Source organism: Corynebacterium sp. 122RC1 (assembly GCF_024580955.1).
Taxonomy (GTDB): Bacteria; Actinomycetota; Actinomycetes; order Mycobacteriales; family Mycobacteriaceae; genus Corynebacterium; species Corynebacterium kozikiae.
In genome coordinates this window covers 1-45,804 of record NZ_JANIKD010000019.1, presented here as the reverse complement: position 1 = coordinate 45,804, position 45,804 = coordinate 1, and the positions used below count along the sequence as shown (strand labels likewise).

Annotated in this window: 35 protein-coding genes, 1 other RNA gene and 2 pseudogenes; 14 read left to right on the top strand and 24 right to left on the bottom strand. The window is 60.5% G+C overall.

The window, feature by feature from the left end; genetic code table 11:
* Nucleotides 1-117: 117 nt before the first annotated feature.
* Nucleotides 118-2,157: pseudogene (locus NQ050_RS09310) on the top strand (type ISP restriction/modification enzyme); the annotation flags it as partial.
* A gap of 171 nt (nt 2,158-2,328) precedes the next feature.
* Here the strand turns inward: NQ050_RS09310 and NQ050_RS09305 are convergent.
* Both NQ050_RS09305 and NQ050_RS09300 read right to left on the bottom strand, forming a co-directional pair.
* Nucleotides 2,329-2,754: a hypothetical protein gene (locus tag NQ050_RS09305; protein ID WP_257039028.1), complete on the bottom strand. Its 426-nt coding sequence runs from the start codon at nt 2,752-2,754 to the stop codon at nt 2,329-2,331.
* 321 nt (nt 2,755-3,075) lie between these two features.
* A complete protein-coding gene (locus tag NQ050_RS09300) occupies nt 3,076-3,471 on the bottom strand; it encodes a thiol-disulfide oxidoreductase DCC family protein (RefSeq protein ID WP_257039027.1) in 396 nt (131 codons plus the stop codon).
* A gap of 550 nt (nt 3,472-4,021) precedes the next feature.
* Between NQ050_RS09300 and NQ050_RS09295 the strand changes: the two genes are divergently transcribed.
* Together NQ050_RS09295 and NQ050_RS09290 are read left to right on the top strand one after the other, a co-directional pair.
* Nucleotides 4,022-6,484 carry a DUF262 domain-containing protein gene (locus NQ050_RS09295; protein WP_257039026.1) on the top strand — a complete coding sequence of 821 codons (2,463 nt, stop codon included), beginning with the start codon at nt 4,022-4,024 and terminating at the stop codon, nt 6,482-6,484.
* Between the two features lie 200 nt (nt 6,485-6,684).
* Nucleotides 6,685-7,746 carry a hypothetical protein gene (locus NQ050_RS09290; protein WP_257039024.1) on the top strand — a complete coding sequence of 354 codons (1,062 nt, stop codon included), beginning with the start codon at nt 6,685-6,687 and terminating at the stop codon, nt 7,744-7,746.
* Between the two features lie 860 nt (nt 7,747-8,606).
* Here the strand turns inward: NQ050_RS09290 and ssrA are convergent.
* The 6 genes from ssrA to ftsE form a co-directional block, all read right to left on the bottom strand.
* Nucleotides 8,607-8,997, bottom strand: a transfer-messenger RNA (tmRNA) gene (gene ssrA, locus NQ050_RS09285).
* Between the two features lie 102 nt (nt 8,998-9,099).
* A complete protein-coding gene (locus NQ050_RS09280) occupies nt 9,100-9,543 on the bottom strand; it encodes an ASCH domain-containing protein (RefSeq protein ID WP_257039023.1) in 444 nt (147 codons plus the stop codon).
* Complete coding sequence (locus tag NQ050_RS09275) at nt 9,540-10,136, bottom strand: hypothetical protein (protein WP_257039022.1); 597 nt, start codon at nt 10,134-10,136, stop codon at nt 9,540-9,542. The genes NQ050_RS09280 and NQ050_RS09275 overlap by 4 nt, the downstream gene beginning before the upstream one ends.
* A gap of 2 nt (nt 10,137-10,138) precedes the next feature.
* On the bottom strand, nt 10,139-10,633 hold the full coding sequence (gene smpB / locus NQ050_RS09270) for an SsrA-binding protein SmpB (protein WP_257039021.1): 495 nt from the start codon (nt 10,631-10,633) through the stop codon (nt 10,139-10,141).
* Between the two features lie 90 nt (nt 10,634-10,723).
* Nucleotides 10,724-11,626, bottom strand: a complete 903-nt coding sequence (ftsX, locus tag NQ050_RS09265) for a permease-like cell division protein FtsX (RefSeq protein ID WP_257039020.1) — start codon at nt 11,624-11,626, stop codon at nt 10,724-10,726.
* Between the two features lie 15 nt (nt 11,627-11,641).
* The gene (gene ftsE / locus NQ050_RS09260) at nt 11,642-12,331 is read right to left on the bottom strand and encodes a cell division ATP-binding protein FtsE (protein WP_257039019.1); all 690 of its coding nucleotides are present in this window, start codon (nt 12,329-12,331) and stop codon (nt 11,642-11,644) included.
* Between the two features lie 375 nt (nt 12,332-12,706).
* On the opposite strand from ftsE, the gene NQ050_RS09255 reads away from it, so the two are divergent.
* Nucleotides 12,707-14,254, top strand: a complete 1,548-nt coding sequence (locus NQ050_RS09255; RefSeq protein ID WP_257039029.1) for an AbgT family transporter — start codon at nt 12,707-12,709, stop codon at nt 14,252-14,254.
* Between the two features lie 231 nt (nt 14,255-14,485).
* Complete coding sequence (locus NQ050_RS09250) at nt 14,486-15,919, top strand: sodium:alanine symporter family protein (RefSeq protein ID WP_257039018.1); 1,434 nt, start codon at nt 14,486-14,488, stop codon at nt 15,917-15,919.
* A 102-nt stretch (nt 15,920-16,021) separates the two neighbouring features.
* On the opposite strand, the gene prfB is transcribed toward NQ050_RS09250, so the two are convergent.
* Together prfB and NQ050_RS09240 are read right to left on the bottom strand one after the other, a co-directional pair.
* Complete coding sequence (gene prfB / locus NQ050_RS09245) at nt 16,022-17,128, bottom strand: peptide chain release factor 2 (protein WP_257039017.1); 1,107 nt, start codon at nt 17,126-17,128, stop codon at nt 16,022-16,024.
* A gap of 20 nt (nt 17,129-17,148) precedes the next feature.
* Nucleotides 17,149-17,652, bottom strand: a complete 504-nt coding sequence (locus NQ050_RS09240; RefSeq protein ID WP_257039015.1) for a hypothetical protein — start codon at nt 17,650-17,652, stop codon at nt 17,149-17,151.
* Nucleotides 17,653-17,760: 108 nt separating this feature from the next.
* Between NQ050_RS09240 and NQ050_RS09235 the strand changes: the two genes are divergently transcribed.
* Nucleotides 17,761-18,627 carry an inositol monophosphatase family protein gene (locus NQ050_RS09235; protein ID WP_257039014.1) on the top strand — a complete coding sequence of 289 codons (867 nt, stop codon included), beginning with the start codon at nt 17,761-17,763 and terminating at the stop codon, nt 18,625-18,627.
* Between the two features lie 11 nt (nt 18,628-18,638).
* Entirely contained in the window at nt 18,639-19,424 is a 786-nt protein-coding gene (gene hisN, locus NQ050_RS09230; RefSeq protein ID WP_257039013.1) for a histidinol-phosphatase, read from the top strand.
* A 181-nt stretch (nt 19,425-19,605) separates the two neighbouring features.
* Here the strand turns inward: hisN and NQ050_RS09225 are convergent, their stop codons facing one another.
* The 3 genes from NQ050_RS09225 to NQ050_RS09215 form a co-directional block, all read right to left on the bottom strand.
* Nucleotides 19,606-20,706, bottom strand: coding sequence for a S1 family peptidase (locus NQ050_RS09225; RefSeq protein WP_257039012.1), 1,101 nt, complete (start codon nt 20,704-20,706; stop codon nt 19,606-19,608).
* Between the two features lie 148 nt (nt 20,707-20,854).
* Entirely contained in the window at nt 20,855-21,811 is a 957-nt protein-coding gene (locus tag NQ050_RS09220) for a MaoC/PaaZ C-terminal domain-containing protein (RefSeq protein ID WP_257039011.1), read from the bottom strand.
* A 2-nt stretch (nt 21,812-21,813) separates the two neighbouring features.
* Nucleotides 21,814-23,181, bottom strand: coding sequence for a 3-oxoacyl-ACP reductase (locus NQ050_RS09215; RefSeq protein WP_257039010.1), 1,368 nt, complete (start codon nt 23,179-23,181; stop codon nt 21,814-21,816).
* Nucleotides 23,182-23,340: 159 nt separating this feature from the next.
* On the opposite strand from NQ050_RS09215, the gene NQ050_RS09210 reads away from it, so the two are divergent.
* Both NQ050_RS09210 and NQ050_RS09205 read left to right on the top strand, forming a co-directional pair.
* Nucleotides 23,341-24,651, top strand: a complete 1,311-nt coding sequence (locus tag NQ050_RS09210) for an acetyl-CoA C-acetyltransferase (RefSeq protein ID WP_257039009.1) — start codon at nt 23,341-23,343, stop codon at nt 24,649-24,651.
* Between the two features lie 29 nt (nt 24,652-24,680).
* A complete protein-coding gene (locus NQ050_RS09205; protein ID WP_257039008.1) occupies nt 24,681-26,870 on the top strand; it encodes an acyl-CoA dehydrogenase family protein in 2,190 nt (729 codons plus the stop codon).
* A 102-nt stretch (nt 26,871-26,972) separates the two neighbouring features.
* Here NQ050_RS09205 and NQ050_RS09200 read toward each other — a convergent pair whose 3' ends face one another.
* From NQ050_RS09200 to NQ050_RS09185, 4 genes are read right to left on the bottom strand one after another with little or no spacing between them, the layout of a single operon-like run.
* Complete coding sequence (locus NQ050_RS09200; protein WP_257039007.1) at nt 26,973-27,335, bottom strand: biotin/lipoyl-containing protein; 363 nt, start codon at nt 27,333-27,335, stop codon at nt 26,973-26,975.
* Between the two features lie 17 nt (nt 27,336-27,352).
* A complete protein-coding gene (locus tag NQ050_RS09195; protein ID WP_257039006.1) occupies nt 27,353-27,616 on the bottom strand; it encodes a hypothetical protein in 264 nt (87 codons plus the stop codon).
* 12 nt (nt 27,617-27,628) lie between these two features.
* Entirely contained in the window at nt 27,629-29,185 is a 1,557-nt protein-coding gene (locus tag NQ050_RS09190) for an acyl-CoA carboxylase subunit beta (RefSeq protein WP_257039005.1), read from the bottom strand.
* A gap of 56 nt (nt 29,186-29,241) precedes the next feature.
* Nucleotides 29,242-30,747, bottom strand: coding sequence for a methylmalonyl-CoA carboxytransferase subunit 5S (locus NQ050_RS09185; protein WP_257039004.1), 1,506 nt, complete (start codon nt 30,745-30,747; stop codon nt 29,242-29,244).
* A 318-nt stretch (nt 30,748-31,065) separates the two neighbouring features.
* On the opposite strand from NQ050_RS09185, the gene NQ050_RS09180 reads away from it, so the two are divergent.
* On the top strand, nt 31,066-31,725 hold the full coding sequence (locus tag NQ050_RS09180; RefSeq protein ID WP_257039003.1) for a GNAT family N-acetyltransferase: 660 nt from the start codon (nt 31,066-31,068) through the stop codon (nt 31,723-31,725).
* 16 nt (nt 31,726-31,741) lie between these two features.
* On the opposite strand, the gene NQ050_RS09175 is transcribed toward NQ050_RS09180, so the two are convergent.
* From NQ050_RS09175 to NQ050_RS09150, 6 genes are all read right to left on the bottom strand, one after another.
* Entirely contained in the window at nt 31,742-32,395 is a 654-nt protein-coding gene (locus NQ050_RS09175; protein WP_257039002.1) for a hypothetical protein, read from the bottom strand.
* A 74-nt stretch (nt 32,396-32,469) separates the two neighbouring features.
* Nucleotides 32,470-34,101 (bottom strand): ABC transporter ATP-binding protein, encoded by a 1,632-nt coding sequence (locus tag NQ050_RS09170; protein ID WP_257039001.1) that lies wholly within the window; start codon nt 34,099-34,101, stop codon nt 32,470-32,472.
* A complete protein-coding gene (locus tag NQ050_RS09165) occupies nt 34,098-35,855 on the bottom strand; it encodes an ATP-binding cassette domain-containing protein (protein ID WP_257039000.1) in 1,758 nt (585 codons plus the stop codon). The genes NQ050_RS09170 and NQ050_RS09165 overlap by 4 nt, the downstream gene beginning before the upstream one ends.
* 64 nt (nt 35,856-35,919) lie before the next feature.
* On the bottom strand, nt 35,920-36,894 hold the full coding sequence (locus NQ050_RS09160; RefSeq protein WP_257038999.1) for an ABC transporter substrate-binding protein: 975 nt from the start codon (nt 36,892-36,894) through the stop codon (nt 35,920-35,922).
* A 117-nt stretch (nt 36,895-37,011) separates the two neighbouring features.
* Nucleotides 37,012-37,782 (bottom strand): ABC transporter ATP-binding protein, encoded by a 771-nt coding sequence (locus NQ050_RS09155; RefSeq protein WP_257038998.1) that lies wholly within the window; start codon nt 37,780-37,782, stop codon nt 37,012-37,014.
* A complete protein-coding gene (locus tag NQ050_RS09150) occupies nt 37,779-38,894 on the bottom strand; it encodes an iron ABC transporter permease (protein WP_257038997.1) in 1,116 nt (371 codons plus the stop codon). The genes NQ050_RS09155 and NQ050_RS09150 overlap by 4 nt, the downstream gene beginning before the upstream one ends.
* Before the next feature lie 440 nt (nt 38,895-39,334).
* Between NQ050_RS09150 and NQ050_RS09145 the strand changes: the two are divergent.
* The 4 genes and pseudogenes from NQ050_RS09145 to NQ050_RS09130 all read left to right on the top strand — a co-directional run.
* A pseudogene (locus NQ050_RS09145) lies at nt 39,335-40,573 on the top strand (ammonium transporter); the annotation flags it as partial.
* Between the two features lie 340 nt (nt 40,574-40,913).
* Complete coding sequence (locus NQ050_RS09140) at nt 40,914-42,056, top strand: tyramine oxidase subunit B (protein ID WP_257038996.1); 1,143 nt, start codon at nt 40,914-40,916, stop codon at nt 42,054-42,056.
* Between the two features lie 136 nt (nt 42,057-42,192).
* Nucleotides 42,193-43,350: an N-methyl-L-tryptophan oxidase gene (gene solA / locus NQ050_RS09135; protein WP_257038995.1), complete on the top strand. Its 1,158-nt coding sequence runs from the start codon at nt 42,193-42,195 to the stop codon at nt 43,348-43,350.
* Between the two features lie 316 nt (nt 43,351-43,666).
* Nucleotides 43,667-44,269, top strand: coding sequence for a three-helix bundle dimerization domain-containing protein (locus NQ050_RS09130; protein ID WP_257038994.1), 603 nt, complete (start codon nt 43,667-43,669; stop codon nt 44,267-44,269).
* Nucleotides 44,270-44,402: 133 nt separating this feature from the next.
* Here NQ050_RS09130 and NQ050_RS09125 read toward each other — a convergent pair whose 3' ends face one another.
* Nucleotides 44,403-45,239 carry a MerR family transcriptional regulator gene (locus NQ050_RS09125; protein ID WP_257038993.1) on the bottom strand — a complete coding sequence of 279 codons (837 nt, stop codon included), beginning with the start codon at nt 45,237-45,239 and terminating at the stop codon, nt 44,403-44,405.
* Nucleotides 45,240-45,804: the final 565 nt, after the last annotated feature.

Genomic DNA, 45,804 nt, shown 5'->3' with positions numbered 1-45,804 from the left:
GATTGCGCAGGAAGCCCAATCGGCCCCTCAGCATGCCCGAAAACAACATCGCCGAAGTAAAACAGAAGCCCTTCACACCCCCAACAATCTCACCCACGGAGTTGACAACCTATATAGGAACACCCCCCGCAGTATTCTCCGTTCAACAACATCGCGCTTGCAGACACCTTCCAGATCCACGAGGAAGGCGACATCCCCGACCTTATGGTGTTCAAGGAAAACAACGCCACCATCCAACGCCAGATGGAAGCTCCAATCAACGTGGTGATTGGTAATCCGCCGTATTCGGCTGGCCAAACCAGCGCGAATGACCTCAACGCCAACCTCAAATACCCATCACTGGACGCGCGCATCGCCGAAACCTACGCAGCCAAATCAACCGCGACGAACAAAAACTCCCTCTACGACTCCTACCTGCGCGCCTTCCGCTGGGCAACCGACCGCATTGGGGACAAGGGCATAGTGGCCTTTGTGTCCAATAACGGCTGGATTGACGGAAATACCGGCGGTGGTATTCGTTTGTCGTTAGTTGAGGACTTCACAGATTTGTACGTGCTGAATCTAAGGGGCAACTCCCGCACTGCCGGCGATATTGCAAAGCGAGAAGGTGGCAACGTTTTTGATATCCGTGTCGGTGTAAGCATTTTGATCGGAGTCAAGGACCCGACTAAGGATAGGACCACGATCAATTACGTTGAAGCTGCTGACTACATGAACAAAGACGAAAAGATTGCTTTGGTAGCTCAATCAACAGTGGAAAATCTCTGCTGGCAGCAAATCACTCCTAACCAGTGGGGAGATTGGCTGAACCAGCGCACGGAGGATTTTGAGACCTGGCCTGTGATTGGGGAAAAGAAAGGGCAAACCGACAGGTTCTTTTCTACATTTTCAGCAGGGCTGAAGACTGGACGTGATGCATGGGCCTATGCGCAAACACCCGAGCAGCTAACCGAGCAATTACAACGGATGCTCGACACCTACAACGACGTAACCGAGAAACTCGCTCGCTGGGCTGAAAACGAGGGAATCACCCGGATCCGGGAAGCGGAGGTAACCAGGTTCCTTCAAGCGCAACCTGATCTAGCAGATTCGACAAAGATCTCATGGAACCGCACATTGAAAAACTACGCAGCCAAGGGAACGGATATACGGCTAAAAAAGCAACGGATTTACCGATCCTTGTACCGCCCCTTTACCGGCTATTGGGCGTATTTCGACGGGCCGTTGAATGACATGACGTACCAGCTCCCCTCGATTTTCCCAACACCAAGGCACAAGAACACCGGTTTTTACATTGTTAATCCGGGTAGCGCAAAGCCGTTTTCAGCGATCGCGACAGACCTAATTCCAGATCTCGCGATGTGGGGTTCTAATGCTGGGCAGTTCTTCCCCCGTTTCACCTGGCAGCCGGTTGACGCTGCGGATGGATCTTTGTTTGGGGCGGTGGACGTCGGGAAGCTTGGGGAACAAAGTGAATATGAGCAAGTAGGTGAAGTGGTCGATCGCTATGTGCGCGTGGACAACATCACTGATGAGATTAAGGAGTTGTACCGTTCTGCACTAGGAGCTGACATCACTGGCGATGACATCTTCCACTTTGTGTACGGCAAGCTGCACGATCCGAACTACCGCAGCACCTATGCGGCGGACTTGAAGAAGATGCTGCCGCATATTGAGACGCCGGCGTCGCGGGCAGAGTTTGATAAGTTCGCGGCGGCAGGTGCGGCGTTGATGAAGTTGCACGTTGGCTATGAGGACGTTGAGCCATGGCCGGTGACCGTGGAAGTCAAGGGCGACGAGGCGGACCGGGAGACGTGGCGAGTGCTCAAGATGAAGTGGGCCAAGCGCAAGGACCCGGAGACCGGCAAGTCGGTCAACGACGTGACCAAGCTGATCTACAACAAGTATGTGACCGTCAGTGACATCCCGGCGGAGGCCGAGGAGTACATGCTTGGATCACGCTCGGCGCTGGCGTGGATCATCGACCGCTACCAGGTGAAGAAGGACAAAGCCTCCGGCATTGTGAACGACCCCAACGACTGGGCCGATGAGGTAGGCAACCCGCGCTACATAGTGGACTTGATTGCCAAGGTGACCAGGGTTGCGGTGGAAACTGTGCGGATTGTGGATTCCCTGGGTGATGAGACTGAGGTGTAAATCCGGCGCGGTGGTTGGGCGGTAACTTGGCCATCCTGGGCGCAGTGAGCGCAGTGAAAAGCTCCCCACCCATGGAGATTCTGATTCGGTATTTCATGGTGTTGGGGAGCTGCGGGTTGTGAGGCGCACCGGGAGAAGGGGCGCTGTTACCTCTTTTGAGGAAGCGTTGCGTTAGCGGTTGCCAGCGGTGACGATGAGTTCGAAGGAGCTCGTCTCCCCCGCTGGGCTGGTGAGTTCCACGATGGTGGTGCCTTCAGCAATTGGGTGAATCCCAGCGTTGAAGGAAGCGGAACCATCGCTGCTAGCTGGTGTGAACTCCGCAATGGTTGGATCTTCTACGACGGCGGTCCACTCACCAGCAGCATCGTCCTGGGCCTTGAACACCAGCTCACGCTCAAGCGGAAGAGTGATGGTGGTTCCATTCACAGCCTCAGGATCCCTCGAGATCGGTGCCAATGCCTGTGCCGTCTGCGCGGAAGACTGAGCGGCGGTTGTGGAGGCGGAAGCGTCGGTCGAGGAGTCCGAGGTACAACCCGTGAGGCCAAGGGCAATAACAGCCGCCAGCGAGCAAATTGCGTTAAGAGATCGGTTATTCATGAGGAGCATTGTATTCGAAGCATTTTTTGAAAGAGAATTGAGAAGCGCCGAAAGCTCGGAAATCTGGCTTTTGTAGGCATTATCACTTTCTGTTTCAACGTTGGAATGAAGTTTCACTTTGGGGAATATTCATAATCTTGAAAAATATTCCGCTTTCATTGAAAACTACCTGCGGACATCTCAAGAATCTGCGGCAGCTTGCGCATACAATTTGTTTTTCTAATTCCAAGTTACGCGTTGGAACAATCCCATTCACGGCATTGCCTCTGCCTCGCCCCGGACCCCGGCGTTTGGCGCTTGGCGCTCGGAGCTCGGCGCCTCCTAACGGAGCCTGCACGCAGGCGTTCCCCCAGGCAAGAGATGGCGATATTTTGCCTCCAATGCGTACACCTTTTGCGCAATGAACTTCACCCCTGGAAGAAGCAGAAATGCCCCAAAGTGACGCAGCACCATTAATTGCGATTTCCCCAACAATCTGGCAAATGCAACCGCACCACCATATTTTTCATCATCCTCAATAAGCCACACTTGGGAATTCATTTCTGTTTCAGAAATGCCAAATTCTTGGCATTCAGAAAATTGAAATGGGACTGCCTCGAATTCAACCTTCCGCTTGAGCCATTCAACGCTTGCAGAACAAAAGCCGCAATCACCATCAAAAAGCAGCGTGGGTTTCTTACCCATCCCTTCACCTTCACAAGTTGGCTTCACCGTCATTGTTTCCCCACTCTACCCGCAACGTTCCCCGCTATCCCCTGCCGAGCTAAGTTCCCGGCGCGAGTTGAAACAAAACCAAGTTTTTCGTCTTTCCAATGAAATTGCGCGAGAGATTTAGATCCCTTCAAATTTGGGTTTCTTCAATACGCACATGCATCAAGAACAAAGCTCCACATTCCAAATCGAGTTTCATTTCGAGCGCTCCCGATGCTCAAAGACGCCCAAAAGCTGAGTAGTTGACCTCGGCAACAAGTTCACAACGGAGCCATCGCGATGTGCACAAATACTCCGTCGGATAGCTTGAGCTTAGCAACCCAGGCGTTCGCAACCCAATTGCTTCACGTCGCTGGTGGCGCAACCGGGACCAGCAAGGCAATCAGGCATTTGAAACATTTACAAATTTTCCTTGAAACAGGACCTAAAAGGAGAGTTCAGAGACATAATACGGCTGGTTCTCTGACAAATTTGTACGAACAGGGGTAAGGAACAGGGGTATGCATGTCCTGGGCTCTTGCAATACTGATTCATAGTTCATTCAGCAAAAGTTCGCGTGTACACGCAGGGAGGCAGGGAGGAAGCCTTGAGAGGCAACGTCTCTAATATCTACAAGGTGTTCGATGGGTCCGATCGCAAGCTGGTGATCCCTGTTTACCAGCGCAACTATGACTGGACCGAAAAGCAGTGCGCGAAGCTTTTTGACGACCTCACTGACATGATTCGCGCGGGGCGGCCGGCACACTTCTTCGGCGCGGTAGTGGTCAACCCTGAAGACTCCTTCACCTCGGTGGTCATTGATGGGCAGCAGCGCATGACCACAGTAAGCCTGTTAATGCTGGCGCTGGCCCATGCCCTAGAAGAACAAGAAATTGCTGAAGTTGATGAGGAAGAAGAAAAAGATGGGCTTGCACAGAAGCTCCTCAACAACTACCTACTGCTCCAGGATTCAGGGCAGCAGAAGTTCAAGCTAAAGCCTGTCAAAGATGACGCCAATGCGTATACGCGGCTGTTCGGGCCGGAAGAGTACTTCAATGAGAAGTCCAAAATCACAGTGAACTACCGCTACTTCCGGGAACGACTGCGGCGAACAGAGTTTTCGGCGCAGACCTTGTGGAAGAAGGGCATATGCCAGCTAGAGGTGATGCATCTGGATCTGGAAAGCCACGACGATCCGCAACGGATCTTTGAATCGCTTAATTCAACGGGTTTGGCGTTGAAGGAATCAGACAAGATTCGCAATCTCGTCCTCATGGGCCTTGACCACAATGAACAGCTTCGGGTCTACGAGCAATTTTGGAATCCACTCGAGATGGCTGTGAATTTCCAGACGGACCGATTTGTGCGATGGTACCTGGTAGCAAAAACCAGTAAGACGCCCCGTGAAGACGCAGTGTTCGAGGAGTTCAAACGGTTTGCGGAAAAGAGCTCGCTCCCCTACCCCGCAATCGTGGAGGAAATGCACCGCTTTGCTGTTTACGACAAGCAACTCTCCACGGCAAGTACCGGCTTCGCAGACGTCGACCGTATCCTACGCCGCGCAAACCAGGTGATTGGTGATGTGGTCAAGCCCCTGCTGTATTTGACCTTCCGCGATTTGAAGGAGGGTGTGATTAGCTCAGCAGACTTTGCATCAATCGTGGAGATTTTGGAGAGCTACATTTTCCGGCGCTTTGTGGTGAGCATTGCCACCAACTCACTCAACAAGATCTTTGCAAATGCCTACTCTGAGCTCCGCAAACTACGCAAAAACCAGGAGCCGTATTCCGACATCCTGGCCTATATGCTGACAACTAAGTCTAAAAGCGGGCGCTTCCCCGATGATGAAGAATTCGCAGCGGCGTTTGCTATGCACGACTTCTACAGCATCCGCCGCTACCGCCCATACCTCTTCAACTGCTTGGAAACAGCGGGCAGCAAAGACGTCAAAGACATCGCGGACTACATTGCCAATGAAGAGCTGACGATCGAGCACATCATGCCCCAGACGCTGAACAAGGCGTGGCGTGCAGAGCTAGGACCAGATGCGGAGAAAATTCATAGAAACTGGCTGCACAGGATTGGTAATCTCACCATCACTGGCTACAACTCCACCTATTCCAATGCGAGTTTTACCCAGAAGCTCACCATGGATGATGGCTTCAAAGATTCCCCCTACTGGCTGAACAGTTTCCTCAAACAACAGGTTACATGGGGGCCGGAACAACTTGAGCGACGAACGAACTTGCTCGTGGATCGGGCGCTCACCATTTGGAAGAGCCCGGAAGCAAGCTTCGTTCCCGAAAAGGAGATTCTTGCCTACGAACCCCTGGGAAAGGACGCGAATTTTACTGGCGAGCAGCTGGCGGCCATTGAGGTCGAGGGCAATAAAGTACCAGTGACTGTTTGGGCGCAAGGTCTCGTTGAGGTCTTGCGGATACTCCTCACAGTTGATCGCGAACGGCTGCTCACCGCCGCGATGGACGAGGAACTCCTGTTCGTTGATGATGTGGTTCAACGCGCCTCAATTGACACTCGGCTTCGAGTAGTTGACCCGGCACTCGGCGTCCGGGTGACTACTTCTACCAATCAAAAGATGGCGTTGTTGCGGCGAGTCTGCGCAGCTATTGACTACGACCCGGAGGACATCCTCTTCTACTTGCGCAGCAAAGAGGCAGAAAAGGGTGAAGATGATTCCGGGGATCAGACCACTCAAAGCCCTTACGAGTACCTGCGTTCATTGGCTCCCCTACTTGAAGAGTTCGCCGGGAGTGATTTCGCGGAGGCGGAAACCCTAGAGCTCCAAGATGAATTCCTCAACCGCATCGCCCCTCACCGTGTGGAAAACCCATCGGGGATGCTCAGCGGAAAGTCGCTCGAAGCCTTTCTCACGCAACACCCGGTAGACACGTTGACCACCGAAGAAGTACTGGCGTGCCTCACGACGTATGAGACCATGGCAAACCTTCTGGGCAAAAGCGTGATCCATGGAGGCATTATCAACGGAACTCTCGGCCAGTTGATCGAGCGCTTGCCCTAATGGTGCGCGAGGTTGCAGCAAAATGGCGAGCACCTGCAAGTTGGGGCGGCCCTCACACATTCACACCATAGGTCGCGGCAAGCAAACATCGGGCTAAAGGTGGGTGTGAGGTTCGTCGGAAAATAGGCGTTCGCCAGAGACTTCTCAGCATATACCGTAGGGTTAAAAAGGATTTTCTTACATACAAGAAGGGTTCTGACGTGAACAGTTTCCTCAAGACTGTTGGCATAACAATGGTGGCTTCCCTAGCGTTGGCGGCTTGCAGCGGCGAACAGGACCAAGAGTTGGCGCAGGTGACGACCGCCTCCAGCACCACGAGCGAGCAATTGCCCGCAGAAACAAGCGCGGAGGATAACAGCGGCGGTGTGGATCTGGCCAAGTTGCGCAGCGCCTACGAACAGGTGCTGGCTTCTCCTCCACAGCTTGACACGTTGAATCACTGGCCGGATGAAAAATTCCTTGGCACCTATTCCTATGCCATAGGTGAGTTCAACAGCGACGGGCGCCCCGACATGCTCATACGCAAGGACTACATGGGGTGGGCGCCGATCACAATGATCTCCACCGACGCCAACTACAACATCATCCAGGCAACCGCCTCCCTGATGGAGGGCGCGGCGAGCGCCGGTGGCTCACGTGTAAGTTTGACTTTCAATGGGACCGGTGACGGCGTGTTCCAGGTGGGTTACCAGTCAGTCGGAACAACCGGCGATTCAGAGCAGTATCGGCTCATGGGCACCATGCCCACAATGGTGGCCAAGAGGCAAGTGCCCGTCATGCCTTTCCCCACCGATCACATCCAACCCAATTGGCACCAGACCACTGACCCGAGCGGTTTGGACACGCTTGCACAAGTAGCCGCAACCTTTGCCAACGCGTCGGGCCCAGCCGCGGAACCGGCAGCTGCCGCACCAGAGGTCGCGGGCACAAAGCTCACTGGCACGCTGCATCACCTGACGTACCAGGAGGCGCTATTCGGCGAACGGGATCCCAACCCCGGTGCCGATCGTGGCGATATGTACTGGATCCTACTGTTGGATGCACCGACAACCGTGACCGGCAACATCGTGAGCAGTTCCTCAAACGTACGAACAGAGACCATCGATGATGGCGTTCTCCTCACAGTTGGCGATTACTCTCAGTTCGAAGGCCTGCACGTTACCATCACTACCCCAGAGGTCAGCGGGCGGTTCCCATCCGACACCAGCGTGCCCCTAGGCATGCTTCGGGTCAGCGAGGTTCTCGACATCCGCGCTTCCTAACCCGCGTCTCCGCGTACCGACGCCCCCTGGCCTCCGGCACCCGCCTCCGGCACCGCCACCGACCCTCTCCCGGACTTTGCCGTTCGTGAATTCACTACCGCAATGGGATCACAGCTTCTACTGGGCAGCTCGGCGATTCAAATTCATTTCCAAAGCAATTTGGGTTCGTCGGACACGGCGAGGAAGTTATTTAGCCTCCGGCCAAGAAGTGCGCAATTGGGAAATGGGAACTTCTGTACTTTCAACTGAGGCCGTTGGCTAGACTCCGGACGACCTCTCGTATTCCTGAACGGAACCCTTCTTTTCACCACGGGCTCCCATGAAGAAAGCAAAGCAAACGGTTGCAACCACAACGATTGGGAGTGCCAGCGCAGACAATGCCGGAAAGGTGGGGGCAAACCAAAACACGGAGGCAGCGCCTGCGACAACGGCTGCAAGCTGAACAAAGACAGCACCAAGCACGGCGGGCAAGATGTAATCAAAAGCAGCGGTCAAGCTCTCTGGGAGAATGGGATCTACCCGTCCCTGACTTGCCGGACAACGAAACCTCGTCGCACTGGAACTGCTCTACGACTCCGTGCCAGACACGCTCAGCCAGTTGATCCGGACAGCTAGCCTTGCCGACGGTTGGCGGTCAGCCATCCCTCGGCGGCAATCTTGTATGGGGCTAGGAAAATTCGCTAATCATTCGCGAATGCATTCCCCACAGATTCCCCACGGATTCCCTATTTTTGCCCTATTTTTGCCCAAAGTTTGCATTCCCGCTCTGAACCATTCCCAGTCAGATCCAACCGATAACCTCGCTGACCAGCACAGATAAAGCAAAACCCCCGGTCGATCACGACCAGGGGAAATGCCAATTGTGGAGCCGCCGGGAATTGAACCCGGGTCCTATGCCACTTCGTCAGGGCTTCTCCGTGCGCAGTTTGCGCATGGATCTCTACTCGGCCCTCTGGCTAAGGCAAACACTCTCCAGAAGATGGGCCCAGTTCGTGGAAGATGTCCCTCCCCGCCTCACGAACACGGCGGGAAAGCAAGTCCCTTGAAGTCGATGCCAGGTCCAGGATCAGGGACGAACCCTGGTCTGACAGACACGCAGGTCGCTGGCTATTCTAATTAGGCAGCGAGGGCGTAGTCGCGCTGAGTGTTCTCGGCGCTTATCAGTTTGCTACGACGCTTACGGTGGTCTCTAGCCTGCACCGGCACGCTTCCCCTGACTTAATGTACATAGTCGAAACCAAAATCGACCCCATACAATGCCCGGAGCTGGGATTGTGCAATCACTCCGCGCAGTGGCTCCACACTACTCCCCTCCCACGCCAAGGCGCAAGCCCCAACCAACTGTCAGCACCATCACGCAGTGCCCGGCGCGTACACCACCTCAAAACGCTCGTACACCACGAGCGCATCCTCAGCCACTTGCCCCCAGAACTCCTGGTGCGCGCTGCGCCAGTATTCCAGAGAGAGGTCGCCCTCCCCTTCCGCGGCTGCCTGCTCCGGGGTGATTGCCCTGAACGCAACTAATTCCACGGCGATAATCCGAATCAACGCAACCGGTTTGCCGCTGCCATCCAGGATGATGTGGAGCTGCCCAGCCTCCGGGATTGGTTCTCCCTCCGCGAGGTAGTGAGCGTACAGGGAGCTGGTCGCAGTTTTGCGGCCAGCCACCACGAGGGAAGCAAGGGCGTCGGCCATTTCTTTCCCCGCGCCGAACGCCCACGCGGGAGGAACCTCTAGCCCAGGACCAGCCCCAGGTCCAGCCGCAACGCGTGCCTTCTCCCAAAAATCAGCGATCATCGGCCCTGTGAGTACACCTTGGCAAAGTCTGCCAAGATTTCTTTCCACGCCGCTTTGAATTCTTCCGATTGCTCGGTGGAGTTGAGGTTACGCATATCTACTGCAAGCACAACCTTTGGGGTTCCGTTTTTTGCCAGCGGCTTGGCGGAGATATTCACGCTCACGGCGGCACCATTATCCAGCTCGGTGCGCCAATAGCGCCACTTCTCCGTGGCATTGCGGCGGGGCTCCTCCCCGATGGGCACCCCGGCAATTTCACCCAAGTCCAGGGCGAATTCGGCCCATTGATCGGCTACCTCATCCATGGTGCCGCTCAACGTCTTAGAGGCGCTGGCGCCAAAGGTGCCGTCGCAGCGCTGGGCAGGGGCGCGCCGGCCCGTGTGGTACTCGAAGGCAATCGCGATGCCCTGGGCCCACCAGTGGAGGTTTTGGCCTTTCATCTTCTCACCGAGCTCCAACAGCTTGGCGTAGGCCAGCTTGGCCAGGTCAGCATGCGGAGCCTGCGCGTGAGGCGCGAAGTACTCCAGCCACTGCTCCTCGGTGATTCCGGTGGCGCGGGCGGATGTGCCCCAGAGGTCGTCCCTTGTTCCCATTGCTACCCCTGGATGCCTTTGATACGCCGGCCGAGGTCACGGGTGATTTCACGTTCTTCGGTGCGGCGCTTGATGTCTTGGCGCTTGTCATACGCCTGTTTACCCTCCGCAAGGCCAAGCTCGCACTTGAGGCGGCCTTCCTTGAAATAGAGGGAAAGCGGGATGAGGGTCTTGTTGCCATCACGCACCTTGCCCATGAGGGAGTCAATCTCCCGGCGGTGCAGCAGCAGCTTGCGCACGCGTACCGGCGAGTGGTTGGTCCAGTGCCCACGGGAGTATTCGGGAATGTGGAGGTTGCGCAGCCACACCTCGCCTTCATCGATGGTGGCAAAGGCATCACCAAGGGTGGCTTTGCCCTCGCGCAACGACTTCACCTCAGTTCCCACCAGCACTACACCGCACTCGTAGGTTTCCAGGATGTTGTAGTTATGGCGAACCTTCCGGTTTGTTGCCACCACCGGATTGTGCCCTTTGGCGTTCTTCTTTTTCTTGGCCATAATCCAACAGATCTTACCAGCGCTGCGCGGCACTACCGACGCCGGCAAGGTTGCAACCTGGCAACGTCGGCACGCGTGCTTCTGCCCGCACTACTTGCGGACGTACCAGCGCAGCGTCGCTTGCGCGGTGAGCGCGGAGAAAATGATGCCTACCAGCGCAACCACCGGCAACACCGCCCAAATATCTGTGTTGGAGATGCGCGCGATGAGCTGGGAACTGTAGAGGCCGTCCAGGGTCTTGTCCACCACCCACGCCTTGCCGGCGAACAGCGCAATGCCGGAGAGTACCGCGCCCACGAGGGTTGCCACGATGGCCTCAAGCACGAACGGCGCCTGGGTGTACCAGCGGGATGCGCCCACCATGCGCATGATGGAGATTTCCTCGCGGCGGTTGAAGGCGGCGATCTGCACCATGTTCACGATGAGGAAGATTGCCGCCACGGCCTGTATGCCGGCGAAGAGGAAGGTGGCGTTGCGGATCGCGTCCAGGTTGTCGGTGGCGCCGCGGAGGTCATCCACCTGGTCCACAACTGCGGTGACCTGCGGCAAGTCGCGCACCGGATCCAAAGGAGTGGTGTTCAGGGGGTCGGTGAGGCGCACATGCACGGCAGCGGGCAGGGCGTCCGGGGAGGTCTCCTGCACCAGCAGCGGGTCCGAATCCTGGAATACCTCAACGAAGCGCTGGTAGGACTGCTCGCGGCTGCGGAACGTCACAGATTCCACGCCCTCCGCGCCCTCAAGGAGTTCGCGGACTTCGCGGCAGGGGGTGGTGGAACAGTCGGTATCGTTGGCGGAGATTTCCTCATCCAACTGCACCATCACCTCAACGCGGTCCAGGTAGATTTCTTTGGTGCGCTCAGTCATCCCCGTGACCAGGAAGCCGGTAGCCAGTAGTGCGAGGGAGATGGCGGTGGTAATCACCAGCGCGATGGTCATGGTGATGTTTCGGCCAAGCCCGCGGAAGGCCTCGCGGAACACAAAACTCAAGTTCATTGGTGCGTGGCCTTTCTAGCTTGATTCGCCGTAGACGCCGTGGGCGTCGTCGCGGATAAGTTTGCCCAGTTGGAGTTCGATCACTCGGCGGCGCATGTCATTGACCGCCCGGGCGTTGTGAGTAGACATCACCACGGTGGTTCCCGTGCGGTTGATCTGGTTGAGCAGCACCATGATGCCGTCAGAGGTCTCTGGGTCCAGGTTGCCCGTGGGTTCGTCGGCCAGCAGAAGCAGCGGTTTGTTCACCACGGCACGGGCGATTGCCACGCGCTGCTGCTCACCGCCGGAAAGCTCCTGTGGCATGCGGTCCGCTTTACCGGCAAGGCCCACAAGCTCCAGAGTTTCCGGAACCATCTGCGCGATCTTCTCCCGCTTCGTGCCAATCACTTCCAGCGCAAACGCCACGTTGTCATACACATTCTTTTGCTGCAGGAGCCGGAAATCCTGGAACACGTACCCAAGCTTTTGGCGCAAACGGTTGATCTGCTTGCCGCGCAGCTTGTTCACATGAAAATCCTCAATCCGGATGTCCCCGCTGGTGAGGTTGGTTTCCCGAATCATCAGTTGCAGGAATGTGGACTTTCCGGATCCCGAGGGCCCGATAAGAAACACAAACTCGCCCTTGTCTATCTGGAAACTCACGTTGTCCAGCGCAGGGCGGGTTGAGGTCTTGTACAACTTGGTCACGTTTTCAAAGGTGATCACAGGGGAACACCTTAGCCCAGATGTTGCCATTGTTAAAGATGTGACTGGTGTGAATTGGGTTTTCTTGGGGCGGCGGGAGAGCATTTCCGACGTCCCCCTGTTGCCCTGCGCCGTTGTGAGTTTTGTATTCATGGTCCCTGGACTCGGATCCCGGGTCCCGGGTCCCTAGTTCCGGGTTCCGGTCTTCAGCGCAGATCGGGAACTTCTGGCACCCTGGAATGCACCGCTTAGGATCACACGACCCTGGAACACAGGAGGGAAGACCTCATGTCCAAGCAAACCGAAGTGAAAGAGCAACCAAACACGGGAAGTGCCGGAGCGGAGACGTCGGAAAGGCCCCCAACTTCTGCGGGCGGTGCGGGCGGCTTCCTCGGGATGGTGGAGCGCCTCGGCAACAAGCTGCCTGATCCTTTCTGGCTCTTTGTGCTGCTGGCTGCCGTGGTGGCGGTGAGTAGTTGGATTGGCTCGCGCATTGGCATGACTGCCACGGACCCGCAGAGCGGCGAGCTCATTGAGGTGCAAAACCTCCTCACCGCCGAGGGCATCCAGAAGATGGTCACGGAGGCCGTCAGCAACTTCACCTCTTTTCCGCCTCTCGGCGTAATTATTACGGTGATGTTGGGTGTGGCCGTTGCCGAACACGCCGGCCTGATCAGCGCCCTGATCCGCGCGATGGTGGCCAAGGTTGGCCCGCGCACACTCACCTTCGCGGTGGCGCTCGCCGGAGTGACTGGCTCGATTGCCTCTGACGCCGTGTACGTGATCCTCATCCCCTTGGGCGCGATGAGCTTCTACGCGCTCGGCCGCTCCCCCATTGTGGGCGCCATGGTTGCCTTCGCCGCATCCTCAGCCGGTTTCAACGCCTCCCTGCTGCTCAACATCACCGACGTCTTGCTGGGTGGCATCTCCACCTCGGCGGCCCAGTTGGTGGATGAAACCTACCAGGTATCCCCGCTGGCCAACTACTTCTTTGTGATCGTCTCCGCAATAGTGCTGGCACTGATTATTACTGTGGTCACCGAGTTCTTTGTGGAAAAGAAGGCCCGTGAGCTAGTGGACCATGATCAACTCAACACGGAGGAGCTGGAGTTTGGTGAAGGTAACGGAGCTGATGAGGGTGAGGGCTCTGGTGAGGGCTCTGGTTCTGAAGCATTAAAGCTGAGCGCAACCGAGCAGCGCGCACTGTGGATTACCGCCGGTGCCGCCGTAGCCTACTTGGCGGCATACTTTGCGCTCTTGTTCATCCCAGGCTCTCCGCTGGCCAGTGCCGATGGCGCAATGGAAAGCCCGCTGATCCGTTCCGTTGCAGTGCCCATTGCGCTGATGTTCTTGGTGCTCGGCGTGGTGTACGGCGTGGCCGCAAAAACCATCACCGGTTCAGACCAGATCCCAGAGATGATGGCCAAGGGCCTCAAGACCATGATCCCTATGCTTGTGCTGTTTTTCGCCGTGGCACAGTTCTTAGCTTGGTTCCAATGGTCCAACCTGGGCATTTGGACCGCCATCCGCGGCGCGGAGCTCTTGGAGCGTTGGGACCTGCCGCTATTCGTGCTCTTTGCGGGAGTGGTACTGATGGTGGCACTGCTGAACTTGCTCATTACCTCCGGCTCCGCACAGTGGGCCCTGATGGCGCCGGTGATCGTGCCAATGCTCATGTACCTGGGCACCTCCCCGGAGGTGGCGCAGATGCTGTTCCGTATCGGCGATTCCCCCACCAACATCATCACCCCAATGAGCCCCTACTTCGCATTGGCATTGATGTTCCTCCAGCGTTACTACAAGAAGGCGGGCGTCGGTACGCTCATGTCCCTCGCGCTGCCGTACTCCATCAGCATGCTTGTGGGCTGGTTCCTACTGTTCCTGCTGTGGTTCACCCTCGGGTTGCCGCTGGGCCCTGGCACCCCGATGACCTACCCCGCATAATCGCACTACTCAGCACCCACTGCAGCTCCTCTTACCGCAGGTGAGCCAAGGTGGGTGTTTCCCTTCTTGAGGGTGTACCTTTGGAGGATTTTCCCTGTGATTTTTGGTTGAATAACCAAAAGAATCTTGCGCGGGTGGGGTGGGTAGCGCAAAATATCCGGCAAGCCGCTGGCGCAAACTGCTGGCTGCGCTCACTGTGCAATAAGCCCCATTAGTAAAGGAACGTGCCCTATGGATACATCACGGCTCCAAGAAATCATTGACTCCCTGGGCAGTTTTGTCTGGGGCCCGTGGTTTCTCATCCCGCTGCTGCTCGGCACCGGCCTCCTGTTGACCATTCGCCTCGGCGCCCTGCAATTCCGCTACCTCGGCGTTGCCCTGCGCCATGGCCTGATTGACCGCAATGATGAAGGCGGCGAAGGCGATATCTCCCAATTCCAAGCCCTCACCACCGCGCTGGCAGCAACCGTTGGCGTAGGAAACATTGTTGGTGTGGCTACTGCAATTGGCGTAGGTGGCCCCGGCGCTCTGTTCTGGATGTGGGTCACCGGCCTGGTGGGCATGGCCTCCAAGTACTCTGAAGCTTTCCTTGGTGTTCGCTTCCGCACTACTGACGCCAAGGGCAACGTCTCCGGAGGCCCGCAGCGTTACCTGGAGGAAGGCATCCCCGGCGGATTCGGTAAGTTCCTCGGGTGGTTTTTCACCATCGCTGCGATCATTGCATCCTTTGGTATTGGCAACCTCACTCAAGCCAATGCCGTGGCCACCGGACTGGAGGACTCTTTTGGGGTTTCGCCATGGGTTTCCGGCATCGTCATGTTCATCCTCACCGGCACCGTGCTGCTGGGCGGCATCCAGGCCATTGGCAAAGTGACTTCCGCGTTTGTGCCGCTCATGATTATCATTTACGTCGTCGGCGCACTGGTGGTGCTCGCGATGCGCGCAAGTGAACTGCCCGCCGCCTTTGCCCTCATCTTCTCCGATGCGTTCAGCGGCACCGCCGCCGTTGGTGGCTTCCTGGGCTCCGGCATCATCCTTGCCCTGCAGATGGGTGTGGCCCGCGGTATCTTCTCCAACGAGTCCGGAATGGGTTCCGCCGCTATCGCTGCCGCTGCCGCCAAAACCAAGCACCCCGTGCGTCAAGGCTTGGTGTCCATGACCCAGACGTTCATTGACACCATCATCGTGGTTTCCATGACTGGCCTGGTGATCGTGACCACCGGCGTATGGGAGGGCGGCCGCGCGGCTGCAGGCACCATGACCGCAGATGCATTCCGCGCCGGCATTGGCGCCGACTGGGGCGGCACGATCGTTTCCCTGTCCATCGTGTTCTTCGCCTTCTCCACCATCCTGGGCTGGGCCTACTACGGCGAGCGCAGCGCGGAGCGCGCATTTGGCATCTTGGGTTCGCTGCCCTACCGCTTGATCTTCACCTGCGTGGTGTTCCTCGGCGCAATCACCGAGCTACACTTGGCCTGGAGCTTCGCTGACCTGGCAAATGGTCTCATGGCGCTGCCAAACCTCATCGGTCTGATTATTCTCTCCGGCCTGGTTGCCCGCGAGACCAAGGCCTACCTGAAGTTCGACCCCAAACTGCGAGCCGGCTCAGAGGAAATCGAGCGCTTCCTCGCAGAGACGAACAACCCCTGGCGCAGCGGGAAATAAAAAAGCAGCGCTGGTGTGGGTGCCTGAAGCCTTACGACGGCACCACGCCGGCGCTTTTCCGTATCTCACCAATGAGCCGTCAGCCTGCTAGCTTTCTGCCTGCTAGCTTTCTGCCTGCTGTTCAGCTACGCGCCAGCGGATGCCCGCCTCGAGGAAGCCGTCGATGTCGCCGTCGAGCACGCGGGTTGGATCATTCACCTCGTAGCTGGTACGCAGGTCTTTCACCATCTGGTACGGATGCAGCACGTAGGAACGCATCTGGTTGCCCCAGGACGCGTTGCCGCCGGCCCCCAGCGCATCCAGCTCTGCGCGCTCTTCTTGGCGCTTGCGCTCCAAGAGCTTCGCTTGGAGCACGCGCATGGCGGAGGCACGGTTTTGGATCTGCGACTTCTCGTTTTGGCAGGTCACCACAATGCCCGTGGGGATGTGGGTGATGCGAACGGCGGAGTCCGTGGTGTTCACGGACTGCCCACCTGGGCCAGACGATCGGTACACGTCTACGCGAATTTCCGTATCGGGGATGTCAATGTGGTCAGTTTGCTCCACCACGGGCAGCACCTCCACCTCAGCAAAGGAGGTCTGGCGCCGGCTTTGGGAGTCAAAGGGGCTAATCCGCACCAGGCGGTGTGCGCCCTGCTCCACGGAAAGGGTGCCGTACATGTATTCGCCGTGGACCACAAAGGTGGCGGATTTGATTCCGGCTTCTTCGGCGTAGGAGATGTCGTAGATATCTACGGCATGGCCCTTCTTTTCCGCCCAGCGGGTGTACATGCGCATGAGCATTTCGGCCCAGTCCGCTGCCTCCACACCGCCCGCCCCGGAACGGATGTTGATAACGGCCTCGCGCGCGTCGTATTCGCCGGAGAGCATCGTGTTCACCTCAAGAGCTTCGATCTCTGCCTTGACTTCGGCGAGTTCGGCGTCGGCAAGCTCCGGGCCTTCGCCTTCCTCCTCTGCCAGTTCGTACATCACCGGCATGTCATCAAGGCGGGAGCGCAGCGAGGTGAGCTTTTTCAGCTTGGCCTGCACCCCGGAGAGCTCGGTGGTGACCTGCTGGGCGTGGTTTGGGTCATCCCACAGGCTGGGGTCTGAGGCTTGGGCCTCGAGTTCGCGGACGCGCGTTGCCAGCTCCTCGGGGTTCATCACCTTTTCAATGGTGCCTAGGGTGACGTCGAGGTCTTTCAGGGTTTGCTGGGTTTCCGGTCGCATGAGCAAACATTCTAGCGCGCCTAGGCCCGGCCCCGCCTGATCCCCTTCACTATCAAGGCCGCAAGCGCCCCCACCACCATCAGGCCGCTGAGCAACATGATCACACCAACGCCCGATTGGCCCGTGGGATCGGTAGGCACGGCCATCAAGCTAAACCCGAGCGTGTAGCCCACGGTCATGCCGGCCCAAATTCCCGCGAACGTGCCAATTTTGGGGGCGTTCCACAGTGCCCACAGCAGCACGCCCAGGTACAGCACGCCGGAGAGGAGCATCTGCACCACCAGCGGCTCAGTGGGGTTTGCCCAGCTCATCGTAGCCATCCAGATCGCCCAAGAAGCCAGGAACGTGAGCCCAAACCCGCGGACCCACGCACGCATTCTGGTGCCGAGCGCTTGGGCGCGGATGCCCTCGGTGAGGTCGCGAATCGCCGAAAGTGCAACAACCGGGCCGGCAAACAGCACCACCACCACAACCGCGCCAAGATAATCAGCTTCAGCCGGCAGTGGGATTTGTTGAGCGAGCATATGCACCTTTTCACCAATCCTGTCTACCGGTCATGTTCACCAATCATGTCCGCGCCCCGAGTTTGCGCGCGCCTCCAGCGATTGTAGCCAACCAGAAGGTGCCCCATAATGGTTTCCATGAGCACAGCCGAACCCACCCTCGCAGAGATGATTGCCGCGATCACCAAGACGTTTGTGATCGCGCACGCAGAAGATTCCGACGCCCACCTGGCCCAAGCACTGGTCTACAACGCGGGCCGCTTGGCCTGGCGCATGCGGGAACAAGGGGTGCAGGTTGATCAGAAAACCAGCATCACAGACGTGGTTACAGACGCAGACCGCGCCGCGGAAACCTTCATCGCCGGCGCACTCGAGGCGCTGCGCCCAGAGGACGGCATCCTGGGTGAGGAAGGCGCCGGCCGCGAATCCACCTCCGGGCGCAACTGGGTTGTGGATCCCGTGGACGGCACCTTCAACTTCACCCGCGGCTCCGACTACTGGTGCTCCGCGCTGGCACTGATCGAAGGCCCATTCGACGAGCCCAAGGAAGTCCTGCTCGGCGCGGTACACCGGCCCGCCATGGGCTACACCTGGTTTGGCGGGGCCGACTACCCCACGCAGCGCGACTCCCAAAAGGTCACCCCCCTCACCCCGAAACCACTGGCAGCCTGCGCTTTTGGCACCTATCTCCACCCCACGTGGATGGACAACGCCGAGGTCCGGGAAACCTGGCTACGTGCGGCGCGGGGGGCGTCGACACTGCGGATGCACGGCGCGGGCAGCGTGGACCTGGCGAGCGTTGCCGACGGCACCCTGGATCTGTGGATGCAGCACTCCGTTCCTGCTTGGGATTGGCTGCCGGGGCGCGCACTGGTGGAGGCCGCCGGTGGAACGGCGCTGCAGGTGACTGCGGGCGGGGTGACGTGGTCAGTTGCAGGCAACGAGCAGGCGGTGCGTGAGGTGGAAGCGCTGCTGCTCGGCGGGAGCGTGCAGTAGGATTACAGCCCATGAGTACCTACGTTGATGACCTCGCCTTTGCACTCGAGCTTGCCGACGCCGCAGACGCCATCACGCTTGAGCGTTTTGAGGCGACCGACCTGCACATCGACTCCAAGCCGGACATGACCCCGGTCAGCGACGCCGACACCTCCACCGAACAGCGCCTGCGCGCACTCATCGAGGCTCAACGGCCCGCCGACGCCATCGTGGGTGAGGAGTTTGGTGGCGAGGCCACCTTCGAGGGGCGCCAATGGGTGATCGACCCCATCGACGGCACCAAAAACTTCGTCCGCGGCGTGCCCGTATGGGCAACCCTGATCGCGCTGCTGGTAGACGGAAAACCCGTGGTAGGCGTGGTATCCGCACCGGCGCTGGCGCGGCGCTGGTGGGCAAGCGAAGGCTCAGGTGCGTGGCGGAGCTTCCAGGGTGGCTCGCCAAAGAAGCTGGAGGTCTCCGCCGTAGCTGACCTCGCCGACGCCTCCATTTCCTTCTCCTCCCTGGAGGGTTGGCGCGACCGTGGCCTGCACGAACAGTTCGTGGCGCTGAGTGATTCCACGTGGCGTCTGCGCGCCTTCGGCGACTTCTTCTCCTACTGCCTGGTTGCCGAAGGCGCCGTGGACATCGCCGCGGAACCCGAGGTTTCCGTGTGGGACCTGGCTCCTTTGGCCATTTTGGTGGAAGAATCTGGCGGCCGGTTCACCTCCCTCGCGGGTGTGGACGGGCCACATGGCGGCGACGCACTGGCCACCAACGGGCTGTTGCATAATGCCGTGCGCGGAGTACTTGAGGGTTAGATGATGAATAGCTGGTTTGGAGGCTTCACCCACCATCGGGGCGTTGGTCGATAGGGGCGTTGGTCGATAACCCAAGGTCGATAGCTCGCCGCATTGGTCGAAAGGACGGCGGATTTCGGGGAAAATCGGGTCCTATCGACTTTAAGCTATCGACCTTCGCCAAGCGGCGGCCCTACACCAGCTATTTGGTCAACTGGAATCCCGCTCCCACTCCCCCGCGGGCGTTGAGGTCTTTGACTACTTTATTGAAGTCGGTGGATTGGGTGGGCATGAACAGCGGGCCTTGCAGCGGGGTTGCGCAGGCGAGGTTTTGGTCTGGGAACATGCCGCCATTAACCAAACCAACCACCTTGTTGCCGTTGAGGATGGGGGCGCCGGAGTCACCTCGCATTGCGCAAATCTGGCTGAGCGCCATGGCAGATTGATTTGCCCACACAACGCCACAGGTGAAGCCGGTGGCCACGCCCTGTTTGCAGAGGATTTCGCCTTGGGCTTGGGCGCCGTGGTCGGTGACGGTCACGCCGTTGTAGGTGCTGGTGAGCTGCGCGTTTGAACCGAGCTCGATCACGGCGTAGTCCAAGTTCGTACCTTGGGCCACCACGGTGCCCGAGGGGCCGAGCTTCCAGGAGTCGGCGGAAATCACGGTGTCACCCACCGAACCGCAGTGGCCAGCAGTGATGGCCAGTTTGCGGCCCTGGGCGTCGGTGCCCGTTGCAGTGACGGTGCACATGGACTTCTCTGCCACAAAGATTGGGGTGCCCGGGCCATACAGGGACTTGCCTTGGGCCTCCGCAGCCTTCGACGCCTCCGGGACATCCGGCGCGTTAAACCAGGAGCCGGGCGCGCGGTGCAAAACGGGACCAGGGGTGAGCGCCATGATGGAGGAGACGGGGTCGTTACGCCACATGTAGTTCGGGCCGGCGGGGTCACCCACCGCGTACCCCGCAGTCGGAGCAACAGGCACAGCAGGCGCAACAACCGGAACTGCGGCCGCCACCTGCTCCTGCACCGCTGCTGCCTGTTGCTCCCACTGGGTGCCTAGGCGCTCGGCTTCGCGGTGGGCGTCGGAAAGCGATTGGTCAATGGCCTGCGCGAGCGCCGGGTCCACGGCTGGCAATTGGACGCCGAAGGGCTGGAGTTGCTTGTTCCACTCGTTGATGGTGTCTTGGGTGGACATCGGCGCGGGCAGCGTGAGGGCTTGGGCGGTGGGGGCTGCGCCGAACGCTATTGCTGCGCAAAAACCTGCCGCTAGAAGTTTGCGAACTCGCTGTTTACCCACCATGTTGAGGCCTCAATTCTGCGTTGCTCCACGCCACCCGAACCGTTCAATTGTGCCCGTTCATCTTGTCATATAAACCCTGGCAAAGCACGCGCAACGTGCGGGACGCCACAGGGATTCACCCCATGCGTGGGCATGCGCTCTGCGTTGATCAACTTGGCCAGGCAAACTCCTCCACTATTGCGTGCGCATGCAGCTTTTCTGTGTTCTTGGCTTTGCGCAGTTGGAGGTCCCAGGCTTGCTCCTCGGCGCCCGCCCGCAACGCCCAACACTGGACGCGTGCGGGCAGCACCACTGGCGCGGCGAAGTCCACGGTGAATCGCACAGCACGTTCCGACGCCCCCATGCGCCCCTCCAACAAGGTGAGCATCTTCGCGGCACTGAACATGCCGTGGGCAATCACGTTGGGGAAGCCAAAGAGTTTGGCGCCGGCCACGCTGGTGTGGACGGGGTTTTTGTCGCCACTTGCCGCGGCGTAGGCGTTGATTTGGTCCCGGGTGATCCGCCACAAGGCAGTCTGCGCTTGCCTTTTGGGCAAGGTGGGGGTGTCCAGTCGGGTGCCTCGTTGTTCGCCGCGGTTCACAATGTCCGCGGAGGCGCTGGAAGCGAGCTTGGCGCCGAGGCCCAGGAACGTGGAGGTTTGCACCCACGCTGGGTCCTGCTCGCCGGCGAGAGTGAGGTGCGTGATGACGTCGATGAGCAGGCCTTTGCGGTGGCTGCGCAGGTTTTCGGCGTGGACGCTTAAGGAGAACTCCTGGTCAATGCCTATTGGGTGGCGCTGTTCAATCTGGTTGGAGATGTGTACGGCACCCATCGCCGGGAAGGGGAAGTCTTTGGCGCTCATTACCTGTATTGCCAGCGGGAAGCCGAGGACAAAGGGGTAGGTGATGGGCAGCTCGTTGGTGTTGCGCAGGCCCACCGCCTGGTTGTAGTGAGCCAAGTGCTCGGGGTTCACCCGGATTCCGGAGACTTTGGCGCCGCTGGTGGGGTCGGCGACGGCACGGCGGGTAGTACCGAGGACTGGCACGCGGTCAAGGGCCACGCGGCGGTAGAGCTTGGAAAGCTCCGGGATGTTTGGCAGTTGGGTGTACTGGACGTGCTCGTTCATCGTTATGCCCCCATGATCGACTGGCCACACACCCGAATCACATTGCCACTCACCGCGCCAGATGAAGCGGCGGCGAGGTACGCCACTACCTCAGCAACGTCTACGGTTTGCCCACCTTGCTTGAGTGTGTTGGATTTCCGGCCCACTTCACGCGGGAGCGTGGGCATTGCTGCGGTCATGGCCGTCTCAATGAAGCCTGGGGCCACGGCGTTGATGGTGCCGCCGTGGCGGGCGAGGGTTTCTTTGAGGGCGTCTACCAGGCCAATCATGCCGGCCTTGGTGGTGGCGTAGTTCGTTTGTCCGCGGTTGCCGGCAATACCCGCGATGGAGGACACGCCGATAATCGCAGGTGCAGGGCCCAGGTGCCCGCCTTCAAGCAGCGCCTCGGTGATGCGCACGGGCGCCACCAGGTTGATGTTTTGCACCATGTCCCACATCGTGCGGTCCATGTTCACCAGCAGTTTGTCCCTGGTCACGCCGGCGTTGTGGACCAGGACGTCGATGGGCATGCCGTAGCGCACCTGCGCATGTTCAGCTATTGCGGCGGCCGCTTGGGGGTCGGTAACGTCCAGCGGCAGAGCCGTTCCCTTGACTTGATTCGCCGTTTCTGCGAGGGCTTCTCCCGCGCCTGGGACATCCACGCAGATCACTTTGGCGCCGTCGCGAGCCAGCACCTCCGCCATGGTCTTGCCAATGCCGCGCGCAGAACCTGTGACCACCGCGAGCCTTCCTGCCAGGGGCGTTTCCCAGCTTTCCGGGGCCGCTGGTGAGTCGGCAGCGCCCACGCGGATCACCTGGCCATCCACGAAGGCGGACTTGCCAGAGAGCAGGAAGCGCAGCGTGGATTCGAGTTGCTCTACCGACGTGCCCGGCGCGGCATACACGAGCTGCGCCGTGGCCCCGGCGCGCAGTTCCTTGGCTAGGGAGCGGGTGAAGCCCTCGAGGGCGCGTTGGGTGATGCGCTGGATGGTGTGTTCAACGCTGAGGAGTTCGGGCGTGGTGCCCAGCACCACCACGCGGGCGCAGGGGCGCAGCTTGCGCATTTGGGGGTTCAGGGAATCGTAGAGTTTGTGGAGGTCTTCGGGGCGGGTGATGCCGGTGGCGTCGTACACGATTGCCGCGCGTGGGGTGTCTGCGTGTTCGGGGATGAACTCGTAGGCGGCACTGTCAGTGCCCTTGTTGGCGGTGAGCAGGGGCTCGATGTGCGCGGCATAGTTGCCCTCACCGGCTACCGCGATGGGCCCGTCGAGAGCTGGCTTGCCGGGGGTGTAGCGGCGCAGCGGGACGCCTTGGGGCACGCCGAGTTTGCCTGCTACCGGGGAGTTAATGATGCCGTCCAGCACACCAGCTTTGGTTCCTGCTTTTGCCATTGTTCGCATACCTGCCTTGCTACCTGTGTTTGTGTGAGCGTTGCGCCCCTATCGGGGGTATCTAGGACGTGACGCACAACACCCTCTCCTGTGATGTAGGCTACAGTAACACCCAAACGTGATCCACGCCATAAAGTTTTGTAGGCAAAAGGAGTTTTCATGTCCACCCCACCGTCCGCTTCCCGCAGGAAAGTAGCCATCCTCGGCGGCAACCGCACCCCCTTTGCGCGCTCCAACCGCGAGTACGCAAACGCCTCCAACCAAGACATGCTCACCGCCGCCATCAACGGCCTGGTAGCACGCACCGGACTGCAAGACGTTGAGCTGGGCATGGTTGCCGCCGGCGCGGTGATCAAGCACTCCCGAGACTTCAACCTCACCCGCGAGTCCGTGCTGGGCTCCGCGCTCGCCCCCACCACCCCCGCCATCGACGTCCAGCAGGCGTGCGGCACCGGCCTCGCCGCGGCAGTGTTGGTTGCCGACGGCATCACCGCAGGCCGCTACGACGCAGCGATCGCAGGAGGCACGGACACAATTTCCGACGCCCCCCTGATGGTGAGCGACCCCCTCCGCCGCACACTCATCAAGCTTTCCCACGCACGCAGCGCTTCCCAGCGCCTCAAGCTGGTGGGCAGCATCCGCCCCAACCAACTGGTGCCGGAATCACCCGCCAACTTCGAGCCACGCACCGGCCTCTCTATGGGCGAGCACGCGGCCATCACCGCCCGCGAGTTTGGCATCACCCGCGAGGACCAAGACGCCCTAGCCCTGGCCTCCCACCAGAAGCTGGCCGCCGCCTACGACGCCGGCTTCTTCAACGACCTCATCACCCCCTTCCTGGGCGTCACCAAAGACACCAACCTGCGCCCCGACTCCACCATGGAATCCTTGGCCAAACTCAAGCCAGTGTTTGGCAAGCAGGATGCCATCGACCACGGCGCCCAGGCCACCATGACTGCCGGTAATTCCACCACGCTGACCGACGGCGCCTCCGTAGCGCTGCTTGGCACCGAAGAGTTTGCAGCGACGCACGGCCTCACCCCGTGGGCCTACTTGGTGGACTCCGAGACCGCGGCGGTGGACTACGTTCACGGCCCGGACGGTCTGCTCATGGCCCCTACCTACGCCGTACCACGGCTGCTCGCCCGCAACGGACTCACCCTGCAGGACTTTGACTTCTACGAAATCCATGAGGCTTTTGCCTCCCAGGTGTTGGCCACCCTGCAGGCCTGGGAATCCGAGGACTACTGCCGGGACCGCCTGGGCCTCAAAGAGGCGCTCGGGCCGATCGATGCCTCCAAGCTCAACGTCAAAGGCTCCTCCCTTGCCGCTGGTCACCCCTTTGCTGCTACCGGCGCGCGTGTGCTGGCCACCGCAGCGAAGACCCTGCATGAAAACGGCGGCGGGCGCGCATTGATTTCCATCTGCGCAGCCGGCGGCCAAGGCATCGCCGCGATTTTGGAAGCCTAAAACACCCCTCACAGTAAAGGAACACCGAAATGTCTACCATCACCAGCAAGTTAAAGGCCGCCGCAGCAGGCACCGCGGAGAAACTTGTCCGGCCTGAGCGAATGGATCGCGCCGGCAAGGAACATGGTGACGTCGTGAAGCATTCCCCCGATTCAGATGCCGACGCCGCACCGGAACTGGACCGCGAGGAGATCAAGAAGGAACTCGCCGCTGACCGCCGCGTTCCCAACACCCTGCCCACCACCCCGGACCCGAAGGCCGCAGAGGACCTGCGGATGATTCTGGACGGCCAGTTCGGCGAGCTGCGCGAAAGCATCCGCGAGATGCTCAACGACCCCTTCTTCCTCCCCAAGTTGGAGGGCACCATTGAGGAACAGCGTGACGCCCTGCTGCCAGTACTCGAGCGCTTCCGCGACTCTGGCTACTCCTATGACTCCTTTACCAAAGCCAACGGTGGTTCAGGCAAAGCTGACCGCGCGGTGATTGGCCTGGAGACCCTGGGCCACGCAGACCTTTCCGCAATGGTGAAAGCCGGTGTGCAGTGGGGTCTGTGGGGAGGTGCGATTGACAATCTGGGTACCGAGCGGCACCGCCACTACATCCAGCCCACCATGGACCTTGAGCTCATGGGCGTGTACGCCATGACCGAGATCGGCCACGGCTCCAACGTTGCGCAACTGCAAACCACCGCCACCTATGACCCCGAAACCCAAGAGTTCATCATCCATAGCCCCAGCCCTTCCGCGAAGAAGGTGTACCTGGGCAACGCCGCGCGCCACGGCCGAGTTGCAGCAGTGTTTGCCCAGCTCTATACCCCCGGCGTGGAGGAATCGCATGGCGTGCACTGCCTCGTGGTGCCAATCCGTGATGAGAACCTCAACCCCCTGCCCGGCGTGACTATTGGCGACCACGGCCGCAAGGGCGGCCTGTTGGGTGTGGACAACGGCACCCTCATGTTTGACAACGTCCGCGTGCCGCGCGAAAACCTCCTCAACCGCTTTGGCGATGTGGATGAAGCCGGCAACTACACCTCCCCCATCGAGTCCAAGAACCGCCGCTTCTTCACCATGCTTTCCACGCTGATCCGCGGACGCATTGCGGTTGGCGGCGCGGCCAACGCAGCAACCCGCACCTCCTTGGATATTGCGGTGCGCTACGCCACCAGGCGCCGTCAGTTCTCCCCTGGCGGCGACGCCCCCGAGAAGCGCCTCATCGAGCACCGCTCACACCGCCTGCGCCTGTTGGTGCCATTGGCAAAGTCCTACGCGCTGATGCTGCTGCAAAACGAGGTCACCGCGCGCCTCTACGAACAGCAGCTCCAAATCGCCGGCGGGAAGCTCAACATCTCCAACCCCACCGAGGAGCAGTTGATTGCCTCCCGTGAGCTGGAGAGCTGGGCAGCGGGCCTCAAAGCCATTTCCACGCAGCACGCCACCCGCACCATCCAGGAATGCCGCGAGGCCTGCGGCGGCGCTGGGTACATGGCAGAGAATCTGCTCACCACGTTCAAGGCGGATTCCGACGTGTTCACCACCTTTGAGGGTGACAACACGGTGCTCATTCAAATGGTGGGTAAGGAAATGCTCACCGCATATGCGAGGGACATGGGCGACCTCAACGCGCTGGACATGGTGCGCTACGGCATTGACGAGGTCTCCGACCTCATCCGCCGCCGCTCCGGCCTGCACGTCACCGTGCAAACCGCGCTCGACGCCGCGCGCCGCAACAACGACAACTCCCTGTTCGACGCCGGCTACCAGGTGAGCCTCCTAGAGGACCGCTCACAGAAGATCTTGAAGTCGCTGGCCGGCCGCATGCGGGCGGCACGCAAGCTCGACCCAGAGGAGGCAGCAAAAGTGGTGGACCTGGCCCAGGACCACCTCATCGCCGCCGGTTGGGCGCGCATGGAATCCTTGGCACTGCAGTCCCTGGTGGAGGCAGAAAGCAAACTGCCTGCCGACTCCCCCGCGCGGCACGTCCTCGAGCAGGTACGCGACCTCTACGCGCTCTCCACCATCGTGGAGCATGCCGGCTGGTACCAGGAGCACAACATGCTCTCCGGCCTGCGCTTGCGCATGGCCCGAGCCGCCGTGCGTGACCTCGTGGACTCCCTCGGCCCCTGGGCGGAGGTCCTGGTAGATGCATTTGCCATCCCCGAGGCTATCCGCAACGTGCCAATGCTCAACCAAGCCGGAGTAGACGAGCCGCGCTACGCCTAGGGTTTGTTTGGGAAAATATAAACGCTCCCCATGAGCCGAAAACCGACTTCTCGGCTCAGCTCATGGGGAGCAAGTCAAGCGCAGGGTGCGCTTTGGGGGTGGTTAGTCGATTTCCACCAAGGCCTGGCCGCCTTGGACGGAGTCACCCACTGCCACGTTGATGGAGGAAACCACACCGGCGTTGGGGGCGGTGATTTCGGTTTCCATCTTCATGGCCTCGAGCACCAGCAGCACGGTGCCGGCTTCAATTTCCTGGCCTTCTTCCACCAGGATCTTGAATACGGAGCCTGCCAGTGGGGCCACCACAGCGTTGGCGGAGACACCCTGCACGGAGGCGGTTGCTGGCTCAGCATGGGCGCCGCCACCGGAGCCACCGAAGACGATGGAACCCAGTTGGCGCTGCTCTTCCTCGACCTCGACCTCGACAGAGTAGGCGATGCCGTTGACTGTCACGTTGAGTTTCATGTGATGTTCTTTCTGTTCTAGATCTTGGCGCGGATGGAATGCTGCTGGATGGTCTGGCGGCCTTGAGCAGCCCAGGTGCGGTGGCGGGAGAAGTGCACTGCCTTCACCTTGCCACGGTTGCCCAGGTATGCGGAGACTGCTGCGGAGATGGCCATGATGACATCCTCTGGAATTGAGGCGTCGGAGCGGCGGCGGAGCTCGGCGATTTCGGCCTCGGCCGCGTCGAGGCGCTTGCTGAGCTGCGCAACCAGGGCCTGCAGATCCTGTTGAGTTTCAGACATTGTGCCTTCTCCTTACACCGGACCCAGGCCGTGCTTCTTAGCAGGGCGGGTCACGCGCTTGTTGGCCAGAACCTCGAGGGCGTCTGCGATGTGCAGGCGGGTTTCGGCGGGGTCGATGATGTCATCCACCAGTCCACGGGAGGCGGCCATGAATGGAGTGGAGAAGGTCTCCTTGTAGAGGCGGATGAGTTCCTCGCGCTTGGTGGCTGGGTCCTCTGCCTCGGCGATTTCCTTGCGGAACACCACGTTCACTGCACCTTCGGCGCCCATCACGGCGATCTCAGCGGTTGGCCACGCAAACACGCGGTCAGCGCCCAGATCCTTGGAGCACATTGCAAGGTGTGCGCCGCCGTAGGACTTGCGCAGCTCAATGGTGATCTTTGGCACGGTGGCTGCGGAGTAGGCGTAGAGCATCTTGGCGCCGTGGCGGATGATGCCGCCGTGCTCCTGTGCCACACCTGGCATGAAGCCTGGCACGTCCACAAAGGTCACAAGTGGGATGTTGAAGGCGTTGCAGAAGCGGATGAACTGCGAACCCTTGTCCGAGGAGTTGATGTCCAGCACACCGGACATCACGTTTGGCTGGTTGGCAATGATTCCCACGGTACGGCCTACCACGCGGGCAAAGCCCACCACCAGGTTCTGTGCGTAGCCTGCCTGGACTTCCAGGAAGTCGCCGCGGTCTACCACGCGGGTAATGACCTCGCGGACGTCGTAGCCCTTCTTGCCTTCCACCGGCACGATGTCGCGCAGCTCCAGGTCGGGCTCCACGATTGGGTCAGGATCCACGATTGGTGGCTCTTCGGTGTTGTTCTGTGGCAGGAAGCTCAGCAGCTTTTGGGCGATGAGGATTGCCTGCTCGTCATCATCGGCAACGAAGTGGATGTTGCCGGCCTTGGCCATGTGGGCGTCGGCGCCGCCGAGCTGGTCTGCGGTGACGTCCTCGCCGGTGACGGACTTGATCACGCCCGGGCCGGTAATGAACATGTTGGCCTTGCGGGTCTGGATGATGAAGTCAGTCAGCGCTGGGGAGTACGCTGCGCCACCTGCGCAGGGGCCGGCGATGATAGAGATCTGCGGGACCAAACCGGAGAGCAGCACGTTCTGGTAGAACACCTTGCCGTAGCCGGAGAGGGAGTCAATGCCCTCTTGGACGCGGGCTCCGCCGGAGTCGTTGATGAAGATGAATGGGGTGCCTGTGGTAGCCGATGCCTCCATCATGGCGGCAACCTTGTTGGACTGGGTTTCACCTGCGGAGCCACCCATCACGGTGAAGTCCTGGGAGGCAATGTGCAGTGGGCGACCGAAGACGGCACCGGAGCCGGTGACCACACCGTCGGCTGGGGCCACTGCCTTGTCCATGCCGAAGTGGGTGGTGCGGTGCTTGGCAAACATTCCGGTTTCGTGGAACGTGCCTTCGTCGACAAGCGCTTCGATGCGCTCGCGTGCGGTGAGTTTGCCCTGGTCGTGCTGCTTGGCGATCTTTGCCTCGCCGCCGCCGAGGGACACCACGCGACGGGCTTCCTCAAGCTGTTCGAGGCGCTCCGCCATGGTTGGTTCTTGTGACATTGTGTTCACTACTTCCTTTTCTTCAAGCTGGCTGAATGACCTGCCAATAAGGCGGGTTATTCGGCTGGCTCCACTCGGACGGTCTGCTCGCGGCCACCCACGGTGACCTTGTAGGTGATTGGCTCAAGCACAGCTTCGTTTTCGCGCTTCTTGAGCTTTTCTGGGTCCTTGCCTACGTTCTTGGGGCCTTCTGGGCGGGTCTTGAAGAACCCTGGCGCCACGCCTGGGAACAGTGCGTTGGTGAGCACGTCTTCGTCGGTGCCGTCGAAGCCTTCGAGCTTGGAGGCCTCCTCGACCAGCTTGTCCCACTCGGGCTCGAGAAGGTCTGCGGGGCGGACGGTAATTTCTTGCTTCTTGGTCTGCGCTTCTGCCTGCTTCACCAGGTCTGCGTTGCGCTCGCCGATGCACTCGCCGTAGTAGCCCAGCATGAGGTCTGCGAACTCGGCGGTCATCACCTTGTAGCGGCCCATGAGGACGTTGAACACGGCTTGGGTGCCCACGATCTGGGAGGAAGGGGTGACCAGTGGTGGGTAGCCTGCGTCCTTGCGCACGCGGGGCACTTCTTCCATCACTTCATCAATGCGGTCGCCTGCACCCTGTGCGGTGAGCTGGGACTCCATGTTGGAGAGCATGCCGCCTGGGATCTGGGAGAGGAAGATGTTGGTGTCCACCAACGTTTTGGACTCGAACTCCTTGTACTTGGGGCGAACCTTCTTGAAGTGGTCACGGATGTTGATCAGGCGATCCATGTCCAGGTCCGTGTTGTAGCCGGTGCCTTCCAACATTTCCACCAGGGATTCGGTGGGGTTGTGGCCTGGGCCGAGCGACATGGAAGAAATTGCGGAGTCCACAACGTCTGCGCCGGCCTCGATGGCCTTCATGAGAGTGACCAGGGTGACGCCCGTGGTGGAGTGGCAGTGGACGTTGATCTGGGTGTCCTCGCCGTAGGTTTCCTTGATGCCACGGATGATGTCATATGCAGGCTGTGGCTTGAGCAGGGCTGCCATGTCCTTCAGGGCGATGGAATCTGCACCCATGTCCAGCAGGCGCCCGGCCAGGTCCACATATCCCTGCACATCGTGCAGTGGGGAGACGGTGTAGCAGATGGTGCCCTGCGCGTGGCCATCGACCTTCTTCACGGCCTGCATGGCGTGCTCCAGGTTGCGGGGATCATTCAGCGCGTCGAACACGCGGAATACGTCCATGCCGTTTTCCTTGGACTTCTCCACGAACTTGTCCACCACCATGTCCTCATAGTGGCGGTAACCCAGGAGGTTCTGGCCGCGCAGCAGCATTTGGAGGCGGGAGTTTGGCATCAGTTTGCGGAAGGTGCGCAGGCGCTCCCATGGGTCCTCGTTGAGGAAGCGGATGCAGGCGTCAAAGGTTGCGCCGCCCCAGCATTCCACGGACCAGAACCCGGCCTTGTCAATGTCCTCGCATGCGTCCACCATGTCTTCCATTGCCAAGCGGGTGGCAAAGAGGCTCTGGTGAGCGTCACGGAGGGCTACTTCTGTCACTCCAATTGTCCTGGAGGTTTCTGACTGGCTATGTGGTTGGCTCATGTCCTCGAATGTATGCCAAATCAACCAGCAGCGCAGCAGGTGACCTATCTTCCCAATCACCTCCCGGAGTGAAGTTCTTCACACTTGAACACAGTTGCTTCAAAGAACGAAAATGCCCGTTCGGACATTTATGCATGTAGCAGGGGCGGTGATTCAAAAATAAGGCAACACAAACCCGCCTTCACGGACGGTTTTCGGGTGCGTGGAGCGTGAAAAAAATCGCAGAAAAATTTTTGGTGAACACTTCCCTCACCCGCCGGTTGAGGCCTCATACTTTGCAGCGCACACCAGGCGGGCACGTCGGTAGGCTGTGCGGTGATGTGCCCACACAACCCTTCCCCCGACTTTTCCATCCGCACCGCCTCACAGCAGGACGTTCCCGCGGCCGCCGAAGTGCTCGCCGGTGCCTTCGCTCAGGACCCCTCGGCGCAAGTCTTCGTGGCCGGCCGCAGCCCATCCAGCGCCGCGCAAGCACTGAGGCCGCTGCTTGAGGAGGTCATCACGCATCACTACCTGCGCAGGGGCAGTGTCGACGTCGCCAGCACCCCAGCAGGCAAGATCCTTGGCGTGGCGCTGTGGCAGGCCCCGCGGCAACGCATGAGTCTGCCGACGCTCGCACGTTTAGGCGTGGTGTTGGTGCGCCACATGGGCATTGGCGCGGTGTGGCGCTACCTGCGCAATGAAGCACGCAATGCCGGGCTCCACCCCAAGTTTGCCCACTGGTATCTGTTCATGATCGGCGTGGCTGAGGGCACCCAGGGGCTCGGCGTGGGCGGCGCGCTGCTGCGCCACGGCACCGAGCGCGCCGGGGAGACTGCCTGCTATTTGGAGGCCAGCACCCCGGACTCGGCGGCGCTGTACGCGCGCCATGGCTTTGTGCCGATGGGCGCAACCAACGGAACCGCGAATACCGCCATTCCCGAATACGGCATGTGGCGCCCCGGCGCGATGCCGCAGCGGGACGCCAGCGGAGACTAGCGCTGATGAGCGCGCACTAGTACATCATGACCTCAGCCCCGTTCCCTCCGGTACAACGGATGGTCTTGTTGGGGTTGTTCACGCATTGCATGCTGTAGGTTTGCCCAGTTGCCGGGCTGTACACGTTCACGGTGCGCGGGAGGGTGTCGCGGACGTTTTCCTCCGTGGCGTTGAGCCCGGCAGTGAGCACCTCCATGGTGGCAACCGCGAACTCAGGTGAGGTGTTGGGGCCATTGCCCACCAGATGTAGGCCAAATCCATCACCGTAGACCTGGACGGTGACCTCGGTTCCGTCGAGGTTCACCCGGCTGCCTTTCCGAGTATCCGGCGGGATCACTGGACGGGTGTCTCGCCCAGGTGGGTTGGCTTGTGCGCTCGGGGTTGGTTGGTTTGCTTGGGTTTGATTGGCTCGAGTCTGATTTGCTTGGGTTTGTGGCGCTGGCTCCAGACTCACAAGGCCGCTCGGAGGTGTAGTGGTTGTTTGGGTTTGGGTTTGCGTCTGTGTTTGGGTGACGGTGGTTGCAGCCACGGTGGTGGTGGCTTGCGTGCTTTGTTCCTCCGCGGGCTGGGAGTTGCCGCAGGAAACCAAGGCCGTGCTCACGCCCAGCACAGCCGCAATTGAGGCGAGACGAAACGCGCGTGACCTCTTCAAGGGGCGATTTGCGTTCATAGTGCCGATCCTAACGGCCACGTTGCCGCCCCGCCGCGGCATGAGGAAAAACTTATCGAATCCTTTTGGAACCCTTATGTGCTGGTCCCAAAGGGTTCGGAGGTATCGGGAGAATCGGAAGTATCGGGGAATTGCAACACTTGTAGTTCTTTGCCGCCTAGGGTGGCGTCGGCAGCGCTGTGGGTGACTTCCACGAGCGTCACGCCGGGTAGGAGTTCGGGCAGCCGTTCCCGCACGGCCTGGGCAAGCGCCGGGTCGAGGTGGGCGGTGGGCTCGTCGAGGAGCAAAATCTCCGGTTCCTGCAGCACTGCCCGCGCGATGCCGAGGCGTGCGAGTTGGCCGCCGGACCAAGTGCCCATCGGGGCGCTGAGATCTGCGGCAACTTCACTGAGTTCCAGGGCATCGAGGACTTCCCGGATGCGCGCCTGCTCCACCGGCGCCCCGAGGGTGAGGTTGAATCCCACGGTATCCGGGAAGGTGACCGCCTTTTGTGGGGCATAGGCGATGTGCTCGCGGAGCTCATGTGGAGCAATCTCATGCACCGGGATGCCGTCAATGCTCACTTGACCTGCGGAGTCGAGCTGCATGATGGTGCGCAGCAGCCTGGTTTTGCCCACGCCGGAGGGTCCGCGCACCAAGAGGTGTCCCGCGGGAGGGACGGAAACGCTCGCAGTGCCAGCTCCTTGCAGCCGCAGCTCGCCGGGATATGTTGGCCAGGGTTTGCCTTCCTGAGCGGGCGGGTTGGTGCTGAGCTGCTGGACGCGCCGTGCCGACGCCCACGCCGCCGCAAGGGAAGGGGTGAGCTGTTCCATTGCTGCTCCATGGAGACCACTCACGAGGACAATCGCCGTGGCTAGCGCTGCCTGTTGCCCGGAGAGCCCGATGAACCACAACAAGGTAGGGCCGCCGAGCAGGCCCAGGGTGAGCAGGGCGTTTCGGGCAGCTGTGATGGTTGCCAGGGTTCGCTGCTTGGCGTGAATGTGGCCGTCTACCGTGCTGATGCGGGCGCGGATTTTGGGCTGCATGCGGTAGTTGATGATCTCGCTGTGGCCGAAGACGGCGTCCGTGACCCGGTGGGAGATCTCCCCGCGTAATTGCGCCACTTCGTGGTTTGTGGCGAAAATGCGGCGGACTCCGAGTATCGCGCTGGCCCACACCACCGCGATACTGCCAAACGCAATCAGGGCTGCCGGGGTGTCCCCTGTTGCCGCGAGCACGAGGCCCGCTGCGAGGAAGGGGGTGAGCAGTGCCGTGGTGGCCGGCACCAGGGTGTGCGCGTAGAACACTTCCAGCCGGTCGATGTCTTTGGTGAGCCGTTCTACAAGGTCCCCGCTCAAGGAGCGCGATTGGGAATGAGGGTGTTCGTGGTGGTGCCGGTTGGCGTCGAATTGGGCGAGCAGCCCAGCGAAGGCTTTGGCGCGCAGTTGTTCTAGCACCTTGAATGCCACCCAGTGGCCGGCGAATTGCTCGCCGTAGCGCAACAGGGCTTTGGCCAAGCCCAGCACCACGGCAACCACCACCCATACCAAGTTGTGCTGGAACACGGCAAGCAGACCTGCACAGTACATGCCGATTGCCGCGATGAGCCCAAGCAGCCGCGCCAGCGCACTGAGTGCGAGCGCTGGCCGAAAGCCCTGAGTTTCCGCAGCGAGCCAGGAAGCGGTTGAAGGTGTTGGCGTTGGCAGTGCGTTGGTATGTGTGCTCATTGCTGCTCCTGGCCGATCTCGATGTGGGTGGCGTTGGGCAGGGTTGCCCCCGGAACGTGGCTGACCAGCACCACCGCGTGAGTGGCGGAGAGCTCAGCGAGCACATCCATGATGGCGTGGTGGGTGGCTTGGTCCACGTGGGCCGTGGGCTCGTCGCACAGCAGAACCTGCTTCCCCGCCAGCAACGCGCGGGCAATGCTGATCCTTTGCGCTTGGCCGGCGCTCACGTTGGTGCCGTCCTCCCCCACAGGCGTGGCCAGCCCACGCTCCTGTGCAAAATCTTCGAGTTGCACCGTTGCGAGCACCGAAAGCAGGGCCTCATCTGTTGTTACAGCCGAGCCACCTTCATCCGCGGGCATGGCAAGTTCCAGATTTTCGCGCAGGCTACCGGTGAACAGCCAGGTACGTTGCGCAATCAACGCGCTGCCTGCCTCCGGCAACACCAGCTCGCTTGTCGCATTCCCGGAGTGGCCGCCATGACCATTGGGCGCTGCCAGCGGCAGGGTGCCGTGCAGGGCCGCGATCACACTGGATTTGCCTGCGCCGGAAGGCCCAGTGAGCACCACCGGGCGCCCAGGTGCGGCGTGCAGATCAAGGCCCTGCACAAGGGTTCGGCCTTGGCGCGCAATGGTGGCGTTGCTCAGGCGAACCTCGTTGTCTGGGCCCACGATTATGGTGACGTTTTCAGGTGTTTGTTCACCACTGCGCTGTGTAAAACGAGCTCGGAACTTGCCCATTGCGCCACCGGCGGCGCGGCCGGCCATCCCGATGTAAAAGAAGCTGCCCACCAGTTGCAGTGGCGTGGTGAGCACCAAGCTCACGAGCACCAACGCCACGGCTTGGCCTTCGGTGAGCGCACCTGCTTGCATACGCGCCACCGCTATCAGCACGCTCACCGCGGTGGTGGCCAGGGCAAACGCTGCCTCGGAAACAAAAAGCACCAACTGGTTGCGCGCGAGCAACGCCATCGTGGCCTTCCGGTTGCGTTCACCCGCATGCGCCAACATCGAGTGCACCCGCTGGCCCGCCCTGCCAAGCACGATTGTTTCCATACCGCGAATTATTGCGGTGAACTGCGCGGCAAGGGTGACACGCATCCGCCTGGATGCACCAGCCTGGGCGCGGAACTTTCGCTGGAACCAGCCGATCGTTACCGGGGCAAGGGGAAGCACGAGCAGCAACACCAGTGCGCTCAGCCAATCCACGGCCACCGCTAGAAGCGCGAGCACCGCTATTGGGCCAAGCACTGCGCCAGCCACTTGGCCTTGGAATCCATCGTGGTTGTTGGTGTATTTCTCCACGTCTTGGGTGAGGAGCGCAACGTCCGCGCCCTCGTCGGAGGCCCCTGACCTACCACCGCCCGAGGCAGGATTTGGCGGGCGGTATTCAGGCACGGACCACAACGCACTCAGCAGGCCCGCACGGACGCGGGCCTCGGCGGCCCGAGGGCGTTCGAGCTGCAGGAAGCTCGCCGAGGATGCCGCAAGCAGCATGGTCAGCAGCCCGCACAGCACAACACCAACTGCAAAGGGCAAGCTGTGTGCGGATGGGGCGGAGGTGGTGACGTCGAAAAGCATCCCCACACCCACCGCCCACAGTGCCCAGCCGAAGTATCGTGCGGCGTTAGCGAGCGCGATTTGCCGCGTGGCCGCATGGCGCAGTGCAGGCAACAGGCCAAACCCACCCCCGCCGCGCCCATGCGGAGGTTGCGCGGCATGAGGGTGTGAGGGTTTGTGCTGCGTTGGATGGCTCATGAGTGGCAGTGTAATGTGCGGGCGGGACACGCCCCGTTTACCCCTTTTGACCTGTGGTGATGGCTTAGTTCATCTGCTTGAGGTTGTTCAGGATCGCGCGGTATCCCTCGGGGGTCTTCAGGCCGGAAATGCCGGAAGCCTCGCTTTGGGAAATCACATACACGCGGTTGTGTTGAATTGCAGGAACGCTCGCCACTGCGGGGTTGTTCAGCAGGGACTCAAAAGGTGCGATGCCCTTGCCCTGGAAATCCTCCACGAACAGGACTTCGGGGTTGGCTTTGAGGAGCTGTTCGGCGTCGATCGGGCGGGTGTTTTGCAAGCCGATGGCCTGGGCCTGGTAGGTCGCACCGGCGCGCGTGATCAGCCCCGGCAGCATGAGGCCCTGGTCCATCGCCATCACCTGCGGGCCGCGGACCATCAGCGCCAACGCGGTGGGGCCGTCAGTGAGTGCCTGGGCATCGAGGGCGGCGATCTCCTCCTCAAATTGCTTCACTTGCCGCTCTGCCTCATCCTTGAGCCCAATCGCCTGGCCAATCGTGCGGGTTGCTGCCGCCACGCCCTCTGGGGTGCCAAATTGCTCCGGGTCCACCACCAAAGACTGCACGCCGGTTGCCTCAAGCTGCTGCGCCAGCGTCTCCTCACCGCCGTGACGAGTGGTGGTAATCACCAGGTCAGGGCTCAACGCGAGCACCTGTTCCACCTCGGGATCGGTGCCAGGGGGCAGCGTTGCTTCCACACCGGCGGGTGCCTCCACGCTCGCCGGCACCGCAACCACACGTTCGCCGCCGGTGAGAGCAAGAACGACGCCCGCGACGTCACTGGTCACCGCCACAATCCGCTGCGGCTGTGCGGTTTCCTGTGCAGAAGCCTGCTCGCTCGGTGCAGCGGAGGCCGCCGCACTGGTGGCTTGAGTTGTTTCTTGGGATGGTTGCTCCTGCGCCGGGCTGCAGGCGCCGAGCACAGCCAGCGCAACACCAGCGCACACAAGGCGCGCCGAGAAACCGGACTTCAACGCGAACGGGCGGGCAATCTTTTTCAAAGCAAAACTCCTTTACTTCATATGGATGTAATGTTCGACATTTCTGCAGCTCAGCACACCAGCGCACCAGCGCACCAGCGGCGCCAGCACGCCTGCAAGTTCAACGCGCCTGCAAGATCAGCGCGCCTGCACCTGGAGTGCCCCTGTACGAGGGTGCGCGCTCACCTCCACCTGCACCCCGAAGGCCTCACTGAGGATGGTGGTGGTGAGCACCTCCGGCGGGGAGCCAGAGCGCGCAATGCCTCCGTGTGCGAGCAGCACGAGCTGGTCACTAAAGCGGGCTGCCAAGGAAAGGTCATGCACAACTGCCACCACCAGGCGTTGTGGATTTTCGGCGACCCACTGCCGCAGCAGGCGCATCACTTTTGCCTCATGGGAAATGTCCAGGGCACTGGTGGGTTCGTCCAGCAGTAGTGCTTTGGGCTCTTGGGCTAGTGCCCGCGCCAAGCTGGTGAGCTGCTGCTGGCCACCCGACGTGTGCCGCACCGGCTTGTGCGCCCAGTCCAAAGCCCCAGCTTGTGTGAGTGCTTGCTCTACTACTTCGGCGTCTTGTGCCGTGAGGGTGTCAAAGCGGCGTAGTCGCGCGTAGCGAGCCAGTTCCACGAACTGCCTGCCGGAGAACTCGATGCCTGGCGGGAGTTGCTGGGGAACATATGCCACCTTCCGCGCGCGTTGCCGCGGGTGGAGTGTGCGGGCCTCGGCGGCGTCGATACGCATGCTCCCGCGGTAGGGATGCAGGGAGAGCATCGCCTTGAGCAGTGTGGATTTGCCCGCGCCGTTGGGGCCGACAATCGCATGTACCTGCCCCGGCGCGAACGTGTGCGTGAGTTCCTTCAGCACCCCGGCGCGGCCGTAGCTCACGGAAACCCCTCGCAGTTCCAGCATCATCCTTGGCCCCCTTGCTGCTGTTTTGCTGCCCGAATCACCAGGAAGAGCAGGAAAGGTGCACCGAAAAGCGCGGTGACGACGCCCGTCTGCAGGGCAACAGGCTGCCAGACCAGCCGGGCGGTGACGTCGGCGCAGACGAGCAGCACGCCGCCAAGCAGGGCGCTCGCGGGAAGGAGCAGTCGGTGATCGCTGCCCCACAAGAGGCGGACAAGGTGCGGGACGACCAAGCCCACGAAGGCGATAATGCCGGTGATCGCCACGCCGCTGGCGGTGGTGAGCGCGGCTGCGAACAGAACGATTTGTTTGGTACGCCCCACCTGCATGCCGGAGGTGTGGGCGATGGCCTCGCCGGCTGCGAGGAGGTTGAGTTCGCGTGTGTGCAGCCCCACCACAATCATGCCGAGCAGCAGGGGCAGGATCACGAGCTTGATGTCAGCCATGGTGGTGCCCGTGAGGTCTCCGTTGAGCCAGAACATTGCGGAACGGGCGTCCTCGGCATCAACTGCGTTGGCGATCACCGCCGCGATCACCGCCCCGAGGAAGGCGTTGAGTGCCACACCTACCAACAGGATTGTGTGGGAGGAACCGCGCGCCGCGATGGCTTGCACCACCACAACCGCAAGCAGCGCACCGGCAAAGGCGCCGAGCGGCAACATCAGCGGATGCACGGAGCTCAACCCGGTGGTGATGGCCAGCACCGCGACCACCGCTGCACCACTGGATACGCCGGTGATTCCGGGTTCGGCCAAGGGGTTGCGGAACACGGACTGCATGGCAGCTCCAGCCACCGCAAGGCTCGCGCCCACCAGCGCGGCAGTGAGTGTGCGCGGGAGACGCACTGCGGTAACCAGGGCGTGGGCGGAGTCTTGAGCGGTGGAGTTGGCAGTGCTTGTGAGCGTGTGCGCGAGGGCGCTCAGCGTTTGCCCAGGCTGGAAGCCCAAGGGGCCGAGGCTTGCACCAAGAAACACCACGGCGATCAGCAGTGCCCCGAGACCGAGCATTAACAGGCCAAGCCGACCCTGCCGGAGCTGCGAGACCTGGCGGAGTTCTTGGACCTCCCGGCGCGAGCTGGGGAAGGCTTCACGGGAGGCTTCCTGCTGCTGGTGTGGCATAGTTACTCCTCCTTCTCTTTCGCGCGCAGCTTGTTTCGTCCGTACCGCCAGCGTCGCCCAGGCAGCGTAAATTCATGCAGTCATAGCAGTTTTCACACGCCTGAGTTTTCAACAAGTTTTCATTAATGGAAATGCTTTCCATTAAACACAAGGGCAAAGGGTAACCCAATCCACCTTCAGACACAAGCGATTCAGTCAAAACGACATTCAAGTCGGACACCCCTCCCCCCTCGCCGGGGTTAGCGGCCAAATAATCACTCAAATTCACAATCCCTATAAGCCATGAATAGGACCTATCGCCTGAACTTAAACCCGGCCCCGCGGGGGTAGAAACACGGTTTTCTATTGCGTGACAGGTTTCAGTGTCCTAGCTTTTCTATCAGCCAATAGGTTTTGTGGCGAATATGGCGTAACAGAGTTTGAGAAAAGGGGTGAACACGTTGGACGCAGCAGATATTGCATGGATTCTGACGGCCATCGCTTTGGTCAGCCTGATGTTCCCAGGCCTAGCATTCCTCTACGGAGGCATGCTTGGCCAGGGGCAGGTGCTGAATATGGTGATGATGGTGATGGGTTCACTCATTGTCACGGCAATCGTGTATGTGGGAATCGGCCACGGCCTCGTGGTGGGAGATTCCCTCGGTGGACTGGGAATCATTGGTAACCCAAGCGGTTACTTTGGCCTTCAAGGCGGCATGAATGACGACGGCGAGTATGAAGCCCTCTGGGGCGCCTTCTTCTACCTCTTCGCAGCAATCTCACTGGCACTGGTAGCCTCCGGCGCTGCAGGACGCATGAAGTTTGGCGCGTGGCTAGTCTTTGGCGCCATTTGGCTCCTGCTGGTCTACGCCCCAATGGCTCACTGGGTGTTTGCACTCAGCGATGAAGAAACCGGGGTGGTGGGCGGCTGGATGCGCAACAACCTGCACTTCCACGACTTCGCAGGCGGCACCGCAATCCACATGAACGCCGGCGCCAGCGGCCTAGCATTGGCTTATGTGTTGGGCCCCAGGAAGGCGGGCATGGGAAGGCCACACAACCTCCCTCTCATGATGGTGGGCGTTGGCCTCCTGGTTGCAGGTTGGTTGGGCTTCAACGGCGGCACTGCTGGTAGCGCCTCCTTCTTGGCAACCTACGTCGTCCTCACCTCTCTCATGTCCGTGGCCGGTGGCGCGCTGGGATTCATTGTGATCGAACGCATCCTCACCAAGAAGCCCACCATGTTGGGCATGGGCACCGGCATCATCGCAGGTCTGGTAGGCATCACGCCATCCGCGGATGCAGTCAGCCCAATGCAGGCCGTGCTGGTCGGTTTCTGCGCTTCCGCCGCAGCAGCGTGGGCAATTTCTTGGAAGAGGCAGCACCACATTGACGACTCCCTGGACGTATTCGCAGTCCACGGCATTGCCGGCATCGCGGGCGCACTGTTTGTGATGCTCTTTGGCAACCCGCAGGCACCAGCAGGCGTGGTAGGCATCTTCCGCGGCGGAGACATCAGCATCTTCTGGAGCGAGCCGATCGCAATCGTTGTGACCATTGCATACTCCTTCGGCATGACTTGGCTGATCGCGACCCTCCTCAACAAGATCACCCCAATCCGCATCAACAGTGAGGATGAAGCGGGCGGTATTGACCTCATGATCCACGCTGAATCCGCCTACGACATGCGCACCTTCGGCCCAAGCCAACTCTCCAAAGCGATGGAGCAGCGCCCGCAGGCAAGCGGCAAAGAAGCAGCGGTACCGACGCCACCGCCGCCGTCGGCACAGGCAACAGCGCCAGCGTCGGCTCCAGAACCGGAATCGGAACCGGAATCAGAATCGGAGGTCTTGCTGTCGGCCGACCCAGCGTCGGTTTCTGCGGAACTTCAACCAAGCAGCCCACGCTAGCAACCTGGTTAGTATGAACCCCCTCCCCCTCATCTTTCCTTCCCTCACCCAATAGGAGCACCGGCACGCAAATACTGCAAGCAAGACGTGCGTGCCGGTTGCCCCACAATCTTTCACATAAGGAGCCCCCATGAGCAATAACACCGCGATTGATTTTCTGTACCTCTCTGAGCCCGACATGATCGAGGCTGGAGTCACAGACATTGCCAAGTGCATTGACGTGATGGAAGAAACGCTGGTGCTGCTCGCAGACGGCGACTACCGCATGGCTGGCCAGAACGCGAACTCCCACGGCGCCATGATCGGTTTTCCCGCCGAACCAGAGTTTGAGGAAATGCCGAAGGACGGCCCAGACCGTCGGTTCATGGCTATGCCCGCCTACTTGGGTGGTCGTTTCCGTGGGGCGGGTGTGAAGTGGTACGGCTCGAACGCGGAAAACCGCAAGCAGGGCCTCCCCCGATCCATCCACACGTTTGTGCTCAACGACGCAGACACCGGCGCCCCCAAAGCCATTATGTCCGCCAACCTCCTGTCCGCATACCGCACTGGCGCGGTCCCCGGCGTGGGCGTGAAGCTGTTTGCCAAGGAAGATGCCGAGGTTGTGGGCGTGGTGGGTCCCGGCGTGATGGCCCGCACCCTCCTGGAAGCAGTCTTGGCACTGCGCCCAGGGATCACAACCATTAAGGTCAAGGGCCGCTCCGCCGGTTCCACCGAAGCCTTTGTGGAATACGTTAAAACGAAGTTCCCGAGCGTGGGCACCGTGGTGGCGGTGGATTCCGTGGATGAGGCCTCGCAGGATTCTGACATCATCATTGCCGCCACCACCACTGACGCCGCCGGCTCGGAGGCATTCCCATACTTCCAAAAGCAGTTTCTCAAACCAGGCGCCCTGCTGCTTCTTCCAGCCGCCGCCCGCTTTGATGACGAGTTCATCCTCTCTGGCGAGGCCCGCCTGGTCCTGGACTACCAGGGCCTCTACGACGCATGGGCGGAAGAATACGGCACCGAGGCCTACCAACTTCTGGGCATTCCGGGCACCCACTTCCATGACCTCATGCGCGAAGGCAAGCTGGACCCCTCGCGCCTTGAGCAGATCGGGGACATCTCCGCAGGCCGCATCCCCGGGCGCCGAAGCGAAGACGAGATCATCCTCTACTCCGTTGGCGGCATGCCGGTGGAAGACGTGGCTTGGGCCACCGAGGTCTACGAAACCGCACGCGAAAAGGGCATCGGAGTGAGCCTACCGCTATGGGAAGCCCCAGCCCTGGCCTAACCCAACAGCGCCCGCCACACAACGCCCGCAACGGTAGCACCGCCGTACTGTGTGCGGGCGCTGGCGGCGTCGGCACGCTCCAAAATTCACCGCACGCTCCAATATTCACACCACCGCACAGCAAGGGGTCTTTCACATGGCAAAGAAAACAATCGTGGTCATCGGCTTGGGAACCATGGGATCAATGAGTTTGTGGCAGCTTTCCAAACTCGCGCAGCGCTTTGACCTGGAGGTTATTGGCGTTGAGCAGTTCGGGCTATCGCACAGTTATGGCGCGTTTACGGGTGAGTCCCGGCTGTTTCGCACGGCGTATCACGAGGGCGAGAAGTATGTGCCGCTGCTCAAGGAGGCGCGCAGTTTATGGAAGGAGCTCGGTGCGGAGGCCGGCCGCGAGCTGCTGCTGGACTTCGGTTGCCTCAACGTGGGGCGCAGCACCGACGCTCCGTTTGTTCGCCTAAGGGAGTCGATTGAAAAGCACGGCCTGCCCTACGAGGAGCTGGATGCCCAGGCACTGCGCGACCGCTACCCTGGGCTGGATTTCCAAGACAACGAATCCGGCATCGTGGACCTGCTCGGGGGCGCCATGCGGCCCGAACTCGCCGTGTATTCCGCTGTTGAACAGGCAAAACTCAACGGTGCGAAGGTGCTTGAGCACACGGAGATCACCGCGGTGACGCAGCTCGAAGGCGGCGGCGTGGAAATTGTTGCCGGGGATCAGACCATCGTGGCCGACTGCGCGGTGGTCACCTCCGGCGCTTGGAGCAAACTGGTGCTGCCGCAGCTCGCCCCGCTCATCGAGGTGCGCAAGCTGGTGCTCACGTGGTTCCTGCCCAAGATCGCCGGGGAGTTCGACCCCCAAAACCTCCCCACGTTCATCCGCGACCGCGGCGACTTCCACCTCTTTGGCGCGCCCTGCGTGGACGGCTACTCGGTGAAGATTTCCGGCCTGGACCTGTGGGGAGGCCCGGAGACGGACCGGATTGAAGACTGCGACCTGCGCTTGGATCGCCAGGCGCTCAGCGAGTTCGGCCAGCAGGTCACCGAGCTCTTCCCCGGCGTCCACCCGGAGCCCAACCGCTATTCGGTGCACTTTGACACCTACACGGCAGACAAGACCCCGATCATGGACAGAGTCGGAGACGTGGTGGTCGCCACCGGCTTCTCCGGACACGGCTTCAAGATGGCCCCAGCCGTGGGCAAGCTCTGCGCGGAGCTGGCAACCCAGGCGCACACCGAGCTCATGCACCCGAGCTTTGCCATCCAGGCGCACGAACCAGTGCATGCTGCAGTGTAACGCCGAGCGAATCAAGGGAATTGCCGACGCCCCCAAGGTCACACCTCGCGGTGCTGCTTGGGGGCGCGCTGCTGCTTTAGTGGGGGAAGGCGTGACACGCCCAAAGTGCAATATTTTCAAGAATTTTTAAGGTTGTATTTTCCAAGGTCAGGGCTACTTATGGAAACTTTTTCACGTTTGGGAGTTGCATAGTTCACACCGCAATGCGCTAAAGTGAACAACAGGTAAACAGCAAGTGGCCGGAAGTTGCCTTTTATCTTATGCATGGACAAACTTCCAGCCCTGAGACTTTTGAGAAAGTGGGTGGGTACACATCATGCTCCACAACATCAACGCAAAGCGCTTTGAAACGCTCCGCGCGGACCTGCACGCCGCATTTGGGCATGCTCACTCCGCTGAGGCAATAGACGCAAAGCTGGACCAACTCATCGCCGAGCACACCGCAAAGGCCACCCTGGAAGAGTTCATCCCCTTGTTCGTGGAACGCGAGGCCAATGAATACTTCGGCGAGCACCGCATTCACGTGCGCTTCGCCGCCGGCACCAACGCAGCCCTGGCAAACGCTGCCGTGGCACTGACCAAGAAGTACGCCGGCGAGGCCCTTTACGTGGACGCCGCAGCAAGCCACCCCGAAAACGCCGCCATTGGACACATGCAAAAGGTGTTCAATGAGCGCGGCCTGGCCGCTGCCCCACGGCACACCAACGACGTGCGCACCGTAGCCATGCCGGACTTCATCGTGTTCTTGGGTACCGACGCTCCCCGCGACGAGGCTGGCAAGGAAGTCAAGGTCTGGCCTGTGGCCAAGGCTGAGACGCTGGAGCAAAGCCGCGAACTCGCAGACGACCTCGAGGCCCGCGTGCTCTACATGCTCAACAAACTCGGCATTTCCCCAGTTGAAGAGTCTGTCTACGCCTAAGCGGACAGCACAAACCCCTATAGCGGAGCCCACTACTTGTTCAAGCAGTGGGCTCCGTTTTTTTGCTCCCCTATTCCATCCTGGGATGCACCTGGGCTGCCTGGCTGGAGGGGGTTGGGCGGCGGAAACTGCCCTATTCCCAAGTGGGCTGCTCCAGGTCCACCCCCTGCTCCTGCGCTACGTGAGCGATGGCATCCGCCAGCCACTGCGCGAGACCCGGCTGCTGCTGTTCGTAGTAGCTGCGGAACCGAGGGTCGGCGATGTAGCCGCGAGAAATCAGGTAGTGCTTGGCCGGGGTGACCGGGAAGAACTCGCTAAGGACCTCGCGGTGGGCGGCTACCAGCGCGGCGGCCTCTTGGGAATCGGTGGGAATGGCCTCGCGGGCAGCTTGGGCAAGGCGGGCGTCGATGGCGGCGAATCGTTGCTTGTTCGCCTCCCAATCCTGGGCGGTCCACTTTGCGGTACGCTGCTGGCTGACCTGCCAATCCTGCGAGTCGCCGTAGCGCTGCTCGGCCTCCTGCTGGTGCTCGGCAAAGTTGGCGTCGCCGAGGATTTCACCGATCTGCTGTAAGTTCAACTCTTCTTTATTCATATGCTTCTCCAATAGCGTTTCCACAGCCTGCAGCATTGCCTCCACCCCGGCGCGCTGTTGCTCAAGGCGGGCGCGTTGACGGCGCAGGTGCTCCAGACTTTCCTGTTCGCCCTCCAAAAGGGCCTTAATTTCCGCAAGCTTCATCCCCGTTGCCCGGTAGATCATCACCTGCTGCAGGCGCTCAATTTCGCGTGCAGAATACAGGCGATAGTTCGCCCAACTTCGCCACTGCGGCTCAACCAACCCCAATGACTCCCAATAGTGCAACGTGCGCACCGTAAGGTTCAGCTCCTGGGCGACCTCCCCCACCGTGTAGAGGGGTTCGGCGGCTTGGTAGTCGGTGTTGTTAGAGATGTTGGGTGTGTTGGGGGCTTGCATGTGTTTCATTGTTGCGCCTCACGCTGCGTGAGGGTCAAGTGCAACGCTGGCACAGGAGTTGAGCGCGTTGGAGGTTGGGGTCATTGGGCATTGTTGTTTTGGTGGATATGACACGTTGGTCGATAGCTCAAAGTCGATAGGGCGCGGATTTCCCGGATTTTGCCCTCCCTATCGACCAACACATCGCCCTATCGACTTTGGGCTATCGACCAACGCCCGCAAAGCCAAGCGCTTCCGACGCTACCAACTGGCCCTACCCCGTTACCCCAGTTAACGAAAATGTTCCGTCATCACCTACTCCGAGGGTGACCGCATCTCGTTCACCCCACGCCGCACGCCGGGAGTCGGGAGTCGGGAGGCGGGGCCTCACTGGCGACGAACATGAATTGTTGTGCCTGTGGGGCAGTTGCTTCGAGTGCTGACTAATTCAGGCAATTTTGAAGTGTCCCGGGTTTTGTTCCGTTTGAGTAGATGGGAAAATCTGGAACATGCCAAAGAAGTTTGATCAGGATGCGAAGGACCGTGTGGTCCGCTTGGTTGAGGATCGTATTCTGGCGGAGAATCT

Excerpts from the sequence above, each read along its gene's own strand:
- NQ050_RS09305 (WP_257039028.1), bottom strand. The coding sequence starts at position 2,754 with ATGAATAACCGATCTCTTAACGCAATTTGCTCGCTGGCGGCTGTTATT.
- NQ050_RS09300 (WP_257039027.1), bottom strand. The coding sequence starts at position 3,471 with ATGACGGTGAAGCCAACTTGTGAAGGTGAAGGGATGGGTAAGAAACCC.
- NQ050_RS09280 (WP_257039023.1), bottom strand. The coding sequence starts at position 9,543 with ATGATCGCTGATTTTTGGGAGAAGGCACGCGTTGCGGCTGGACCTGGG.
- NQ050_RS09275 (WP_257039022.1), bottom strand. The coding sequence starts at position 10,136 with ATGGGAACAAGGGACGACCTCTGGGGCACATCCGCCCGCGCCACCGGA.
- smpB (WP_257039021.1), bottom strand. The coding sequence starts at position 10,633 with ATGGCCAAGAAAAAGAAGAACGCCAAAGGGCACAATCCGGTGGTGGCA.
- ftsX (WP_257039020.1), bottom strand. The coding sequence starts at position 11,626 with ATGAACTTGAGTTTTGTGTTCCGCGAGGCCTTCCGCGGGCTTGGCCGA.
- NQ050_RS09255 (WP_257039029.1), top strand. The coding sequence starts at position 12,707 with ATGGTGGAGCGCCTCGGCAACAAGCTGCCTGATCCTTTCTGGCTCTTT.
- NQ050_RS09250 (WP_257039018.1), top strand. The coding sequence starts at position 14,486 with ATGGATACATCACGGCTCCAAGAAATCATTGACTCCCTGGGCAGTTTT.
- prfB (WP_257039017.1), bottom strand. The coding sequence starts at position 17,128 with ATGCGACCGGAAACCCAGCAAACCCTGAAAGACCTCGACGTCACCCTA.
- NQ050_RS09240 (WP_257039015.1), bottom strand. The coding sequence starts at position 17,652 with ATGCTCGCTCAACAAATCCCACTGCCGGCTGAAGCTGATTATCTTGGC.
- NQ050_RS09235 (WP_257039014.1), top strand. The coding sequence starts at position 17,761 with ATGGTTTCCATGAGCACAGCCGAACCCACCCTCGCAGAGATGATTGCC.
- hisN (WP_257039013.1), top strand. The coding sequence starts at position 18,639 with ATGAGTACCTACGTTGATGACCTCGCCTTTGCACTCGAGCTTGCCGAC.
- NQ050_RS09225 (WP_257039012.1), bottom strand. The coding sequence starts at position 20,706 with ATGGTGGGTAAACAGCGAGTTCGCAAACTTCTAGCGGCAGGTTTTTGC.
- NQ050_RS09220 (WP_257039011.1), bottom strand. The coding sequence starts at position 21,811 with ATGAACGAGCACGTCCAGTACACCCAACTGCCAAACATCCCGGAGCTT.
- NQ050_RS09215 (WP_257039010.1), bottom strand. The coding sequence starts at position 23,181 with ATGGCAAAAGCAGGAACCAAAGCTGGTGTGCTGGACGGCATCATTAAC.
- NQ050_RS09210 (WP_257039009.1), top strand. The coding sequence starts at position 23,341 with ATGTCCACCCCACCGTCCGCTTCCCGCAGGAAAGTAGCCATCCTCGGC.
- NQ050_RS09205 (WP_257039008.1), top strand. The coding sequence starts at position 24,681 with ATGTCTACCATCACCAGCAAGTTAAAGGCCGCCGCAGCAGGCACCGCG.
- NQ050_RS09200 (WP_257039007.1), bottom strand. The coding sequence starts at position 27,335 with ATGAAACTCAACGTGACAGTCAACGGCATCGCCTACTCTGTCGAGGTC.
- NQ050_RS09195 (WP_257039006.1), bottom strand. The coding sequence starts at position 27,616 with ATGTCTGAAACTCAACAGGATCTGCAGGCCCTGGTTGCGCAGCTCAGC.
- NQ050_RS09190 (WP_257039005.1), bottom strand. The coding sequence starts at position 29,185 with ATGTCACAAGAACCAACCATGGCGGAGCGCCTCGAACAGCTTGAGGAA.
- NQ050_RS09185 (WP_257039004.1), bottom strand. The coding sequence starts at position 30,747 with ATGAGCCAACCACATAGCCAGTCAGAAACCTCCAGGACAATTGGAGTG.
- NQ050_RS09180 (WP_257039003.1), top strand. The coding sequence starts at position 31,066 with ATGTGCCCACACAACCCTTCCCCCGACTTTTCCATCCGCACCGCCTCA.
- NQ050_RS09175 (WP_257039002.1), bottom strand. The coding sequence starts at position 32,395 with ATGAACGCAAATCGCCCCTTGAAGAGGTCACGCGCGTTTCGTCTCGCC.
- NQ050_RS09170 (WP_257039001.1), bottom strand. The coding sequence starts at position 34,101 with ATGAGCACACATACCAACGCACTGCCAACGCCAACACCTTCAACCGCT.
- NQ050_RS09165 (WP_257039000.1), bottom strand. The coding sequence starts at position 35,855 with ATGAGCCATCCAACGCAGCACAAACCCTCACACCCTCATGCCGCGCAA.
- NQ050_RS09155 (WP_257038998.1), bottom strand. The coding sequence starts at position 37,782 with ATGATGCTGGAACTGCGAGGGGTTTCCGTGAGCTACGGCCGCGCCGGG.
- NQ050_RS09150 (WP_257038997.1), bottom strand. The coding sequence starts at position 38,894 with ATGCCACACCAGCAGCAGGAAGCCTCCCGTGAAGCCTTCCCCAGCTCG.
- NQ050_RS09140 (WP_257038996.1), top strand. The coding sequence starts at position 40,914 with ATGAGCAATAACACCGCGATTGATTTTCTGTACCTCTCTGAGCCCGAC.
- solA (WP_257038995.1), top strand. The coding sequence starts at position 42,193 with ATGGCAAAGAAAACAATCGTGGTCATCGGCTTGGGAACCATGGGATCA.
- NQ050_RS09130 (WP_257038994.1), top strand. The coding sequence starts at position 43,667 with ATGCTCCACAACATCAACGCAAAGCGCTTTGAAACGCTCCGCGCGGAC.
- NQ050_RS09125 (WP_257038993.1), bottom strand. The coding sequence starts at position 45,239 with ATGCAAGCCCCCAACACACCCAACATCTCTAACAACACCGACTACCAA.